We start from the raw sequence: 57671 nt of genomic DNA, 5'->3' as shown, positions 1-57671 counted from the left end.
GCTTTTTCTCCCCCCGCTAAAAGGCTTTAGTTTATACTGAGGGTCCTGTGGATTCCAGTTATTAAAAGTACCGGAGAGATAAATATCTTCATTACTGCGGGTAGCCACACTGGTCACTACAAATCTTGCACTATATTGTGCCATAAGTGCAGAACTGTATGCAATCATCAGAAACAATAAAATCTTTCTCATGTATTAAAATTAAGAAAAATTAAAGCCCCATGATAAACAAGGGGCTTTAAAAATAGAATGTATATTAATTGAGACTTACCCAATTAAAGGGAAAGTCAATCGTAATTCCTAATCAAGAATTTCAGCGTCTTTAGGATAATTGGAACGGGTAAATACAAAAATAGCATCGGCCAGCTTTGCATTCAGGTTAATATTGTTTACACCTAGTTCTGTAATATTATTACTTTTATCTACGATACTTGCTTTAGACAATAAACTGGTTTTCTTATTGAAAAACAAAGTGACTTTCTGGAAATTCTTTCGTTTATCCAATGGTACCATTTCAATTTCATTAAAGTTGCCATTGCTGTTTACCAGTTTATAAGAAAAATCCTTGTCGTAGGAACCAGCCAATAACTTTTGAGGGCTCAGGGTCTGGCTACTCTCTTCTACTGCAGATTTGGTTATGGTTTTGGCACCATCGAAATTGTATACATTCTTGCCATCACAGATGATTTCGGTTTTACCTTGCTTCAATACATATTTTTCACCACGCATAGAAAGGGAAAGGGCTTTATTCCCATTGGCTTTACCCTTACTGGTGAAAGATTTCAGAGAAAAAGAAGCCGTAATACCTTTGGAGGCTTTTACTTTAGATCCAAAAGCATCAATGACTTTCTTGGCATTGGGATCATTTTGCGCCTGAGTAAAAAAAAATGTACAGAAACTAAGTAAACTAGCTATGTATAATTTGTGCATGTAAATCAATTAGGCTGCAAATATACAGTTTCGACCGATTTAGCTTGACCTGAGGTATTAAAGTTTCGGTAAAATGGCTTCAATTTTAGACAAAACCTAGATCATTGTATCAAGAAAAGACTGTAATTCCGAATCTGTTTTAAACAACACTTCCCTTGCCTTACTGCCTTGATTGGGTCCAACAATACCAGCAGCTTCCAGCTGATCCATTAATCTGCCTGCACGATTATACCCAAGTTTCATTCTTCTTTGTATAAGTGAAGTAGACCCCATCTGACTGCTCACAATCAGCCTGGCTGCATCTTCGAAGAGCGGATCCCGGTCATTTGCATCAAAGTCCCTGCCTTCCATATCTTTCTCATCTGTATATTCCGGCAATAAAAAAGCCTGGGGATATCCCTTTTGGTTGCCAATAAAATCACAGACCGCATCTACTTCAGGGGTATCTACAAATGCGCACTGTAAACGGGTAATTTCCCCATTATAGCTTACAAGCATATCTCCCTTTCCTATTAATTGTTCTGCCCCACCTGCGTCCAGAATGGTGCGGCTATCAATTTTACTGGAAACCTTGAATGCAATTCTTGCCGGGAAATTGGCTTTAATTGTACCTGTTATGATATTTACAGAAGGACGCTGTGTGGCAATAATTAAATGTATTCCGATTGCCCTGGCCAACTGTGCCAGTCGGGCAATGGGCATTTCAACTTCCTTGCCTGCAGTCATAATTAAATCTGCAAACTCATCAACCACCAATACAATAAAAGGCAGATACTGATGACCTTTTTCGGGGTTCAGCTTTCTGGCAGTGAATTTTTCATTGTATTCCTTGATATTTCTACAACCTGCTTCCTTCAATAAGTCGTAGCGGTTGTCCATTTCAATACAAAGCGCATTTAAGGTGTAAACCACTTTTTTGGTATCGGTTATAATAGACTCTTCTTCTCCTGGCAATTTGGCCAGAAAATGTTTTTCAATTACACGATACAGACTCAATTCCACTTTCTTGGGATCCACCAACACAAACTTTAGTTGTGACGGATGCTTCTTGTAAAGTAGTGAAACCAAAATGGCATTTAACCCTACTGACTTACCCTGACCTGTGGCACCCGCCATTAATAAGTGAGGCATGGTCGCCAGATCAACAATGAAATTATCATTGTCAATTTTTTTGCCAATCGCGATGGGCAAAGAGAAATTGCTATTCTGGAATTTCTCACTGGCAAGTAAGGTTTTCATACTCACCACTGTCTTTCTTACATTAGGAACTTCAATACCAATCGTGCCCTTACCTGGTATGGGAGCAATAATACGAATACCCAATGCTGCCAGACTCAGGGCAATATCATCTTCCAGATTTTTAATCCGGCTAATACGCACTCCGGGAGCAGGAACAATTTCATATAATGTTACAGTTGGCCCTACGGTTGCAGCAATTCGTTGTATGGCAATATCATAGTTTTTAAGGGTGGCTATGATTTGATTTTTATTCGTTTCCAACTCGGCAGGATCGTGTACAATTTTTTCACTGCCATGTGTTTCCAGTAAATCGAGTCCCGGATATTTATAATTTTTTAAATCGAGGGTTACATCGTATTTGGTAGCCAGACTTCCCACTGTGGCTGCTATACTTTCTGCTTCCGCTTCTGTTACAAGTTCCGGTTGATCCTTTATTTCCAGTTCCAGCTCCTCAGACGGTTCCAAATCTTCTTCCTCCTCTTCTTCCTCTTCCTCTAGCCATTCTTCCTGTTCCTCTTCCTCTTCCAGTTCATCATTTGTATTAGTTGTGCTTTCTGCTTCATCCAAATTATTTGACTCAAGGCTCAGATTCATTGAATCTTCTTCTGAACCGGATTCTTTTTCAACCACATCAAAATGGTGCATTGGATTGCCTGGTTGTTCGGAAGCAGGCATAATTACAGAAATAGCACTGGTTTCATTTTTCAGTTTATTCCTGCTGATTAACGGATCTTCTTTTTCCAGATCTTCTTCTTTCTCCGGGTTATTTTCTTCAAAATGATCTAAAGCAGATTCAGGCAATTCATCATCTGCCGCTAAATTTCTAACTAGGGTATCATCAGGAGCAGCACTGCTATTCCATTTCCATTCCGGCAATGAAAATACCGGATTAAATCTCCAGATAAAATAACTGAATACTGTAAGCAGTAAAAGGGCTCCGGTTCCCATTCTGCCAATCCATTTCTCCATCCACTCATTCAGGTACTCACCAACTGCACCCCCCCAGGAAAATTCAGCTCCTTTTGTTATAAATGCACTGGCCATACTGAATACAACAAGTCCTACCAATACATATTTTCCATTTCTCAAAAGCCTGAAAACTTTTTTCCCAAAAAGCAAATTAACCCCAATCACAAAAAATATGGTACAAAATAAATATGAGGCTAACCCAAATCCATTGTACCATAATGAGTGAGAAATATATGCTCCCAATACACCCAGTAAATTATTAACTCTCACGTCATCCGTTGAGAATATCTGAACCCCGAATTGCTGTACTTTATCCTGGTCTTCCTGCCAGGTAAACAAATAAGATGTGAAAGCAATAAATAAAAATCCAGCCAACAATAAACAGGCAGATCCGATTATTTTTTCGGTTCTTTCGTCTTTTACCACTTCTGCAACAGATACTGTGGCATCTTTATCCGGGTTTAATTCTTCCGGGTCTGGTGGCGGTGGCGTCTTTTTTCTTAGGGTATTTGCCATGTATCAAATATACTGTTTGCCTACCCTTTTCTTGTTAGTTGAAGTACAATGTGCAAAAAAGCCTGAAGCTTTTGCAGTTTTCCACTATCCGTTGAAACGATAGACCGAAACAGCCAGCCAGATCCAGGCAAAAACCAGTAATAATCCCCCGATAGGGGTAATGGCACCCAGCCAATTGAATTGGGTATACCCTGCAATCTGTAGAAAAGTAAGCAGGTAAAGAGATCCTGAAAAAATGGCCATTCCTGCAATAAACATTTTGCCACTTAAAATTACCCCGCTTACCGGAAAATAAGCATACAATAAGGAAGTCATTAGTAGTGCAAAAACATGATAGAACTGATATTTAACAGCGGTTTCATAAGTAGTAAGCTGAGCGGGTGTAGCCAGACTTTTTAACCCATGAGCCCCAAAAGCCCCCAGACCTACAGCCAATGCGCCGAGGATAGCTGCAGTGATAATAAAACCCTTATGCATATTCTTTAATTTTTAATACCAGGGTTTTCAGATTTATTTCATTTCCTTTCAACCTGATTTTTGCCTGACTATAAAAAGATGTTCTTTCCCCTAATTGTTTTTCTAAATATTCTTGCAGCCCGTTTTTATTGAGATGCTTCAGTAAGGGACGGTTGGCAGTTTCATTTTTTAACCTTTCAGCCAATACAGAGACCGGTTCATCCAGCCAGACCGTAATCCCTTGCTGATTCATCCACTTCATATTATCATGAAAACAGGGAGCCCCTCCTCCGGTAGCCAAAACAAATGACTTTTTCTCCCCAAACCATCGCAGCACTTTGGCTTCTGTTTTTCTGAAATAAGTTTCTCCGGAAGCTTCAAAAATTTCCGGAATGCTTGTCTCTTCCACTGCCTCTATCAATTGATCCAGGTCGTAGGCAGGCAACTTAAGTTTGGCAGCCAGTTCTTTTTTCCAGAACGATTTACCACTGCCCATCAACCCAAGTAAAAATATTTTCATTATTTAAAGGCATTGTATCCGGTAACATCCATACCTGTTATCAGCAAGTGGATATCATGGGTACCTTCATAAGTAATAACACTTTCCAGGTTCATCATATGTCGCATAATGCTGTATTCACCGGTAATACCCATTCCTCCCAACATCTGACGTGCATCTCTGGCAATATTAGTAGCAATTTCACAACTGTTTCTTTTTGCCATACTAACCTGCTGAGGCGTTGCTTTACCCTCGTTCATTAAAACACCCAGTCTCCAAACTAGTAATTGCGCCTTGGTGATTTCTGTAATCATTTCAGCAAGTTTCTTTTGCTGTAACTGGAATCCACCAATGGGTCTGTCAAACTGCTGACGCTCCATGCTATAACGCAATGCAGTATCATAACAATCCATTGCAGCTCCCAACGCTCCCCAGGCAATACCATACCGGGCTTTGGTTAAACAACCCAAGGGGCCCTTTAGTCCTTTTACATTGGGTAAAATATTTTCTTTGGGAACTTTCACATTGTCAAATACCAGTTCACCGGTTGCACTTGCTCTTAAACTCCATTTACCATGTGTGGTAGGGGTTGAAAACCCTTCCATCCCTCTTTCTACAATAACACCCTGAATTTCATTTTGCTCATTTCTGGCCCAAACCACCGCAACCGCTGCATATGGAGCATTGCTGATCCACATTTTAGCTCCGTTCAGAATTACATGATCACCTGCATCTTTAATATTGGTAGTCATGCCTGCAGGATTACTTCCGTGATCGGGCTCTGTTAAACCAAAACAACCCAACCATTCTCCGGATGCCAGTTTAGGCAAGTACTTGTTTCGCTGTGCTTCACTTCCATATGCATAAATTGGATACATTACCAAACTACCCTGAACCGATGCCGTACTTCTAACTCCACTGTCTCCTCTTTCCAATTCCTGCATCATCAGTCCATAACTGATATAATCCAACCCACCACCACCATATTGAGTGGGAACAGTAGGCCCAAAACAACCCAATTCCCCCAACTGAGCTACTATTTGCTCAGGGAATTCAGCACGCTGCGCATAATCTTCAATAATAGGAGAAATGTCTTTTTTTACATATGCTCTTACCGTATCTCTGATTAGCTTGTGTTCTTCACTTAACAATTCATCTAACTGGTAATAATCAGGGGATTGAAATAAATCTGTTCTGGCAGCCATGGTTGAAGTTTAAATCTGAATTAATGATACAAAAATACTACTAATTGCCTGCCTAAAAAAGTTTTGAATAAGGGTTAGGATACGGGTATCTGAATGCCATCAACAAAAAATCCCCGACTGAATTCAATCGGGGATTTTTTTATACAGTGTGCGAAATTATTGTCTTCTTCCGCTACCGCCAGCTTTATTGTTCTGTGGTATATCGCGGTTCATTTCTTCCAGATCAACCGGACGCTCTGTATGATCTCCAATCAGGTACTTGGCAAAATAGTCGCTCATACCCCAGAAGAAATATTCAGTCATATCCCCAAAACCATGTCTTTGAGTTGGCAATAGTTTCATATCGAAACGCTTGTTGGCTTTAATTAAAGCGTTGGCAACTCTCATGGTATTTGCAGGATGTACATTGTTATCAATTTCACCATGGAATAACATCAATTTTCCTTTCAGGTTTTTAGCCAGCTCAGGATTTTTATCGATATTATATTGGAAAGTGGTATCCCCTTTTTCGCTAATGATTTCTTTAACACCGTGGTGCTTCTCACTCCACCATCTGTTGTAAATGGCATTATCGTGATTACCTGCAGAAGAAACTGCCACTTTAAAGAAGTCAGGATATACAAGGATGGCTGCAGTACTCATGAAACCTCCACCTGAGTGACCATGAATACCCACACGATTGATGTCGAGGAATTTATGTCTGTCAGCCAGTTGTTCAGCAACCGCCTTTTTGTCTGCCAAACCATAATCTCTCAGGTTGCCATAGCCATAATTGTGATACCACTTGCTTCTGCTCGGATGTCCGCCTCTGTTTCCTAAAGTGATTACAACCACTCCAATCTGAGCCAGACGATCGGTTCTGTCGAAGCCCCTGCTAAAGCTGGTATTCACCGCTTCAGTCTGTGGACCCGGATACACATATTCTACAATTGGATATTTCTTTGTACTGTCAAAATCAAAAGGCTTGTACATTACTCCGTACAAATCGGTAATTCCATCGTCGGCCTTGGCCTTGAAAATTTCAGGGAACTTATATCCTGCTGCAAACAGGTTGCTCAGGTCTGCAGTTTCCAAATCCATAATCTTTCTGCCGTCGGCAGCCAATAAAACCGATTTTGGTATTGTATTTACTCTGGAGAAATTATTCACCAGGTAACGCTTGTTGTCGTCCATAGAAGCATTGTGGTCAAAGTCACCGGGATTTAATAGTTTAAGTCCGGTACCATCAAAGTTTACACGATATGCATGCAGGTAATACGGATTTTCACCCGCTTCTTTTCCGTTTGCAGAAAAATACAACACGCGTGCTTTTTCATCAATGGCCAAAATGTCTTCTGCATGCCATGGGCCGGATGTAATTTGATTCTTCAGTTTGCCATTTTCATCATATAAATAAAAATGTCCCCATCCGTCGTCTTCACTCCATTGAATCAATTCCTTTCCTTCGTTTACCAATCCTATTCTTCTGATTTCAACATAAGTGTTCATTTGTTCCTGAATCAGGGTTTTAGCAGTTGCTGATTTTACATCTACCACACCAATATCAATTTTCTTAAGGTCACGGCTGGTTCTGCTGAAATAAAACTTATCAGCAGTTCCCAACCAGGTATTGGGTCTTCCTTCATCATCTCTGCTACTGACTTTGGCAGGTGAACTCCAGGCATTTACCGTTTGATCTTTGTACATGCCTGTATTGATTTCCTTCATTGACCTGGTTGCCACTTCAAATAAACGCATGTATTCAACAGGAGACTCTTTCTCTCCTGGCATCCAGTATTTATAGGTTTCCAATGTGGGTCTTGGATCAGCAATACTGTTGATAACCCATAAATCCTTAACACGTCGGTTATCGGTTATGTTAACTACAAAATATTTTGAGTCGGGTGACCATAAAATGAAAGCAGGTCTTCTGATACCTTTATTCTTCTCCTTTTCTACATTGGTTTCGCCGTTACCATTGTTATGATAGCCAAAATTTTCAACCCCATCTTTGGTAAGCTGTGTTTCTACAATGGTAGAATCCTTGTCGTTCACCAGGGCTTTTTTATAACTGGCCCAGTCCATTGACCACAAATTATTATTGCGTCCGAAAATAACAATGGTACTGTCAGGAGCTATACTTGCCCACATGGGTTTGCGTTTGGTTTTTACCGGATCGGTAATTTGTACCAGTTCGCCGCTGTTGATATTGTATTCAAAATAGAAAACTTTTTTCTCCATTACCGGAGGAGTTCCTTTTTTAGCAGCTGTATCTTTTTTAACTACATCTTTTGTAGTCTTTACTTCAAAGCTGATCCAGTTTTCATCACGGATAAACTTCATGCTATCAATGTTAAGATGCTGTGCATCCATTGGATCATCTGTAATGCGGGTAAGCTTAGCAGCCATTACTGCATTGTCGAACAATAATTTTTTCTCGCTCTTCGCTGCATCAACAATATACCATTTCTTTCCTTCACTGGTTTCATACATATACCAGAAACGATCCGATTTCTTAAGCCAATGCGGGTCTACATTCAGGCTAAATACCATTTTCTGAACTTTGTTGGGGGAAAACCTGGCAGCCAATTCATAATTGGCCTTGGTTACTGGCGTTTGTTGTGCCAATAGATTACTGCTAATAAGCAATACCACTAAGAATTGAAATAGTCTCATATTCGTATAATTGGTTTTGGGTACCCAAATTAACTCTTTACCCGATTAATAATAAACCATTTATCAAATAATCGGCGGATAGCTTTACTTTGCGGTAAAAAAGGACAATGCACCATCCCTTTCAGGCAACAAATGCTTATGCTACCGAAATGGATCTTAAAGATCCACTGAATCCATTCCGAAAAGAGTTTCATTTTCCTCAACACCAGGGTAAAGACGTTATTTATTTTTGCGGAAATTCACTGGGCCTGCAACCCAAAAATGTTGCAAATGCATTTGAAACAGAATTGACAACCTGGAAAGAAATGGCAGTCGGCGGTTATTTTAATGGCACCAATCCATGGCTCTATTATCAGGAGTATTTAAAACCTGCTTTGTCCAGACTGGTAGGAGCAAAAGAAAAAGAAGTAAGTGCCATGAATGGCCTTACAGTGAATCTTCACTTATTAATGCTTAGTTTTTACAAGCCTACAGCCAAGCGTTTCAAAATCATTATGGAAGCAGGGGCATTTCCTTCTGATCAATATGCAGTTGAAACCCTGGTTCGTCATTTTGGTTTGAATCCGGATGAAGTCATTGTTGAAATTCACCCTAAAGATGGAGCAAAAACCCTGACCACTCAGCAAATTACCGAGACCATTAAGGCCACCGGGGATGAGCTGGCTATGGTTTTGTTTGGGGGCATCAATTATTATACAGGTCAGTTTTTTGATTTAGCATCTATTACAAAAGCAACACATGAAGCAGGTGCTATTGCAGGCTTTGATCTTGCTCATGTTACAGGTAATATTCCACTGGCACTTCATGACTGGAACGTTGATTTTGCCGCCTGGTGTAGTTACAAATACCTGAATGCAGGTCCCGGTGCAACCGGCGGATATTTTATTCATGAATCTCATCTTGATAACCCATCCATGAATCGATTAGCCGGATGGTGGGGCAATGAGGAGTCAACCCGACTTTAAATAGGAAAAGGATTCATTCCAAAAAAGACGCAAGTGGATGGAATATCAGCACTGCACAGGTATTCAATATGACAGCCCTGAAAGCTTCCCTGGAATTGATAGACAAAGCTGGTATACATGCATTAAGGGAGAAAAGTATTGTATTGACTAATTATTTAGCTTATCTGTTGCAGCAACTAACCAATATTAATTTTGAAATCATCACCCCGGCCGACCCTGCACAACGAGGGGCACAATTATCCCTTTACTTTAAGGAAAGAGGAAAGGAAATTCATAGCAAAATGATTGAAAGCGGCATCATTGTAGATTATCGGGAACCAGGTGTAATCAGGGTTGCCCCTGCTCCTCTTTACTGCGGATTTACGGATGTGTTTCGTTTTTATGAAATATTAAAAAACAACTTTTAATGCAGCATATACATAGCTATCTGGCACTGGGGGATTCTTATACAATAGGAGAATCTGTACCCATTTATCAGTCCTTTCCTTACATAACAACCCAATTGTTGAGACAGGAAAAAATAGCCATGCATGCCCCGGAAATGGTAGCCAAAACCGGATGGACAAGTACCGAACTGGCGGAACATTTACTTCATACGCACTTAAATCAACATTACGATTTTGTTACTCTTCTGATAGGAGTTAATAATCAATACAGAAATCTTTCCCTGGATAATTTTTTGAATGATTTTGAATTCCTGGTAAAAAAAGCCATTCATTTTGCTGCGGGTAAAAATGAACGCGTATTTATTCTATCTATCCCTGACTGGGGATGTACGCCTTTGGCGGCTGATAAAAACAAGGAACAAATTGCCAGAGAAATTGACGCATTCAATATGGTTTGTAAACAAACCGCTAAACAATTTCAGACGCCATTCATTGAAATCACAACAGAAACGAGGGCTTTTTCATCAAACCTGCAGGCTATTGCTTCAGATGGTCTTCATTTCTCTTTTGAAACACATATGATCTGGGCAAAAAAACTGTCTGAATCCATACAACAGGCGTTGAAGTAAAATTTTAACAGTTGCCCAGATAAACAGCCATTTCCTCCTGGTATGCTTTAGCAACAGAACTGGCTTTATTGGCAAAGTCTTCTCCTTCTGATGCATAAATGATAGCCCTGCTGGCGTTTACCAGCAATCCTGCGTCTTTATTTAATCCGAATTTACTAACTGCTTCCAGGCTTCCTCCCTGTGCACCTACTCCCGGAACCAACAGAAAATGTTCAGGTATGATATCCCGTATATTTTCAAATTCAGTAGCCTGTGTGGCACCCACAACGAACATTAAGTTTTCCGGAGATCCCCAGCTTGCAACACGTCCAATAACATGCTCATATAATCTTTTGCTTACTGCCCCCTGCGTAATATGGGGTACCATTGTTAGGGATTCATCATATTCCTCCAGAATCAATTGTTGAAAATCGTTGCTTCCTGCATTGGAAGTCAGGCCCAATACAATCGTTACTTTGTTTTCGTATTCCAAAAAAGGACGAATACTATCTTCACCCATATATGGTGCAACCGTTATGGCATCAAAATCCATTGCTTCAAAAAAAGCCCTGGCATATTGCGTAGACGTATTTCCAATATCCCCACGCTTTGCATCTGCAATAGTAAAATGAGACTTGGGTATATAAGCCAGGGTTTCCTGCATAATCTCCCATCCTTTCAATCCCATTGCTTCATAGAAAGCAGTATTGATTTTATAACTCACACAATGCGCTAAAGTTGCATCAATGATGGCTTTATTAAACTTAAGCATTGCATCGGGTTGGTCTTTTAAATGAGCCGGGATTTTTTGTAAATCTGTATCCAATCCTACACAGAGATAAGATTGTTTTTCCTGAATATGCTGTATGAGGGATGAGATAGTCATACAACGAAATTAATGGTTCTTTTTGAATTGGTTGAATGAAGCTATATTTGAATCCTAACGATTGAAAATGGAAAAAGAACCCATGTATTACGGCAGCTATCTGCAGCTTGATAAAATTATTGAAAGTCAGTATCCGGTAAGTTTTGAAGCTGGTAATGAACCTGCGCATGATGAAATGTTGTTCATCATTATTCATCAGGCATATGAACTATGGTTCAAGCAGATCCTTTTTGAGATGGACTATTGCATGGACGTATTTAAAAAAGAAAAAATCAATGACAATTCAGAAGATTTAAACCTTGTCAGACATAGGTTCAAGCGAATCATCAAAATCCTTGAATTATTAAATCAGCAGGTAAGTATTCTGGATACCATGACCCCAATGGATTTTCTTGCATTCAGAAATTTACTCACTCCATCCTCCGGTTTTCAGAGCAAACAGTTCCGTTTAATTGAAGCCAGACTGGGATTGGTGCTGGAAAAAAGACATCAGAAGGATTATTATAAAAGAACCAATGAAGGGGGATTCACCCAAAAGGATTTTCAGGACATCAATCAAACCGAAGAAAATAAAAATCTACTCCAACTGGTAAATGACTGGCTGGAAAGGATGCCTTTCTTTAACCCTACTTACTGGGAACAGACGAGTGAAAGTCTTCCCGGAAATCATCCATTCTGGAAAGAATACCGCGACATTTATGTAAATGGCCTTTCTGAAAGAGAGAAAAACAAATCGGTTGATTTTGACGCTATATTCTTTCAATTGTATCCTTCTGATTTAAGCAATGAACAGAAAGAAATGCTCAGTACCAGTTTCAGTGCTGCAGCCATGCGTTCTGCCCTATTTATCATGCTCTACAGAGACTTCCCTGTATTTCAGACATCTTATCAGATACTGGATTCGCTGATTGAAATTGATCACCTGATGAGCAACTGGAGACACAAACACTTAATCATGGTAAGAAGAATGATTGGCATGCGGGTTGGAACAGGAAACACATCCGGAGCCGGTTACCTAGAGGGAGCTTTGAATAAGCACTACGTTTACAGAGACTTATCTGGCTTATCTACTTATTTGATTGAAAGAAGAAAACTTCCGAAGCTACCGGAAGGCCTGATTCGTTACCTGGGATTCAATCTCTAGTTACTTATTTTAATTTCTGGGCAACCATCACCATTCTGGGAGAATGCTTTACATCATAATTTCCCAACTGGTAGTCTCCGAAAACTTCGGTAACCTGCATATGATGATAGCTCAGCATTTCTGTAAAATCACCTAAAGTAAATTTGGCTACTTTTTCAGTATAAAGATGCATGGGCTGTAAATGATCCTTATCTGTTATCTGAATCTGCTTTAGAAAATGGGTTTCTGTTTGCCATTTGGTTATATGAAATTTCACATCGTTTACTTCAACCTGTGAACTGGGCACCAATTGTTGTTCAACGTAGTGAACATTCATATAATCAATCACCAGTTTCCCTTTCACTTTTACGCTATCTGCCATCATACGTATGGCATTGTCGTGCTCCCTCCTGGTCTTAAAATATCCAAAACTGGTAAAAAAATTAAAAGCAAAATCAAAGTAGTTAATGCGAAATAATTTCCGCATATCATGCTGATAAAAATGAAGTTGTTCAGATTCTGATGCTTTGGCCTCTTCTATAGAAGCTTCTGAAAGATCTATGCCAGTTACATCAAAACCAAGATTGGCCAGCACCATACTATGTCTTCCTTTTCCACAGGCAATATCAAGTACCCTCGAACCCACAGACGGGTTTAAATAGGCGATTAAAGTTCTGATAAACTGTTCTGCCTCTGCCTCATCTCTGTGCTGATATAATAAATGATAGTATGGCGAATTGAACCAATCTTTAAACCATGCTTTGTCTGCCATATTGATGTTTAAACGGCAAAGTTAGTGTACCAAGCCATACAAAAAATTTGAATTATATTCGCGGCCGTTTTAAGAGATACATTATGGCATTAATAAAGAGCATTTCGGGCATCAGAGGAACAATTGGGGGTAAACCGGGCGATACCCTTAGCCCGCTGGATATTGTAAAATTTACATCTGCCTATGGCACTATGTTAAAAAATGCAAATCCCGGGAATAAAAAAATAGTCATTGGCAGGGATGGCAGAATCAGTGGTTCAATGGTACAGGGACTTGTTTCCAATACACTGATAGCATTAGGGTTTGAAGTGGTTGATCTTGGTTTAAGTACCACGCCAACCGTAGAAATGGCAGTAGTGATGGAAAAAGCAGTTGGAGGGATTATATTAACGGCCAGTCACAATCCCAAAGAATGGAATGCCTTAAAATTATTAAATGAGCATGGCGAATTTATTAGTGGAGCAGAAGGGAAACAATTGCTGGAAATTGCACAAAATGAAGCATTCAGCTACGCTAAAGTAGATGAATTGGGCACCATAACTCCTGGAACAGATTTACTTCAGCAACATATTGACGCTTGTGTTAACTACCCACTGGTTAACAAGGATGCCATTGCAGCAGCCAATTTCTCCATTGTAATTGATGCCATCAACAGTTCTGGTGCAATAGCTGTTCCGGCATTACTGGATGCACTGGGCGTAAAGAAATACACGGTTCTGAATGCAGAAGTTAACGGGCAGTTTGCGCATAACCCTGAACCACTTCCCGAACACCTGAGAGATCTTTGCAACGAAGTAACCAAACAAAAAGCATCGTTGGGGATTGCTGTGGATCCGGATGTGGACAGGCTTTGTTTTGTTTGCGAAGACGGCAGTTTGTTTGGGGAAGAATACACACTGGTAGCTGTTGCAGATTATATTTTAAAGCACAGAAAAGGCAATACAGTAAGCAATATGAGCAGCACACGCGCACTGAAAGATATTACCATCAAACATGGTGGAGAATATACCGCAAGTGCAGTAGGCGAAGTAAATGTTGTTACCAAAATGAAAGCGGTAAATGCGGTTATTGGCGGGGAAGGAAACGGAGGGATTATTGTTCCTGATTTGCATTACGGAAGAGATGCTTTAATTGGAATAGCCCTGTTTCTGACGCATCTGGCTTTAGAGAAAAAAACAGTTAAGCAGTTAAGAAATAGCTATCCGGACTATTTTATGAGTAAAAATAAAATTGAACTGACTGCCGGCGTTGATTTAAGTTCCATTTTTCATACAATTAAAGAGAAGTACAGCAAACATCCAATTAATGAGGAAGATGGACTCAAAATTGAATTTGACAATGATTGGGTACATTTAAGAAGCAGTAATACCGAACCAATTATTCGTATTTATGCGGAAAGTAACAGTGAAACCGTTGCCAATAATATTGCCAAACAATTGATGAAAGACATTAAAGAAGCAGCAGGAAAATAAAAACAAAAACAATGGAAAGAATTTATCTGGACAATGCAGCCACCACCGCTTTGGATCCCGAAGTTTTAGAGGCCATGATGCCCTACCTTACAAAGTATTTTGGTAATCCTTCTTCCATTTACTCTTATGGAAGAGAGTCCAGAATGGCCATTGAGAATGCCAGAAAATCCGTTGCAAAAATTTTAAATGCACATCCTGCTGAAATCTTTTTTACGAGTGGCGGTACCGAAAGCAGCAATACAGCCATCACCGCTTCCGTTAGAGACTTAGGTTGTAAGCATATCATCAGTTCCCAAATTGAACACCATGCCACTACCCATACGGTTGAATACTTATATCACAATGGTGAAGCGGCTTTAAGCTATGTAAAATTGCTACCGAACGGACATGTAGACCTGGAAGATCTGGAAAAACTGCTGGCAGAAAGCGAAGAAAAATGTTTGGTAACACTAATGCACGCCAACAATGAAATTGGCAATATGATTGACCTGCATGCAGTTGGCAATCTTTGCAAAAAATACCAGGCTATCTTCCACAGCGACACAGTACAAACAGTGGGTCACTTTCCATTTGATTTAAGAAATACCCCCGTTCATTTCATTACAGGTGCTGGTCATAAATTTCATGGCCCAAAGGGTGTTGGAATGTTATACATTAATGAAAATGTAAAGATTAAACCCTTTGTTCACGGGGGCAGCCAGGAAAGAAATATGAGAGCCGGCACAGAAAACCTATATGGTATTATTGGATTTGCCAAAGCCCTGGAACTGGCTACTACACATTATGAAAACGATAGTCAGTATATTACCGGCTTAAAAATATACATGATGGAGCAACTGCAAAAGCAGATTGCCGGTGTATCATTTAACGGTGACCCAACCGGAAAATCCCTGTATGCAGTATTGAGTGTTAGTTTCCCTAAAACAGAAAAAAGCGAAATGATTCTGTTTAATCTGGACATCAATAATATCTGTGCCAGCGGAGGAAGCGCCTGTACCAGCGGTGCTGATCAGGGTTCACATGTAATAAGGGCCATTAACAACAATCCGAATCAGGTAACTGTTCGTTTCAGTTTTAGCAAACACAATACCAGGGCTGAAATTGATCAGGTCATTGCCAAACTAAAGGAACTGATTTAAAAATCATCTTCCTCTTCGGATTCAAGCTGACCAAAATTCATCATACTACCCATTAAATCGTTGAAGCTGATTTTGCCATCAATTGATTTTTTGCTGATCAGAGAGTAAGCGGCCAGGCCATGCAATATAAATTCCATGAGTAGGGCATTTTCCTGCATATTGGCTAATGGATAATGCTTTTTCACCAGTGCATATAATCCTTCCACCTGATAAAGGGTTTCGATCTTTTGCTGATCGTTCAGGTCGTTTAATAGTTCCAGGTGGTTTCCATTGTTAAACCATCGGGTAATGGCCTTATAAGGATTATCAGGAACCGGTGCTTCTTCTACAGACTTTTTGCCGGATGGCTTTCTTTTTTTGCTGGTTTCGGGATTGGGAAAATACTGAACAAACAAATGGCGCATCGATTTTTCAATCAGGTTAACCGCTACCTGATAAGGCCCCTCCTGCTCTCCTTCATATACCAGTTCAATTTTTCCGGTGATTGCAGGAATAATTCCAACCAGGTCACTGATCCAAATCTGTGTTTTCTCTTCCTGATTTATTAATAACCTTCTTTCCGCTGCACTTACGGCATTTTCATACGCTGCAATAGTAAGCCTTGCGCTTACCCCGCTCTTTCTGTCTACGTATTCATTGGATCGGGCTTCAAATGCTACCTGCTCAATAATTCTTTTTACTAAATCACTAATGGCAATTTTGTCTTTCTGTACTGGAAGTATATTGGCTTCCTGTTCTGTAATCGCCAGCGAATCTTCAATTTGTTTGGGATAATGGGTAAGAATCTGACTTTCAATCCTGTCTTTTAATGGCGTAACAATACTTCCTCTATTCGTATAATCTTCCGGATTGGCGGTGAATATAAAAACAATATCCAGTGGCATTCTCAATTTGAAACCACGTATCTGAATATCACCCTCCTGTAAAATATTAAATAATGCAACCTGAATACGGGCCTGTAAATCGGGCAATTCATTGATGACGAAAATCCCTCTGTTACTTCTGGGTATAATGCCGTAATGGATTACTTTCTCATCGGAAAAACTCAATTTTAAATTGGCTGCTTTAATGGGATCAATATCGCCGATTAAATCTGCCACACTCACATCCGGCGTGGCCAGTTTTTCTCCATAACGTTTGCTGCGGTGTATCCATTCAATAGGTGTTTCATCTCCGCGCTCGGCAATGATGTCCAGGGCATACCTGCTCATGGGCTGCAAGGGATCGTCATTAATTTCAGAACCGGCAATCACTGGAATAAATTCATCCAGCAAAGAAGTCATCTGACGGGCCATTCTGGTTTTCGCCTGACCTCTTAACCCCAGAAACAAGATATTATGCTGACTTAGTATGGCTCTTTCTGTATCTGGTATTACCGTGTCTTCGTAACCTATTATACCTTCAAAAGGATTTGCCTTCTCACGAATTTGCTGAATCAGGTTATCTCTGATTTCCTGCTTCACCGATTTGGACTGGTAACCACTTGCTTTTAATTGCCCCAGTGTAAAAATATCAGTATACTTTACTACTTTGTTCTTTTTCATTTAGAATACATTTTTTCTTTTGCCACTTTCAAAATCCTTGAATATAAATGAACCCAGTTTATCCAATGAAGCAAAATAGGCTTTACCATTATTCATTTCTGTAAATTCTTCTACAAACTGCTGCAGATAAGGGTCTGATGCTATCATAAAAGTAGTAATCGGAATCTTGAGCTTCTTACATTGTGCTGCCAGATTAATGCATCGGTTCACTACTTTTCTGTCCAGCCCAAAGCTGTTTTTGTAATATTGATTTCCTATTTTCAGACAGGTTGGTTTACCATCTGTAATCATAAAAATCTGCTTATTAGGATTCTTTCTTCTTCTCAATAAATCCATCGCCAGTTCCAGGCCTGCAACCGTATTGGTATGATAAGGCCCTACTGTTAAGTAAGGCAGGTCTTTAATTTCAATACTCCAGGCATCATTCCCGAAAACAACAATATCAATAGTGTCTTTGGGATAGCGGGTAGTAATCAGCTCACAAAGCGCCATGGCAACTTTCTTAGCTGGTGTAATTCTGTCTTCCCCATATAAAATCATGGAATGGGATATATCAATCATCAGCACAGTGGAAGTCTGTGTTTTGAAATCAGATTCCCGAATTTGTAAATCGTCTTCCTGCATGGAAAAGGATTCTACCCCCCTGTTAATTTGTGCGTTTCTGATGCTTTCCGTAAAATCAATCTGTTCCAGCATGTCACCAAACTGAAAAGGGCGGGTATCGGCACTGGCTTCGTCTCCCTGCCCCGTCTTGAATGTGGAGTGATTCCCTTTGTCTGCCTTCTTTAATTTTCCGAAAATTTCTTCCAGGCTTTTCTTGCGAATGGTTTGTTCGGACTTGGCGGTTATCTGAAAACTGCCATCGGCTTCGTTCTCTTTCAGGTACCCATTCTTTTTTAAATCTTCAATGAAATCACCCATCCCATATTCATCATCGGTAAAATGGTATTGTTTGTCGAGTTCATTCATCCAGCTCAGGGATTCTTCTGCACTTCCATTGGTATAAACCAACAGTTGGGAAAAGATATGCAACAGCTGATCGAATTTGGACTGTTCGTTCTGTGAAGGATTATAGGAAAAAAACTGGTACCCAATCATAAATTCAATTAACAGTTTTCAGCCTGTTAAGTTCAAGCATTTACATCAGAATAAAAAAACGTCCCGAAATTTCGGGACGTTATATGGTATCTGAATTTATTTACTGGTATCTCTTGGGGCCATCAATTTACCCGGAATCTGAATGGCCGGATTATAGACGGACTTCATTCTTTCCATTCCTTCCATATACCCTTCTGCCATGCGTTTTTCATCTTCCATCATTTCCGCTTTTCTGCCGGTTAATGAATTGTAGTACTTAATCTGCTGTTGCAAATCCTTCCCAACAGATTTGGAAACCTTCTCAATCAACGCCTTGTCTTCTGCCATATAGCAGGCTTCCAGGAACATTAATGAGTTTCTGTTGTGCATATTACCTCTGCTAACCATTCCGTAAGGGAAGTTTTCTTCGTCCATCAACTGATCCACTTTCTGTAAAGCTTTTCTGGCGTCTTCTTTTCTTCCTTTTGAAGCAAGGTCAATAGCCAATTCTGTATAGGCAGTGCGGATGCTATTTAAGTGTCTTCTGTTTTCTTCATCAAAGTAAACCCCTTTTACATTGGCATTTCCTGCAACAAATACATTCATTGCTTTCGACATCATCCAGTCTGTATTTACTTTAGAACCCTGAACCGGAACCAGACGATGGCTTAATCCATCTCTTCTCAGGAACTCATCAAAGCCAAGATCCACCTGTGGATTGGTAAAGTATATTGGACGTTTCCATTTATTGGCTGCTATGATATTTAAAACGGCCATATCGTTCTTCATCATAGAACCTTTTGGCAATTCAAATCTTAGTTCAGCAACTACGCTGTCGTTTGCATTTACTGTTTTGTTAGCCACCACATCAGCAGCGTTCACAGGAACAGAGAATTTACGAACCGGGAAAGTACTCAAAGCTTCCCCATTTCCTCTGTCTTCCATATTCACCGGGTCGTCACTACCTACATAATTTTTCATTAAATCATATAAATCATAATAACGGTCTTCCGGAATATTGGGCTTGGGTCTGTATAAAGCATAATCTCTTTTACCGCCTTCAATTTGTTCAGCAGACCAGATTACATCTATGGGATCACTCTGGTTTACTTTATAGCGAAGCTGATTAATATACCAGTCAATACCCAGTAAACTGTAGTTGATTACGCGAATATCAGGACGTATTCCTTCCACTTCCTGCGCATACCATAATGGATAGGTATCATTGTCTCCAAAAGTGAACAGGATTGCATTGGGAGCGCAACTTTCCAGATAATCTTTTGCCAGATCTCTGGCCAACACTTTTTTGCTTCTGTCGTGGTCATCCCACTCCTGCTGTGCCATCAAAGCCGGAACAGCCAGGAGACAAATAAGGGTTGCCAGACTGGCCGCCATTGCGGGCTTTAATTTCTTTTCCATATAGGAAGCAACCGCCATTACCCCTAATCCAATCCAAACGGCAAAAGCATAGAAGCTTCCCACATAAGCATAGTCACGTTCACGTGGCTGATTACCCGCCTGATTCAGATACAACACAATAGCAAAACCAGTGAAGAAAAACATTAACAAATTGGAGAACGCATCGTCTCCTCTTTTCTTTCTATGATAAACAAAGCCCAGGATACCCAAAATAAAAGGCAATGCAAATAGTTTGTTATTGGCCTTATTATTCTTAAGAGAGTCAGGTAACTGTGACTGATCTCCATAAATTAAATTATCAACCAATGGGATGCCGGTAATCCAGTTGCCATCTCTAACGTTTCCGGTATAAACGCCCTGAATATCATTTTGCTTACCAGAAAAATTCCACATGAAATAACGGAAATACATCCAGTATACCTGATAGCCAACAAAAAACTTCACGTTGTCTACCTGATTGGGTGCTCTTTCATAAGTGCCATCTTTAAGCTTGGGAATATTTAAAAAAGCAGAATAATAATAGGCATGATACTGATCATCACTGGCATCCCAAACCCTGGGGAATACCATTTTATCTTCTGCATTGTAAACATATTTCTTATCCTGACCTACTTCAATATACTTATCACGGGCTTTCTGATAACGCATGCCCGTATTTCTCAAGTCTACCGGTTGAGCGGTAAACTTCTGACCATATAATAATGGAAAATCACCATACTGTTCCCTTCCCAGGTAACCCACCAAACTCATTGGATTGTCTACATTATACATGTCAACCGAAGGATTGGCACTACTGCGAATCATGGTGGTTAAGTAAGTACTGTAACCAATAAACATGAAACTAATACACCAGATAGCCAGTGTTAAATAAGGCCATGCTCTTTTTGCAGCAACCCTTAATCCCTGCCATAAAAGGGCAGCAACTATAACAAAGAACAAAGTAAATCCGGTAAAGAAAGGCATTCCAGCTCCATTCACCATCCAGCGATCAAAAGATCCTGCCAGTTTAATGGAATATTGAATAACACCCACCTGAACAACTCCGGTAATAATACAGCCAATTACAAAGAATATATAAACGCCACCGAAATAAGCTTTTTGCTCAGGCTTCCATTTTTCAATCAGGTACAGGAATCCTACACCAAGAAGCGTGGCTAAAATCATTAGTCCGGCAACGGTACCATCCATACCCACATTATCAGTGGCTTCTGATGCGGCACTAACCAATGCTCCGAAGAATGCCAATACCCCTCCGATGATAACCAATTTAATAAACCAGGAACGGATCAGGGAATAATTGAAACTTTCACGCTTCTTGAAATAATAAACCATAACAATTGCGGGAATGGTTAAGAGGTTCAATAAGTGAACGCCAATAGACAATCCCATCATAAAGAAAATAAATACAATCCAGCGGTCTGCACCCGGCTCATCTGCATGATTCTCCCATTTTAAAATGGCCCAGAATACAATAGCTGTAAAGAAAGAAGAAAGTGCATACACTTCACCTTCAACAGCACTGTACCAGAATGAATCACTGAAAGTATAGGCCAAAGCACCCACAACACCGGCCCCCATAATGCTCCAGATTTGATAACTGCTAATGGTATCTGAAGTTTTTACCCCTATGATTCTGCGGGCAAAATGAGTAATGGTCCAGAAAAGAAAAAGAATGGTAAATGCACTAGCCATTGCACTCATCATATTCACTGCCTTGGCTGCACTCATTGGATCATCTCCAAAAAGAATAATGAAAATTCTACCCAGAATAACAAATAATGGGGCACCCGGAGGATGGGGTATCTGAAGTTTAAAACAGCTGCTCACAAACTCACCACAATCCCATAAGCTACCGCCCGCTTCCGCAGTAAGTGTATAAACCATGCTGGCAATAGCAAAAACCACCCAGCCAATAATGTTATTAATCTTGTTAAACTGCATATTTGTTTTGGTTTTTAAAGACTGGCAAACATAACTTATTATAGGTGAAAATTGAAATACATTGAGGGGATTCGGCCATTTTAAGAAAGTTTTTACACCTGTAATCCTATGAATTTGAATGGCGCTTGCTGCCTTTGAATTGTAAAGCGGTAATTTCAAAAGCCTGTCTTAACTTTGCGCCGGCATGAATCAAAAACAAACAGTAGCATTTCACACCCTGGGCTGTAAGCTTAATTTTTCAGAAACCTCCACCCTAAGTCGGTTAATGGAGAAGGAAGGATTTGAAAAGAAGGACTTTGAAGAGGTAGCAGATGTATATGTAATTAATACCTGTTCTGTTACTGATAATGCCGATAAGGAATGTCGCCAGATTGTTAGAAGAATCCAGCGCAAGGCACCGGAGAGTTTTGTAATTATTACTGGATGCTATGCTCAGTTAAAACCCAAGGAAATTGCCAGCATCCCGGGAGTAGATCTGGTATTGGGAGCAGCTGAAAAATTCAATATAGCAGAACATATTGGAAATCTGACTAAAACCAATGACCCTGCCAAAATTTGCAGTTGTGATATTAGTGAAGTAAGCGGCTTCAATGCTTCCTTTTCACAAAATGACCGTACCCGTACCTTTTTAAAAGTGCAGGATGGTTGCGATTACAACTGTTCCTTTTGCACCATTCCTATGGCCAGGGGTAAGAGCAGAAGTGATAGTATTGCCAATGTTATTAAAAATGCAGAGCGTTTATCTGCTGATGGCGTAAAGGAAATTGTTCTTACCGGTGTTAATCTGGGCGACTTTGGAAAAGGACCAGACGGAGACAAAATACATCAGGAAAGTTTTACCGACCTGGTAAAAGCATTGGACGAAGTAAAAGGAATAGAACGCTTCAGAATATCTTCCATTGAACCGAATCTAATCACCAATGAGCTGATTGAATGGGTTGCAAAAAGCGACCAGTTCATGCCTCATTTTCATATTCCACTTCAAAGCGGATCAGACAGAATACTGGGTTTAATGAGAAGAAGATACAAACGGTCATTATACGCAGAAAAAGTAGCGCTAATAAAACAATTGATGCCACATGCAGCCATTGGAGTGGATGTAATTGTTGGTTTTCCGGGAGAAACGGATGAAGATTTTAAAGAAACCTTTGACTTTATCCATTCACTGGACGTCTCATATCTGCATGTATTTACCTATTCAGAAAGAGACAATACCAAAGCCCTGGAAATTAAGCCCGTTGTGCCTGTATCTGTAAGGAATGAAAGAAATAAAACACTTCGGAATTTGTCGTACATGAAACTGCAGTATTTTACTCAGCAACATGGTGGTACTAAAAGACCTGTTTTATTTGAGGCTTATAACAAAGAAGGAATGATGGAGGGGTATACTGACAATTATATCAGAGTAAGCACTCCCTATAGAGCAGAATGGGCCAATCAGATTGTAGACTGGAATTTATAGGGTTGCCTTTATTTTACTGTAAGAAAAGTTGCGGGAAATTCTACAATCATTACCTGTCCCAGACCTTGCAATTGAACATAGACTTTTTTCCTGCCACCTCTGACTACGGTTCCTTCCTGATCCATGAATACGCCGTAATTTACTTTTACCAGGTCACCACTAGAGAAACCTTCGTCGGATATAATGGTAATCTTAGCATCTTTTTCTGCCAGGTATAGTTTAATATTTTCTACTTCCTCATCTTTAATAACTGCCGGCTTACCCAGATAATAAACAAAATTCAAAGCCCCATCGGTCATTAGCACTTTAGAGCGTTCTGTATCATCAATTCTAACAAAAACATAAGATTTAAATAGAGGCTCCTCTATTATTTTCTTTCTATCCGACCATTGCCTTTCCACTTTCTGCAACGGACACCAGCTTTCAATTCCCTTTCTGATTAAAACAGAATCTATTTTCTTTTCCCACCTTGGCTTGGTATAAATGGCGTACCACTTTTTTGTTAGTTTATTTTCCATTTTCTCTCTGAATCGTACTACCTGTTAAGCTAATCAATTTTTTGCCGTTGCTGCATGGGTTTCAGCCAATTGCTGTATTACTTTCACCCCTGCATCAATGTGTAAATCCTGCTTTAATAATTTCAACCATTCCTGGTAACGGATTCCCTTGTTTTTATCTGGATTATTGTAAAACTTGTCTTTGTCTGCTTCCATCGCCTGAACATTTAATTCTGACTTCAGCTTAAGCAATGTATTGTTCTGGTTTACCGTATTGGTAATTTGTTTCTGCATTTGTTTGAATTGATCAATTTGCAGATTAATTGGATTGTCATTGTTGGCACTTAACCATTTTAAATTATCCTGTAACAATTTAAGATTGGGATCGGAAACAATTCTGTCCTGCTCATTTTTAATAATCTGATCGAGCTGGCCACCAGCTCCCCCTTTCCATAATTGATAATTGGTTTGAGGTATAGCATCCCAAGGTAAAGAGTTGGGATTGTCCTTTTCTCTTATTTTAAGATACTCATACGTATCAGGCATAATAATATCCGGCACCACCCCTTTTAATTGAGTACTTCCTCCGTTAACCCTGTAAAATTTCTGGAATGTCAGACTTACTGCTCCGAATTCTGTTCTGCTGCTATAAAAATCAATGGGTCTGCCAAACGGTATAGGTCTTTGAACCGTTCCCTTTCCATAAGTAGAGCTACTGCCAATTACAATACCTCTTTTATAATCCTGAATGGCAGCAGCAAATATTTCACTGGCAGATGCACTTAACTCATTCACCATTACAGCCAATGGTCCGTTATATAATACGGACTCATCATTGTCTCTCCAGGTTTGCTGATCTACCCTGCCGTCTCTTTCCTTTACCTGAACAACGGGTCCGGAAGGAATAAATAAGCCAACCATTTTAACTACTTCAAGCAAAGAGCCGCCACCATTATTTCTAAGATCAATTACAATGCCTTTGACATTTTCAGCTTTTAGCTTTTTTACTTCTTCCGCTACATCTTCAGAACACTTGAATCCGTTCTTATCTTCAAAATTGGCATAGAAATCTGGCAATGCGATATAACCAATTTTATCATTGCCCTGCATAACTATTGCACTACGGGCCAATCCTTCGTCCTGCTCAATTTTTTCTCTGATTAACGATACCGTTCTGGTAGTACCATCCTGCTTTTTAAAAGTGATACGTACTTCAGTACCCTTGTCTCCTCTGATTAATTTAACAGCATCTTCCGTACCATAACCACTTACATCAACAGGTTCATTGGCCCCCTGTGCCACTTTAATAATAATATCACCTGCAACAATGGCTCCTGACTTCCATGCGGGTCCTCCTGTTACTATACTGGCTATTTTAATTCCATTGTCATCCTGTTGTAATTGAGCACCAATACCATAAAACTGATTACTCATTCGCTCGTCAAAAGCTCTTTTCTCAAGTGGAGGATAATAATCCGTATGAGGATCCATGAGATTGGTAATAACATTTATAAAGGAATTGAACCGTTGTTCATCTGTGAATGTAGTTTTAATTCGATTGAAAGTTCGGTCCATCATTTTCAGCACACTGTTCCTTGCATTCAATTCCAGGCTATCATCGGGTAACACCCGAAAACTGTCTTTCCCTTTGTTCTTTTCTCTTTCTTCCTGTAAGTCAACAAATCGTTCAAGTGTATAATATTTCAATTTTTTTCTCCAGCGATCCTTACGATCCTCATCTGTTTGAGCATAATTTAGTTTTTCACCATCAAGCTGAACCGACTCGTTAACAGAAAAATTAAAGGGCTTAGATAAAATCTCTTTATAAAAGCTTACGGTTTCTTCAACACGTTTTGTATAGATGCTACTAACTGCCGGCTGAAACTGCATGGATGCTCCATGAATTTCATCGTCAATAGTTGTTTCCATTTTCCTGAGTACATTTACATCCTGTGCAGTAAAAATACTCTTGTCTCCATCCAGCTGATCCAGATATCCTTTGAAGACTTTTTTTGAAAATTCATCATTGATTTTTTTAGGACTGTAATGCTGTTGTTCCAGCAACATTCCTACTGTGTTCAATAATCTTTGTTGCTGTGCTATTTTTTCATTGGAATCTGCTCCGTTAATGCTGCGAAAGGCAATAAAAAGTGAGCCAAATAATACCAGAGCCGTTAACACTAACCCTTTTCTACTCTTCATAAATTGCTTGAATTTTTGCATGGTCTTTCCAAAAATAACCCAAAATAAGATGCTAATTGCAACTACATTTTCAATTAACAAAGGTTTGGATGAAGTTTTTTTAAAAAATATTTCCTACTTTTGCCCTCCACAAAAACGGAGGGCGTAGCTCAGTTGGTTAGAGCGTCAGTTTGTGGCACTGAAGGCCGGGGGTTCGAGACCCCTCGCTCTCCCACTTAAAACCTATAAAGCGTATGTTTTATAGGTTTTTAAATTTTATAGCATGAATCTTATTTACCTGATACCCTTTATCTCAGCCTTTATTGGCTGGTTTACCAATTGGGTTGCCATTAAAATGCTTTTTCACCCGAAAGATCCGGTAAAAATACTTGGCATTACTTTCATCGGTATTTTCCCAAAAAGACAGGCACAGTTTGCAGAAAAACTGGGCAAGTTGGTAAGCGCCGAATTGCTCTCCTTTCAGGATATAGAACAAAAAATAACCAATCCTAAGAATATGGAGGCCCTGATCCCCCAGATTGACGCCCATATAGACCATTTTCTACGGGTAAAACTGGCAGACCATATGCCAATCATCAGCATGTTCATCGGAGATCAGACCATTGCGCAGATGAAAACCGTTTTTATGGCAGAATTACAGGAACTATTTCCCGGATTAATGAAATCGTACATGAATCAGCTGCAATCTCAGTTAGATCTGGAAAAAATTGTAATTGAAAAAGTAAAGGGATTCTCTTCAGACAAATTAGAACAGATTTTAAACGATATCATGTCTAAGGAATTCCGATTTATTGAAATTTTAGGCGGGGTTTTAGGATTTATTATTGGTATCATTCAGGTGCTTTTAACCATGATTGCTTAGTCACCGACGGATTAAAAGACCTATTCGCCGATTTTGTTAAACTTTATCCACTCAGGCTTGTCATATTACCGCTCATAAAATGGGAGAATCAATCCCAATGAGTGTAAACCAACTTTGCAATTAATAACAATGATGAATATGCGTAAATTTTTAGGAATTTTTCTTTTAGCCGGGATGATCATGGGTCATGCCAAGGCACAAATGCCCCCAATGATGGGTGGCCGTGCCGGTGCAGGCGCCAGCCAGAACATGAATATTGGACATTTCTATGGTAAAATGGTTGATAGTAAAACCAACAAGGGAATTGAAGGCGTTACCGTTCAGCTGAGAGGTAATAAATTTGATACGGTTACTAAAAAAATGAAAGAAGCCATTTTAGGTACCGTTATCACAAAAGCCAATGGTGACTTTAGCTTTGAAAACCTTCCTCTTTTTGGCAATTTCAAATTGAATGCTACTGCTTTAGCTTACAAAACAATCGACCAGACCATTTCCTTCGGCATCAAAATGCCAGCAGGTGGTGCTTCAGGTGGAAATATGCAGCAAATGCTGGGCATGGCCGATAAAGACCTGGGCAATATTAAAATGGAAGAAGATGCTACCAATCTGGGCAATGTAACAGTAACTGCATCTACCAAACCTCAGTTTGAACTGGGAATAGACCGTAAAATCTTTAATGTAGACAAGAACCTGATGGGGTCAGGTCAAACTGCAACCGAATTAATGCGTAATATCCCTGCATTAAATGTTGATATTGACGGAAACGTAACATTAAGAAATGCTTCCCCAACGCTATTTATTGATGGAAGACCTACTACTATTACACTGGATCAGATTCCTTCAGATATTATTGAAAGAGTTGAATTAATCACCAACCCATCCGCCAAGTTTGATGCTTCCGGTGGTAACGCAGGTATATTAAATATCGTTCTTAAGAAAAATAAGAAAGTGGGTTACAATGGTGGTATCAGAGCTGGTGTTGACTCACGTGGCATGATTAATGGCGGTGGAGATATTAATATTCGTCAGAATAAATTAAACTTTACCGGAAGTGGTGTTTACAATCAGCGTAAATCTATTTCAGAAGGTATTACCGAAAGGAACAATCTGTTAGCTACCCCAAGCAGCATTTACAATATGCAGGATGCAACCAACAAAGGTTATTTCGCATTCTTCAGAGGCGGACTTGATTATTTTGTTGATAATAGAAATACCATTTCTGTAACTGCCAATTTCAACAGAGGTCAGTTTGATAATGATCAGACACAGAGAGTAGACTCTACCATAAAGAATATACCTACTTCCTATTCAAACATTGGAACACAGTCAACCAGTAATTTCAGAAACCTGGGAACTCAAATTAGTTACAAGCACAATTTTGCAAAGAACGGACACAATATCTCCTCTGATTATAACTATAATAAAAGTACCAACGACAACCTGTCTAATATTGGCAACTACACTTATAACCTGAATGGCACACAAAAGGGAAATCCATTGTTGCAACGTGGTATTGGTTCCGGAGGTACAACCAACCATACATTCCAGATAGATTACGAAAACCCTCTTTCAGATGACAGCAAATTTGAAGCTGGCGGACGTGTTGCTATCAGGGACTTCAATAATAAGCTGGATCAATTCCGATTCAATCAGCTTTCTGGACAATATGAACTTGTACCTTTAATTAGTAGCCGATATAAATATACAGATGCAGTTTATGCTGCGTACAGTACTTATAGCTTTAAGGTTAACAAATGGAGTTATCAGCTGGGTTTAAGAGCAGAGAGCTCTAACTATACTGGAACACTATTGAATTCCAAAGGTGCAGATTCTGCCACTTTCTCGGTTAAGTTTCCATTGAGTTTATTCCCTAGTGCATTCATCACTTATAAAATTGATGAAAAACAGGACTTTCAGATTAACTACTCCAGAAGAGTGAACAGACCTAATTTCTTCCAGTTAATGCCTTTCCCTGATTATTCTGATCCTCAGAATATCAATATGGGAAATGCAGGTCTAAAACCTGAATTTACCAATTCATTCGAAATGAGCTGGAACAATGCTTATAAAAAAGGGTCTAACTTTTTGGCAACAGTTTTCTTCAAGCATTCTACTGATTTGATTACCCGTTATGTTTACAGAGATGCAAATGCTTTAATCCCGGGTGACAGTGCTTTCTTCAGCACCTTTATCAATGCAAACAGTGCCAGATCATTTGGTCTGGAACTAACCAACAAAACAGCGGTAAACAGCTGGTGGGAAATGACTATTAACCTGAATATTTTCAATTCAAGATTGAATGCAACAGTTCCCGGACAACCCAATCTTGTTCAGGAACAATGGAGTTGGTTTACCAAAATGAACAATACCTTTAAATTAGGTAAAGGGTTTTCAATCCAGTTGAGTGGAGACTATCAGGCAAGAACCGTATTGCCACAAGGCGGCGGTGGTGGTGGCCGTGGCGGCGGCGGCGGTGGTATGATGTTTGGTGGTGGTCCTCAATCGGGAGCTCAGGGATACAACCTGCCTCGTTATGGAGTAGATTTAGCAATCAGAAAGGAATTTACCTGGAAAAATGGAAGATCTGGTAACCTGACACTAAGTATGAACGATATCTTCAGAACACAGTTGTTCCAGAGTTACTCTGAAAGTTCATTCTTTAACCAAACCAACCAACGCAGAAGAGACCCTCAGGTTTTACGCCTGAATTTCAGCTACCGTTTCGGAAAGTTTGATGCAAGCTTATTCAAACGCAAAAATACCAAGGCAGACCAGAGTGGTGGCATGGATATGATGCAGCAATAAATTTAGTTTTAGTTTTAGTTTAAGATATAAGGCCCTGGTAGAAACCAGGGCCTTAGCTTTTTATGACAATAAGCTTATACAATCTTTTAACAGGTGGAAAAGCTACCCAAAGCAGCAAATGCAGAATTTAATTAGCCGACTTCCCCTCTAACATGGGAACAAAGGAAAATTCATCAAATAATTCCTCTTGTAAAGTTCCATCCGATAGTTTGGTAATCCGCATCATTCTTTGCGCCTCTCCTTCATTTACCGGAATTACCATCATTCCGCCTGGCTTCAATTGTTCAACCAGCAAAGGCGGCACAAAGGGCGCTGCTGCTGTAATCAGGATTTTATCAAATGGAGCGTAAGTAGGTAACCCCTTGAATCCATCTCCAAAAAAGAATTTAATATTGGGATAATTTTTTTTGAAATGGTAGTATTCTTTTTGTTCATCAAATAATTTCTTCTGCCTTTCAATGGTATATACCCACTGAGGCCCCAACTCTGCTAAAATCGTAGTTTGGTAAATGCTTCCAGTTCCGATTTCCAGCACTTTATCCCCTTTTTTTATTTGCAGTAACTGTGTCTGATAAGCTACTGTATAGGGGTGAGATATGGTTTGATCTGCAGAAATAGGGAATGCGCGATTTTCGTAAGCTATTTTGTCGAATACAGATTCCAGAAAGAAATGTCTGGGAATCTTATTCATTGCCTCCAAAACGGCTTCATCTGTAATACCTTTCTCGCGCAAAGTATCAATTAACTTCTTGCGCATCCCCTTATGATGATATGTATCCGAATAATCTCTGTCCTTTTGCATGCTGCGAATATACCATACTATTTTAGGTTCATACTAAGGATGATTCCATCAATTCTATTTTCCAGCTCTTTTTGTTTTGCATCAAACTCGTCACGGCTCGCCAATTGGGTATTCACGCTGAAGTAAAACTTTATTTTCGGTTCAGTACCAGAAGGTCTGGCCGAAATTTTACTGCCGTCAGCTGTTATAAACTGAAGTACATTACTTTTCGGAAGCTGAATAGTCCAGGATTCGCCGGTTTGCAAATTTTTTCCTACCTGTAATTGATAATCCAATAAAGTAGTTACCGTAGAACCATTAATAGCGGAAGGAGGATTGGAACGATATCCCTCCATCATGTCCGCAATCTCTTTCTGACCGTTCATGCCTTTCTTGGTAATACTAATCAGGTTCTCATAATAGAAACCATATTGAATGTACAAGTCAATCATTTTGTCGAATAAGGATCTGCCTTTGTTCTTTTCGTAAGCAGCCATTTCACACATCAATGCCACCGCACTAACTGCATCCTTATCTCTGATCTGATCTCCGATCATTAAGCCAAAACTTTCCTCGCCTCCTATTACATAATTTTCTTTACCCTCCAACTCTTTAATTTTTTCTGCAATCCATTTAAAGCCCGTTAAAACATTATAGCAGGCAACCTTATTTTGCTTTGCAACTTCATTGATCATTTCAGTAGTAACAATGGTTGAAATAACCATATCATTGGGTTGTGCAATGCCTTTTGCTTTTCGGGCTTCCATCATGTAAGCAAATGCCAGTACCGCTGTCTGATTACCATTCATCAATACCCATTCACCCTTATGATTCTTAACACCAATGCCCACCCGATCAGCATCCGGATCTGTTCCCAGAAGAATGTCCGCATTCAGTTCGCGAGCCTTAGCCAGACCAATGCTCATGGTTTCGCTTTCTTCCGGATTAGGATATTTTACAGTAGGGAAATTGCCATCAGGAGTTGATTGCTCTTCTACTACATGTACATTTTCAAAACCAAAAGCCTTCAAAACTTTGGGCACCAATGTAATCCCTGTACCATGTATTGGTGTATATACAATTTTTAAATCTTTCTGGGCAGCCACTACATCAGGATAAACACTTAACCCCTTTACCATATCTATATACTGCGCATCCATATCTGCCCCAATAATGGTAATATTGGCTTCGCCCCCACTCCATTTAACTTCATCCACACTTTTAATGGATTCCACTTCCGTGATTACATTTTTATCATGAGGTGGCACCAGCTGACCTCCATCGTTCCAGTAAGCTTTATAACCGTTGTATTCTTTGGGATTATGAGAGGCCGTACAAACAACCCCTGCCTGACACCCCAATTTGCGGATGGCAAAACTTAGTTCCGGAGTTGGTCTTAAAGCCTCAAATAAGTAAACTTTAATACCATTAGCTGCAAATACATTGGCTGTAGTTTCTGCTAAAAAACGGCTGTTATTTCTACTGTCATGTGCAATAGCTAATTGAATTGTGGAATCAGGATATGTCTTCTTTAAATAATTAGAAAAACCCTGAGTAGCCATTCCAATGGTATATTTATTAACCCGATTGGTACCAACACCCATTAACCCCCTTAAGCCACCTGTTCCAAATTCAAGATTCCGGTAAAATGCATCTGCCAGTTCATCCGGATTGCCGGCTTGTAAAGCAAGAATTTGATTTTTGGTTTCCTGATCATAGTTTCCGTTTAACCAGGCATTTACGTTGGCTTGTATTGCTGCGTCCATATTGAATGTTGATTTAAATTTTAAATATTAAGATACTATCATTTCTTTTTACAAAACATAGGCTCCCAGAATTTTACCACCCTCTGTTTCAACCTGAATATGTTCCTCCTGTGTGGTAGCAATAGATAATCCCACAAAATCTGGTTTTACCGGAAATTGCTTGTGCATGCGTTCCACCAATACCAGGGTCTGAATACTTTGCGGATATGCATCCAATAATGGTTTCAATGCATACAGCAGGGTTTTACCACTATTGGTTACATCGTCTATCAATACAATATTGGCACCATTCAGTTCGAGTTTCTCACTCAAAACCACGTCGGCAGGTTTTTGCTTGTTCAACTGTACAGCAATCGTTTTGATTGGTTTGTTAAGCAATATGCCCAATAACCTGGCCATTTCTTCCGCAATAATCATCCCACTCTGCTGAACGCCCATTAAATATAGCTCCCCTGTTTGCCCACTCAGGCTCTCCGCAATTTCCAGACTCATTCTTTTTAATTTCTGCTGAGCTGCTGCTGCTGTTAAAACGTATTTTCTTTGAGACATAGTATAAATTATACCTCAAAATAACAACAATAATGCATTCTCCAATTGTATTATCTTAGCGTATAACTTTCTTTATGCAGTACGTACAACAAGTTTTGTTTTGCATCATGGCCGCAGGCGCCATTTACTGGTTTTCAAAAAAAGTGGCCGAAATCAGAAGAAATATTTTCCTGGGCAAGCCACAGGATTTATCGGACAACCCGGGTCAGCGCTGGAACAATGTAATATTACTGGCACTGGGTCAGAAGAAAATGTTTCATAATGTACCGGTTGCCATCATGCACTTCATTATTTATGCCGGTTTTATCATCATTAATATGGAAGTGCTGGAAATTGTACTGGATGGTATTTTAGGTACCCACAGACTTTTTCTTCCTTATCTGGGCGAGTTCTACGGCTGGCTCATCAATACTTTTGAGTGGTTGGCGGCAAGCGTTATTGTGGTTTGTATTATTTTTCTTGCCAGAAGAAACTGGCTTAAGCTAAAACGATTTATCAGTAAGGATTTAAACGGATGGCCAAAAACAGATGCCAACCTGATTCTGATTACAGAGATTGTATTAATGAGTTTGTTTTTAACCATGAATGCAACTGATCAGATTTTACAAGACAGAGGCGTTGCACATTACGAGCCTACCGGTAGTTTTTTTCTTTCTGCACAATTAATACCTCTTTTTGAAAACATGTCAGACGGCACATTGGTTGCTATTGAGCGCATAGCATGGTGGATCCATATTGCAGGCATTTTTGCCTTCCTGAATTACCTACCGTATTCCAAGCACTTACATATTGCACTGGCTTTTCCCAATGCTTATTATGCCAACTTGCAAGCACCTGGCAAAATGAAAAATATGCCAGAAGTGCAAAATGAAGTTTTGTATGCCATGCAACCCGAACTGGCGCCTGCTAATGCTGCACCACCTGCCAGCTTTGGGGCAAAAGATGTTTTTGATTTAAGCTGGAAAAATCTTTTGGATGCTTACAGTTGTACTGAATGCGGAAGATGTACTTCGGAGTGTCCGGCAAACCAGACGGGTAAATTATTAAGCCCCAGAAAAATCATGATGGCCACCCGCGACAGACTGGAAGATGTGGGCAAAAATATAAATAGTAACAAATCTTTTATTCCCGATAGTAAATCATTGTTACACGATTATATATCAGTGGAAGAACTTAGAGCATGCACTACTTGTAATGCATGTGTGGAAGCCTGTCCGGTTAGTATTTCTCCACTCGACATTATAGTTGAATTAAGAAGATCATTAATTATGGAGGAAAGCAATGCCCCACAGGAATGGAATGGCACATTCAGCAATATTGAAAACAACTTTGCACCATGGAAATTCTCCCCTGATGATCGTGACAAATGGGCAAATGAAATGGCATCCTAATTAAACGCTAACAAATTAAACTGATTATATGAAGATCAATACAATGGCAGAAATGATGGCGAATGGCGAAACCCCTGAAATCTTATTTTGGGTAGGTTGTGCAGGAAGCTTTGATCAGCGGGCACAAAAAATAACCAAAGCTTTTGCTACCATACTAGATAAAGTGGGAATAAAATTTGCCATATTGGGCAAAGAAGAAGCCTGTACCGGCGACCCCGCCAGAAGAGCGGGAAATGAGTTTTTATTCCAGATGATGGCCTATCAGAATATTCAGATTTTGAATGGATACAATATCAAGAAAATTGTAACCACTTGCCCACACTGCTTTAACACACTAAAAAATGAATACCCTGAACTGGGTGGAAACTACGAAGTAATACATCATACTACCCTTTTACAGGAACTGATTGATCAGGGTAAAATAATATTGAAAGAGGGCGGCAGCTTTAAAGGGAAAAAGATTTCTTTCCATGACAGCTGCTATTTAGGAAGGGCCAATAATATTTACGAAGCTCCCAGAAAAGTATTGGAAGCACTGGATGCAGAGTTGATAGAAATGAAAAGATGCCGAACAAAAGGACTTTGCTGTGGTGCCGGTGGAGCGCAAATGTTTAAAGAAGATGAGCCAGGCAATAAGAGAATCAATATTGAAAGGGCCGACGAAGCGCTGGAAACGGGGGCAACATTCATTGCAGCTGCCTGTCCATTCTGTAACACAATGATGATGGATGGTGTAAAAAACAGGGAGAAGGAAAATGAAGTAGCAGTTCTGGATATTGCAGAAATGATTGCCGAAAGCATGGCATAAATTGTAACTTTGCAGCATGGATATTCAAGCGTATAAGAACAATTGTCCGGCAGATTTCAGTGATCAGTCTAAAGTATGGATTTACCAGAGTAACCGGTTGTTTTCCATCAGTGAAGCCTTTGAAATAGATCAAATTTTACAGGATTTTATAGGCAGCTGGAAAAGTCATGGTGCCCCTGTTAAAGGATTTGCCAATTTATTTTATGGACAGTTTATTGTTTTAATGGCGGATGAATCCGCAACCACAGTTGGCGGATGCAGTACAGATAGTTCTGTACACGTGATTAAAAAAATTGAACAGCTTTGCAAAGTAGATTTATTCAACAGGCAGAATCTGGCATTTTACATTAAGGACAAGGTTGAATTGTTGCCACTGGCACAATTTAATTACGCTTTGGAGAATCAATTTATTCAATTAGACACCCCCTATTTTAATAATACGGTTGCCACCAAAGGAAGCTGGATGAAAGAGTGGATTATACCCGTTCAGGAAAGTTGGCTCGCTTCCAGAATTAAAAAACAGTATAATACGCGGCTAGGTAATACACGCTTTTATATTTTAGCCCCTGTTGATTTTTTAGCAACAGCAGGCGTTTTCTGTACCATTCTATTTAACTGGAAGCTTATTGATATCCGGTAGTTTCTACTACGGGTAGCACTGAAGTTTTCCATTTCAAACCTGTGTCCGGATGTATAGGAACGAATGGATTGTGGCGTAAACGGATCAATGGCATTGAAGGAAATAATCAATCTTCTGTCAAGCATTTTGTGTTGTACCCCGAAATTGGTGTTGATATTCGATCTGCTTATTCCCTGAGGATTGGCATAACGGTTAAATCGGGCTGTACCTTCAAAAGTCCATACGCTGCTGGGTGAATACGTGTAATTAATATTGGTATATAAAGAACCTCCGTTTCTGTATAGGTACAATTTTTTCTCACGCTCCCCATAAACATTATAGGTATACCCAATACTGCCATTCATTCTGAATTGCCTGGTAAATGTGTACCCTCCGAATACACTTGCTTCGTATTCGTTCCGGTCAGCAATATTTAACCAGGTAATATTGGTTTTGCCCTCCTCTGCCAAACTTCTGATAGTATTGAAAACCTGTGAAACTTTATTAAATCCTAACGAAGTATTTATATAATATTTCCCTTTGGAATAATTCAGATTCCAGTCAAAATTATGCGACAAAGTAGGCAATAAACCCGGATTTCCGTAACGCAGGTTGTAAGGATCAGCATAATCTATATTGGGATTTAATTCACCAATTCCAGGTCTTCTGATTGTTGCCCTGTATACCAATGCTGTATTGAATTGCTTGTTGAAATCTTTTCGAAGTGTGGCATAAGGCAATATATTCCAGTAACTGTTTTCAACATTGGCTACATTCCCTTTTACAAATTCAAAAGACATGGAAGTGTACTCTGCCTGTGCGCCTGTAGTTAGTCTAACCTCTTTACTAAATAGCCAGCTGATGCCTGATCTAAAACTGGCAATTTCCTGATAAAAGAAAAAATCATTGCTGAGTAAATCATTCTTGATCATTACACCATCAGACTTTCTGAGAAAGTTGGTATTTAAAGTATTATGAAATTGAGAAGCACTATAATTTACCCCCCCATAATGTTACTGCCCTTTTGTTTTAGTGGCTTTGTATATTCCAGTCTGCCAGACCAATTACTGTTTATATTATTAAAGAACTGAGATTGCGTAGAATCAATGCCGGTAGGCACCATACCGGTAGCCAGAAACTGCTGAAAAAAATCTCTGTCATTATCGTTTTTACTGGTATTGGCAGAAAGAAATACTCTTAATTGTTCTGCTGCATTTTTCTTCCCCTTAACTACAGCAGACAATTGCAATCCATGTGTATATCCATTTCCAATACTGCTATTTTCCCGATTACTGATTTTGTAAGTCTCATTAAATCGATTGATATTAACAAACTGGTTGGTGCTCCGGTTGTCGAAATAGTTCATATTACCCTGATACACCAATCCCATTTGAAATTGCTTTGACCATTCCCAATCTAATTGCGTTCTGATATTGGGTCGTAAATTCTGATTGGTATACTGATTGGAACTATTGAATTGATTGGTTGAGTCTGCATATAAATTGGTGCGGTGAGTATAACCGCTCCCAATAAGTTTACTGGCTCCCAGCCCAATAGTTTGGTTATAGGTAAATTTCTTATTCCGGTAACTGATATTCCCGGAGAAATTACCCTCCCCCCGGGTTCCGGCGCTTACACTTATTCTACCTAACCAGCCTATCTTACCTTTTTTGGTAACAATATTAATCACCCCACCTGCTTCTGAAGCATATTGTGGTGGCGGATTGGTCATGATTTCTATTTTTTCTATGGTTCCTCCTGGCAGGCTCTCCAATAAATCCTGTAATTGCTGTGCATTTAACTCAGTAGGCTTATCGTCAATTAAAATTCTGGGCTCTTTTCCTTTCAGGAGTATCCTTCCGTTGGGATCGTTATTGACCAATGGAATATTCTTGAGCAGTTCAGCAGTACTGGCTCCATTGCTCAATGCACTCTCTCCAATATTATAAGTTAATTTATCATCCTTATTCTCAAATAAAGGCTTTTCTGCGTAAACAACCACTTCGGTTAATGTAGACTGTCCGGGATATTTTAACTTAATATCTCCTAAATTAAAATCGAAGCGCTCTGCCCTAAGATAGATACTGTCTAACTGAGCTGGCGAAAAACCGAGGGCATTTATCCTTAATGAATAATAGCCCAGTGGCAGATGATTGAATTCAAAATTTCCATTTTTATCAGAAACACCCTGAAACCGTTCTGCTTTTTCCGACATACTTACTAAAGACAAATTAGCAAATGGAACACCCTCTCCCCGTGCAGAGTCCATAATGGTTCCGGCAATAATACCGAGATGTGCAGAACCGGATTTCACTGCATTAACCTGGGCTATACTGGCAAGGGAAAATTGCCAGCATATACAAAACATCAGGGAAATCCTTAATAACATTTGGCAATATAACTAATCCTGAAAACCCATTGCATTTTCTGGGACGACTGGTTATTTGAGCAATTCTTTCAGCTTAACCTGCAATTCTTCTCCCCTTAAATCCCTGGCAATGATTTTACCGTTGGGGTCCAGCAAATAATTGGCAGGTATACTTCTGATTTTATACAACTGAGCCACCTGATTATTCCAGCTTTGTAAATCGCTTAGTTGCGTCCAGGTTAGTTTATCTTTTCGTATCGCATTCATCCAGCTGGCTTTATTGTCGTCCAGCGAAACACCTAGTACAGTAAAATTCTTGTTGGAATACTGTTTAAATGCAGCCACTAAATTGGGGTTCTCTGCACGGCAGGGTCCACACCAGCTGGCCCAGAAATCTATCAGCACATATTTGCCTCTGAAGGATTTTAAAGAGACCATTTTCCCCAGTGTATCTTTCTGACTGAACTCCAGAGCAACAGTGCCTATTTTATTTACATTCGCTTCTGCAATCGTTTGCTCAATCATTTTGGCAAAAGTTCCTTTTTTAGCCGAGGGGCTTAATGCAGCATAACGTTGCTCAAGGTCTTCGTTACCATTTAATAAAGGACTAATGGCAAACAACACAAAAGAACTAACAGGAGAACCGGATTTTTCTTTTGCAAAAAGGGTAGCTTCCTGCAATACTTTTCCCTTAGATTCTTCATATAGCTGAATAAGAGAATCTCTTTTTAATCTGTTTTTTTCAGGATTGATTTGCTGTACCAGATAATTCAACCGGTCTCTAATTGGGTTAAAAGTAGATTTGAATTGCTGGTAATCCGATTCAACAGGTGAACCAGTTATTGTGGCTGCAGAAAATTGATTGAAATCGGCATTAATATTCACTTCATCATTGTCCAGAAAAATATCCAATGCTTCCTTATATCCTACAAAACCCAACTGAAAAATATCCGGCTCTGTAATTGTCCCTTTAAGGATGAATTTGCCATTTCTTACCGTATCGGTAGCAATGGTTTTACCGTCATTGCCATTCATTAAAAAACAAGCATATTGGGTTTGGCATTGGCAATATTTCCATTGATCTGAAATTTGGGTTGAGCAAAAACTGAAAGACCAGTCAGGAGAAATAAAGAAGTCAGAATCGTTTTCATAGTTTATTTAGCGTGCCTTGATTGTAGAATTTGTAAGACTTCTGCTAAGTTATGCCCTTTAGCGTTAAGCAAAAGCAAATAATGAAACAGTAAGTCTGCAGACTCATTCAAAAATAAATCAGCATTATCATCTTTTGCCTCAATCACCATTTCAACTGCCTCCTCCCCTACTTTCTGGGCAATTTTATTGATTCCTTTGGCAAACATTTTGGCTACATAGGATTCATCCGGGTTCCCATTCTTTCTGAGTTCAATAATTTGTTCCAGATAGGTTAAAAAATGATCCGCATGATTTTTTTCATTCCAGCAGGTATCTGCTCCTGTATGACAGGTTGGGCCTTCAGGATTTGCCTGTATTAAAAGGCTGTCATTGTCGCAATCCACTGCTATGGATTTCAAATGAAGAAAATGACCGCTCTCTTCTCCCTTTGTCCAGAGACGTTGTTTTGACCTGCTGAAAAAAGTCACTTTTTGCAACTCCATTGTTTTATCAACTGCTTCAGCATTCATAAAGCCCAACATTAATACTTTATGCGTCATGTAATCCTGAACAACGGCTGGCACCAGCCCGTCCGTGTATTTTTCAAAATCAATTTTCATAATCGGTTGTTTATAAACGAACAGGAATCTGCTGTTCAGACAAATATTTTTTCAATTCAGGTATAGCGATTTCTTTAAAATGGAAAATACTTGCTGCCAGCGCTGCATCTGCCTGGGCCTGCTGAAATACATCAGCAAAATCTTCCTTACTGCCGGCACCCCCGGATGCAATAATGGGTACAGGTAAAGAACCGGCTAATTGTTTAGTAATATCCAACGCAAATCCTTTTTTAGTGCCATCATTGTTCATGGAAGTCAGTAATATTTCTCCTACCCCCCTATCAACTGCTTCCCTGGCCCAATCAAAACACAATGTATCTGTTTTTACCTTACCCCCGTTCAGGTACACATACCATTTACCGTCGGCTTCCTGTTTAGTATCAATGGCCAATACTACACACTGACTGCCAAATTCAAGGGCAAGTTCATTAATTAAATCAGGTTTTTTAAATGCAGCCGTATTTACTGATATTTTATCGGCTCCATTCTTCAATAAGACCTGTACATCTTCCACAGAATTAATTCCCCCTCCAACAGTGAAAGGAATATTAATCTGATGCGCAATTTTGTTTACGAGCTCACTCAATGTTTTTCTTTTCTCATTCGTTGCAGTAATATCAAGAAAAACGAGTTCATCAGCTCCTTCTTTTGCATAGATGGATGCTAGTTCAACCGGATCACCTGCATCACGAATCTGCTCAAAATTCACACCTTTAACTGTTCTGCCGTCTTTGATATCCAGACAGGGTATTATTCGTTTTGTTAACACAATTCTTCTATTTTTATTCTTCCTTCATAAATGGCTTTCCCTACAATAACTCCTTTACAGCCAATTTCTCTTAATGCATGTATATCTTCCATTGAGCTTACCCCTCCGCTGGCAATAAAATGTAAATCGGGAAATGCTTGAGTAATCTGTTGATACAATTCAAGAGAGGGCCCCTCCAGTCTACCATCCTTACTAATATCGGTACAAAACAACTGAGTAATTCCTTTCCGGATATACTTCTCAATAAATTGGATAATTGTTTGATCGGATACCTGTAGCCAGCCTCCGATAGCAATAAACTCTCCCTTTACATCAGCACCCAATAAAAATTTATCCGCCCCATATTGCTGAATCCAGGATTCGAATAAATCAGGGTCTTTCACTGCCAGACTACCGATAGTAGCCAGACTGGCCCCGGATTCGTATACCAGTTTCAGATCGGCTTCCGTTTTAATCCCTCCGCCAAAATCAATAATTAAAGAGGTATTGGATGCAATGGTTTCCAATACTTTCCAATTGGTAACTTTTCCAGCTTTGGCACCATCCAGGTCTACCAGATGCAATCTTTTAATTCCAGCATCAGCAAAAGATTGGGCCACTTCCAGCGGGTTGGCATTGTAAATGGTTTTTTGCGCATAATCACCTTCGGTTAGCCTGACACATTTTCCATCAATAATATCAATAGCGGGTATGATTTCCATATTATAAAGCAATAAAATTTTTTAAAATCTGCTCTCCGGTTTCTGCACTTTTCTCAGGGTGAAACTGTACCCCGTAAAAATTATTCCGATGCAATGCAGCACTATAGCCGATTCCGTAATGGGTGGTTGCGATTGTATGCTCTCCTAACGAAGCATAAAAGCTATGAACATAATAGCAGTAGGATGATTCTTTAATGCCATTGAATAATGGGCTCTTTAAATGTTCAATTGTATTCCAGCCAATCTGAGGAATCTTATTGACCCCGTTAACCGGGGAAAATCTGCTTACTTTTTCATCAAATATGCCCAGGCAATCTGTGTTGTTTTCTTCACTGTATTTACACATCAGTTGCATGCCCAAACAGATACCAAGAACAGGTTGTTTTAAATCAACTATTATTTGATCCAGCTTTCTGCTCTTCAGGTAATTCATGGCTGTACTTGCTTCACCTACACCGGGAAAAATAACTTTGTCGGCCTGTCTTATCTGTTCGTGGTCATCTGTAACATCTGCGGTATGCCCAATCCTTTCGAGCGCATAAAGCACTGATTGAATATTTCCGGCATTGTATTTTATAATTACTGTTTTCACATTTTACAATTTAGGTCTGATCTGTCCTATAAACTGGCGGGTTGCTGACTCAATATCAGTAGCTGTGCTCAATACTTTAATATACGCAGAACCTATGATTGCTCCTTGCGTATATTGTGTTACCGCTTCAACACTTTGCTGGTCTTTAATTCCAAAGCCCACCATCACAGGATTCTTTAATTGATACGCCGCCAGTTTTTTTAGATATGCATTCACTTTTTCAAAATCCGTATTCCCTCCTGTGGTTGCGGAAGCACTTACTGCATACAAAAATCCCGAACTTAAATTATCCAGTTCTCTAACTCTTTCTTCTGTTGTTTCAGGTGTTACCAGGAAAATAAAATCCAATCCGTACTTTTTAATGATTGCTCCGTAAGCATTTTCAAATTCAAATGCAGGCAAATCAGGCAAAATGAGGCCGTCTACACCTGCCTCGGCCGCTTCCGCACAAAACCTTTCAAAACCATACTGAAGAATCGGATTCATATATCCCATTAAAACAATTCCGGTATGTTGTAAATACGAATTTTCTCTGCAATGACGAATTTGACTAAATAGAGTTGCTATAGTCATACCATTGGCAATGGCTTTCGTGCTGCTTTCCTGTATGGTGGGGCCATCCGCCAGGGGATCACTGTAGGGCATGCCCAACTCTATAATCTCTACCCCATTTTTAGCCAGCGCTTCCATTACAGGCAATGTACTATCCAGAGAGGGATACCCTGCAGTAAAATAAACATTCAGCACAGGTTGATTTTTCTTTTGAAATATATTTACTAGTCTGCTCATTATCCAATTTTATAATTTCATTTTTCCGCTATTCATATAGGTCGCCAGATCCTTATCCCCTCTTCCACTTAAACAAATTACTACACGATCGGAGGGCTTCAAATTCAGTTGTCCCAGTACTGAAAATGCATGGGATGTTTCCAATGCCGGTATAATTCCTTCTGTTTTACTTACATGAAATGCTGCATCCAGCGCTTCTTCATCCGTTGCACTCAGGAATACACCTCTGCCGGATTGGAATAAATGTGCATGCATAGGCCCGATTCCAGGATAATCCAAACCTGCTGAAATACTATGCGGCTCAACTACCTGACCATCTTCAGTTTGCATCAGCAGACTTTTACTTCCATGTAAAATTCCTACAGAACCCAACTGTGTGGTAGCAGCACTCATACCACTAGAAACGCCTTTTCCAGCAGCTTCCACTGCAACCAGTATTACCGAAGGCTCATTTAGAAAATGATAAAAAGCCCCTGCAGCATTACTACCTCCTCCTACACAGGCAATCACATGAGTTGGTAAATCTGTTCCGGTTTGCTCTAATAATTGTGCTCTCATTTCTTTACTGATTACACTTTGAAAACGGGCTACCATATCAGGATAAGGATGTGGCCCTACTACACTTCCTATAATATAATGGGTATTCTCAGGATGATTAATCCAATCTCTGATTGCTTCATTGGTAGCGTCTTTAAGGGTTTTACTGCCGCTGGTGGCCGGAACCACTTTAGCTCCCAGCATTTTCATTCTTGCTACATTGGGTGCCTGACGTTCAATGTCTTTTTCTCCCATATAAACAATACACTCAAGACCTTTTAAAGCGCAAACCGTTGCTGTAGCCACTCCATGCTGACCGGCACCCGTCTCCGCAATAATTCTGGTTTTACCTAAACGTATTGCCAGCAAGATCTGACCAATGGTATTATTGATTTTATGTGCTCCGGTATGACAAAGATCTTCTCGTTTTAAGTATATCTGAGTCTGGTATTGTTCACTCAGTCTTTCTGCTTTAAATAAAGGGGTTGGCCTGCCCACATAATCCTTTAGCAGATGAGCAAACTCCGCCTGGAAATCGGGTTCCTGCATAATCTGCAGGTACTTCTCCCTGAGTTCCATCACATTTCGCTGCAACATTTCCGGAATATATGCCCCACCAAACTCTCCGTAATATCCCTGCAAATCGGGCGACTGATAATCGTTCCTCACACTACTCATTTTGAAAAATTTAATTGTAAAGCAATTAGACCTTTACTGGGGTCAATTCTGGATATTTTACCGCTATAATTATAATATATCTTATACACCCCAATCTGGTCAATGGTTCTATTGGCATTATACAAAATGGAAATATTACCCACAGATGATATTATATTTTGATAATTATACCTGAATACCAGATCGCCGATTTTATCTATTCGTCCTGTATGATCATACTGAATAAACAAGTTTCCTATTTGACTTAACCAACCTTCATAATTAAACTGAATACCAAGACTTCCTGCTTGTTGCGGCTGAAAATTCTTATTGTACAACACTTCTCCTGAAGCATCTGTTTCAACAGAAAGAATCTTACCCTGATCATCCAGGTATATTAGGGTATTACCTGAGCTAACTTTGTATTGAGCCTTTCCACTCACATTAATTAATATATTACTTAATTGCTGTGCAGAAAGATTACCGTACAAAAAAAGCCCCAGAAAACCTATCAGAATCCCTTTTCTCATAATTGTTTCAATTGCTTTATAAATGGTTTTACCAGTTCCATATTTTTTATTCCCGGACTAATTTCAAATTTACTATTCACGTCAATGGCAAACAGGTCTTTCGCAACAGGATCCAATTTAAATGATTGTAATGCCTGTATATCTTCAGGCCCAATACCCCCGCTTAAAAAGAAGGGTTTATTTATATTCAGAGAAAATAAAATATCCCAGTTGAACCTTTTACCTGTTCCACCATATTCTGCACCCGCAGTATCAAATAAAAACATATCTACTATATCCTGGTAATCCTTGATTTTCCATAAAACATCATCATCATCTCTGAGTCTGAATGCTTTAATAACAGAAATGTAGTCAGCAATTTTTTCGCAATATCTGGGAGTTTCATCACCATGTAACTGTGCCAGATACAAACCGCATTCATCAACCAGCGTTAATAATTGCTCTGGTTCTTCATTAACAAATACCCCTACTTTATTGATAGTTGTGCCTTTTGCCTTTTTTAAATCCAATCTGGAACAGGTTTTTAAAACATACCTGGGCGATTTGGAATAAAAAATGAATCCGGCGAATTCTACGCCCATTTCATCCAGTTGCATCATTTGCTGAATACTGTTCAATCCACAGACTTTAGCCCGCATTTTGTTTTTCTTTTAAGGTTATAACAAAATTGGCAAAAGCAATTCCGGGATTGGTTTCACGCATGAAACGTTCCCCTATTAAAAATCCGGAAAACCCGGCACTCTGTAAAGTTACAATTGTATCCGGATGATCTATACCACTTTCAGCAATAGCAGGCATTTCCTTTGGAATCTTGTTAATCAACCCAAGGGAATGTTCCAGACTAACTTCAAAACTTTTCAAGTTTCTGTTATTAACGCCTACAAAATCAACTTCCGGACATATATGACCTAATTCATCCTCTCCATGTATTTCTAGCAAGACTTCCAATCCTAACTGATGTGCCAACCTGGCCATACGCTGAATATCTTTGGGGCTTAAGCAGGCTGCTATTAACAGGATAACAGATGCGCCATGGGCTTTTGCTTCATATAACTGATACTCATCTACCATAAAATCCTTTCGCAAAACAGGAATAGGCAATTGCACCGCATTTGCCAGATCGTTCAGATGTCCTCCAAAAAATGTTTCATCTGTTAAAACAGAAACAGCAGCTGCCCCATATTCAGCATAGGCATTCGTTACTTCTGCTACAGTGGAAATTCCATTGATGATTCCCTTGCTGGGCGACTTTCTTTTATATTCAGCTATTATGCCCGTTTTATTATTATCCTGTAAAGTGTCCCTGAGCGAAATACACGGTCTGGAAAAATAAACAGACTGCTCCAATATACTAATTGGGGACTCTGCCTTTCTCTGTGCAACTTCACGAATTTTTTGTTCAACAATTGTATCAAGAATGGTCATAAATAAATGTATTTGACTATTGCATTTGAATCAGGTTAGTAAAACTTTTATAAGCTGCTCCTGATTCCAGACTATAAACAGCTGCCTGATACGCAGCATCATAATTGGCGAACTTACCTGTGCTGTTCAATGCCATGGCTGCATTGGCCAACACCACAGCATTCTGAGACCAGCTTCCTTCACCTTTTAAAACACGCAGGAAAATGGCAGCCGATTCTTCAACCGTATTTCCCCCGTAAATAGCTTCGGGAAGTACAATTTTTTTACCCAGGTCAATAGGAGAATACACCGCTTCTCCTTGTTTGGTAATAACTTTAGTATCGCTGGTTAAGGATATTTCATCATAACCATCCAGGCTATGGATAATAGTAAAAGACTTGCCTGTTGGCTGCAGTAAATAGTTGTAGATGCGGGCCATTTCCAGATTGTACACCCCTACCAGCTGATAATCCGGATTGGCTGGATTTACCATGGGGCCCAGCATATTGAAAAAAGTTCTGACCCCAAGCTTTTTTCGAATTGGGCCAACTGCTTTTAAGGCAGGATGAAAAAGTGGAGCGTGCATAAAACAAATTCCAGCTTCATCAATCTCTCTTTTCAATAAATCGGCAGTTTGCTTAAAGCGGTATCCCAAAGCCTCCATCACGTTAGATGCTCCACTAATAGTAGAAGCTCCATAATTCCCATGCTTAGCCACTTTTTGTCCGGCACCTGCAACAACAAAACAAGCAAGAGTTGAAATATTGAAAGAGTTTTTTCCATCTCCTCCCGTACCAACAATGTCAACCAAATCGTTTGTACCCAGATCGGTCTTAACACATAAATGTAACAATGCATCTCTGAAGCCACTTAACTCGTCTATAGTAATGCTTCGCATTAAATAAACGGTTATAAAAGCGGTAATTTCCGAATCGTTGTATTGACCGTTTGCCATATTAACCAATACATCAAAAGCCTTCTCTCTGCTCAACGATTTATACTCAAAAAGGTATTGTAATATTTTTTTCATCTTACTTGTTTAACCAGTTTTTCATAATAGTTTCTCCCTGTGGGGTTAGAATGCTTTCCGGGTGAAACTGAACTCCCTCAATATCAAACTGACTGTGCATGAGTCCCATGATCAACCCATTTTCATCTTTTGCAGTAACAATAAGTTCTGCCGGTAACCGATCTGCGGAAACGGCCCAGCTATGATAGCGGCCTACTTCAACCGTATCGCCCAGTCCTTTGTAAACGGGAGAGTATTCTCCATTAGATAACCGCAGAGGAAATACCGGCGTAGCAATTCCATGATATACCTTGGGAAGATTAATTAAGGTTGCTCCAAAAACTTCTCCAATGGCCTGATGTCCCAGACAGACACCTAATATACATTTACTGGAAGCGTATTCTTGAATCAGGGGCTTCAATAAACCAGCTTCGGCTGGAATACCCGGGCCGGGAGACAAAACAATTTTATCATAATCATTTACTTTTTCCAGTTCAATCTGATCATTTCTGCATACGTCAGGATAATCACCCGTAATCTTAGCAATCAGATGCACCAGATTGTAGGTGAATGAGTCATAATTATCAAAAACAAGAATTTTCATAGTATCAATTAAATAACGGATGATGCAAGAGCAACTGCCTGGTGCAATGCATTTAACTTATTGTTTACTTCCTGTAATTCACTTTCCGGAACACTGGCAGCCACTACACCCGCTCCTGCCTGACTAATGAGTTGATTGTTTTTACTTAGAAAGGTTCTGATCATAATGGCATGATTAAAACTGCCATCAAACCCAACGAAACCAATAGCGCCTCCATAAAAACTTCGTTCAGTTGGCTCAAGTTCTTTAATAATGTTTATTGCTTTTATTTTGGGGGCTCCGCTTAATGTACCGGCAGGAAAACTTGCTGCAAATATTTCAAATGGGTTCTGCTTGCCTTTAATGCTTCCCTCTACTTCGCTTACCAAATGAATCACATGACTGTAATAATGAACCTGACGGTACTGTGCAACTTTAACGTCTTCGCATACCCGGCTTAAATCGTTTCGGGCAAGATCAACCAGCATCACATGTTCTGCATTTTCCTTCTGATCTGCCAGTAAAGCAGTCGCAGCCTGCTGATCGGTTGCGTCATCCCCTGTTCGTTTAAATGTTCCCGCAATCGGATGAACAATTGCTTTGCCATTTTTAATTACCAGTTGCGCCTCTGGAGAGGAACCCATTATTTTATAATCTCCGTAATCAAAAAAGAATAAATAAGGGGAAGGATTAATACTTCTTAGTGTTCTGTAAACATTAAATTCATCACCGGTAAATGCCTGACTAAACTGCCTGCTCAATACAACCTGAAAAACGTCTCCCCGCATGCAATGCTCAATACCCTTTTTAACCAGTGAAATATAGGCTTCATCTGAAAGATTCGACGCTTGCTCACCGGCAACTGCAAAAGGATATACTGGCACATCTTTTATTCGGATCAGCGATTCTACCATTTGCAGGTCTCCCTTGATTCCGGGAATTCTATTTTCACAAATAATCAACTCGTCTTTAAAGTGATTAAATGCAATTATATACTGATAAAGCCTGTAACGCACCAAGGGTATCAACGGCGTTTCTGTTTTTGAGGCAATGGAAGGTTCATAAAAATCAATTGCATCAAAACAGTTATAACCAAATAATCCCTGTGCAAATGAATATGCAGCATCTTCAGGAACTGATACCTGAAATGATCCCATATAGTCCCAGAGATGGCTTGCCACATTCTTTGATTGATCCAGAACAGCTTTTACCGGATCAGAACCAGGTAGTTTGTATTCAATATTATCCTTGGATTTAATTTCTATTCCCCCAATGGCATTAATACAAATAAAGGAATAACTATTGTCATGCGCATGGTGATCGGTACTTTCCAGTAAAATAGTATCTCTGAAACGATCCCTTAGTCTTAAATAAATTCCTACCGGAGTGTAAATATCTCCCAACATCTTCTTACCGGTAGTACTCAATTGTATCTTACTCATTTGATATAACTTAAAATAAAAAGCCCCAGAAATACATCCGGGGCTCTTACAATATTGTTCAGTACTGGCTATAGCACTACATTCCCCGATCAGAGTCAGTATGCCACCACCAATGCTTGTTTACTAAAATCATAACACAAATATGAGACTTAAGAAGGAAAACACAAAAAATAATTATAACACCCCTTTGGTAGAAGGCAAATGATTACTTAATGGGTCTCTTTTCACGGCCATACGCACAGCTTTGGCAAATGCCTTGAAAATAGCTTCTATTTTATGGTGCTCATTATCACCCCTGCATTCAATATTCAAATTACACCTGGCACCATCACTAAAGCTTTTGAAGAAATGAAAAAACATTTCTGTAGGCATTTCCCCAATTTTTTCTCTTTTAAACTCTGCATTCCAAACCAGCCAGTTTCTACCACCGAAATCAATCAGCACTTTCGCATCCGCCTCGTCCATTGGCAAGGCAAATCCATATCGTTCCATGCCTCGCTTATCGGAAAGTGCTTTTGCAAAAGCTTCCCCCAGGGCAATGCCCGTATCTTCAATTGTATGGTGTTCATCAATATGTAAGTCTCCTTTTGCTTCAATGGCCAGATCAATCTTACCATGTCTGGCAATCTGATCAAGCATATGATCAAAAAACCCAAGCCCTGTATGAATATTCGCCCTTCCGGTTCCATCCATATTCAAATCAATAGATATCTGGGTTTCATTGGTATTTCTTTCATGATGCACTTGTCTGAGCCCGGTTTTTAAAAACTGATAAATCGCTTCCCAGGAATCAGTCTCCAGTACAATAACTTCTTTAAATAATTCTTCCTGTTCAACGCTTAATTCATGTAACCCAGATTTTAAATAAATGGCTTTTGTTCCCAGATTCATTGCCAGCTGAATATCACTCCACCGATCACCTATTACAAAGGAATTTGCCAGATCATAAGCAGGATTATTTATTAAGTGGTTGAGCAAAGCAGTACCAGGTTTACGGGTGGGCTGATTGTCAGAGGCGAATGTTTTATCTACAATCATTTCGTCAAATACAAACCCAACAGAGTCCAGGGTTCTGATCATCAGATCGTGGTAAGGATAAAACTGAGACTCGGGATAAGAATCGGTTCCCAATCCATCCTGATTGGTCACCATCACTTTATAAAAATCAAATTCAGCAGCAATCCGTGACAACTGCGTTAAAGCTCCCTTTACAAAACTGGTTTTATAAATATCATCAATTTGAAAATCAACAGGAGGCTCCTGCAAAACCACTCCATCCCTGTCAATAAATAAAATCCTTTTCATATTATTTTTTTGCTCTTTGCTTTTTCACTTCTTGCTCAGTAATGGGTCCTGATTTATTTCCAAAACTGTTTCGCACATACGTTAACACATCAGCAATTTGCTGATCGGTTAAAAAATCATGGGCTGCCATAGGGTTGTTGTATTCTTCCCCATTTATTTCAATGGGATCAGAAAGTCCATTCAGCACAATATCAATTAGTCTTGTTTTGCTTCCGTTAACATATACCGTTCCGGTCAAAGGCGGATTCAATCTGGGTACCCCATTGCCATCTGCCTGATGACAAGCCTGGCAGTATAAATCATATACTTTTTTGCCATTGCTCATCTGCAATATACTCAAGCCTTGCTTAGCCGAAGAAGTGCTTGCTTTAAACTGCTTACCTGATGGCTTGGTCTGTGCAGAGCCTGAAAAATCAGCCGCAATCGAGCAAAATAATACAAGAATCAGTTTCATCATAGTACTTATGGTTTGTAAGAAATTTTCCAGACATAACCGACTTTATCATCCGATACATAGATTGCACCATCGGGTCCCATTGCCAACCCCGTTGGGCGATGCTTGGCTGCAGACAAATTAGTAACCGGACTCATGCCAGAGAAACCATCGGCAAAAACTTCCCAGTTGCCCGTTGGCATTCCATTTTTCATGGGCACAAATACTACATAAAATCCTTCCTGTGGCTCCGGAGTTCTGTTCCAGCTGCCGTGAAAGGCAATAAAAGCCCCGTGTTTGTATTTTGCCGGAAACTGATTGCCATTGTACATCAACAATGCATTGGGTGCCATATGCCCCGGAAATCCTACCAATGGGCTTATAGCATTGGGTGCACCCTCTTTTTTGCCATCGCCACCATATTCGGGGCTCAAGATTTTCTTATTCTGGAAATGATCCCAGTAAACAAAAGGCCAGCCGCAATCATCTCCTTTTTTAACCCGGTAAAAGGTTTCAGAAGGAAGCTCCGCTCCTTTTTTCTGATCGTACATTTCAGGGAAATACTGAAACAACATATCCCTTCCGTGAATGGTTGCATATAAATCATCCACTTCATGATTCCAGTCAATACCCAATGCATTCCGCATACCGGTAGCATACCGAACTCCATCGGCTAATTTCTGATTAAGTTTGGCAGTACTGAACTGCCAGATACCTCCAGCCGTTTCAAGAATGGGACAAGGCGTCATTCCGGGAGATCCTTTCTGACGGTCTTTTTCCTGACAAACATTGGAAGGGGCTCCGATATTAACATATATATTTCCTGCTTTGTCGAAAGTGATAGACTTGGATGCATGCTGACGTAGATTTAACAAACCTTCCACTACTATTTCAGGCTTATCCGGATTCACGATATCCTGATTGGTGTCTAGCTGATAGCGATATACGGTTTCATCTGATGTTGCGTATAAATAACCTTTATAAATACCGATGCCCGTTCCCGTGTAATTACCAAAGGCAAGGGTATCTTCCATAATACCATCTTTGTTTTTATCTCTGAGACGATAAATTCCTTTTCCGTTTACCAGGCGATCGAGTTTCATGTACAAATCACCATTGGTATTTACGGCAATATGTCTTACCCTTCCGAAATTACTGGCTACAATCTGACTGGAAAAACCAGCTGGAAGTTTAATAGGCACTTCAGGCTGCTTTTGTGCACTAACAGATAATAAAGGCAAAAAGCCAAGAACTCCCAATAGATATTTTTTCATAGTATACTATTAATTAAGGAGTGAAATTAAGCATTCAATTGATACCAGTCCTGCATGGCATCAACCAGTAAAGTATTGTCCTGTTCTGAGCCTACGGTAATTCGCAGGCAGTCGTTACAAAGCTGCACATTACTTCTATCCCTCAATACAATTCCTTTTGTTAATAAAAATTCATACACAGCCCTGGCCTCTTTTATTTTCACCAAAATAAAATTGGCATCAGAAGGATAGACCGTTTCAACGGTTGGCATAGAAGCAAAAACTTCAGCCAATGCCTCCCGCATATCAACCAGCAAACGAATCATATCATTCACCTGACCTACTTCTTCCAGCGCGCTAAGCACCAGCTCCTGTGTGGCCTGATTAATATTATATGGAGGTTTAACTCTGTTCAGGATTTCGATAATAGCGGTAGAGGCAAAAGCCATCCCCAGCCTTAATCCTGCCAAACCCCATGCCTTACTTAAAGTTTGCAATACAACCAGGTTGGGATATTCTGTTAATTCCTGAACAAATGATTTTTGCTTGGAAAAATTAATATAGGCTTCATCCACAATCACCAATCCTTTAAAATTGTTCAACAGGGTTTCTATGTCTAATCTTTTGAGCGAATTGCCTGTTGGATTGTTGGGAGAACATACCCAGATTAATTTCGTATTTTCATCAATGGCATCTTCTATACCTGATAAATCCAATTGAAAATTGGGCAACAGAGAAACTTTTTTCACTGCAACATCATTGATATTTGCACTCACTTCATACATGCCATAGGTTGGTGGACATATAATAATATTGTCTTTACCCGGATTACAAAAACAACGGTATAACAAATCAATACATTCATCGCTGCCATTCCCAAGGAATATATGCCCGGCATCTATCCCTTTCACCTGTGAAAGCTTTTCTTTAATAGATTTCTGATGTGGGTCCGGGTATCGGTTGTACCATTTTTTTAATGGAGAACCCAGACTATTTTCATTGGCATCCAAAAACACTTTAGCTTCTCCACTAAACTCGTCTCTTGCAGAAGAATAAGGTGTTAATCGGGCTATATTTTCTCTTACAAGTGTATTTATATTAAACATGCTTTATTTATTTTGTTCTGATACTTACTGCTCTTGCATGAGCGGTTAATCCTTCTGCTTCAGCCATTATTTCTACGGTGCCGGCAATGGAGGACAAACCTTCTCTGGTTAGTTTTTGAAAAGTTATTTTCTTTACGAAACTATCTACGCTAACACCACTGTACATTCTTGCATAGGCATTGGTAGGCAAAGTATGATTGGTGCCGCTTGCGTAATCGCCAACGGATTCTGGTGAATAATGGCCAATGAATACAGATCCTGCATTCACAATTTTTTCTGCTAAGGATTCCGCGTTATTGCTGGCAATAATCAAATGTTCTGCTGCATAGGCATTTACCAACTCAATGGCCTCTTCTATGGTATTCATTATTACAGCACGACTATTGGAAAGCGCTATAGCAGCAATATCTTTTCGGGGTAATGCTGACAGTTGTTTTTCCAGTTCTGCATTTACCTGATCAATAATTGCAGCAGAAGTGCTTACCAGTATAACCTGACTATCGGGTCCATGTTCCGCCTGACTTAACAAATCAGCAGCTACAAAAGCCGGTACGGCTGTATCGTCAGCCAGCACACAAACTTCACTAGGGCCGGCAGGCATATCAATGGCCAATCCATCCATCTGAACCAGTTGTTTGGCTGCCGTTACATATTGATTGCCCGGGCCAAAAATTTTGTACACAGCAGGAACGGATTCTGTTCCATATGCCATAGCCCCGATTGCCTGGACTCCCCCAATCTTAAAGATTTTCCGGATACCCACTAATTGAGCCGCAAATAAAATAGCCGGATGCAGCTTACCAGATTTATCTGGTGGTGAACAAAGAATTACTTCTTTACACCCTGCGATTGAAGCAGGAATGCCAAGCATTAAAATAGTTGAAAACAAAGGGGCAGAACCACCGGGAATATATAAACCCACTTTTTCAATCCCAACCGATTTTCTCCAGCATTGAATTCCGGGCATGGTTTCAATAACCGGATCTGCCATTAACTGATTTGCATGAAAAGCACGAATATTGGCTGCCGCTGTTTCTATGGCTTTCTTTAAGTCATCATCCAACAGAGCAACAGCTTCCTGAATTTCTTCCTCGGTAACGATGAATTCAGGTAATACAACCCCATCAAAAAGCTGAGTGTATTTTTGAACAGCAGCATCTCCCTGCTGTTGAACCTCTTCCAGCACAGTTTTAACCCTGGCCATTAAAGTACTACTATCTGCCACAGGTCTGGCAATGATAGATTCCCACGCAGACTTTAGAGGAAAAGCAATTGTTTTCATTTTACATTATCATTTTTTCAATTGGTACAACCAGTATTCCTTCTGCACCTGCCTCTTTCAATTGTTCAATTATATTCCAAAAATCATTCTCGTTTAACACACTGTGCACGCTGCTCCATCCTTCGGTTGCCAGTGGCAAGACCGTAGGGCTTTTCATGCCAGGTAACAGTGAAATGATATCATTCAGCTTTTCATTCGGCGCATTCAATAAAATATACTTATTGTTTTTTGCTTTTTTAACAGACTGAATCCGGAATATTAAACGCTCCAGCAGCTGAACCTGTGTGGGATTCAATGCTGCCTGTTTAATCAAAACAGCCTGTGATTCAAAAATTACTTCCACTTCCTTTAGTCCATTCATGAAAAGCGTAGATCCGCTGCTGACTAAATCACAGATAGCGTCTGCCAAACCAATTCCGGGTGCAATCTCTACACTTCCACTAATTTCATGTATCTCTGCTGTAACACCCTGACGCTGTAAATAGTTGTTTACAATCACAGGATAGCTGGTAGCAATTTTTTTGCCTTGCAGGTATTGTGACGAAGGGTAGTCCTTCCCTTTGGGGATTGCAATACTCAATCTGCACTTACCAAATCCCAGTTTTTCAGGTATGGTTACTTGTTTGTTTTTTTCAAAAATGACATTCTCACCCACGAATCCAATGTCTGCAACCCCATCTTCCACATATTGGGGAATATCATCGTCTCTAAGAAAGAACACTTCAATGGGGAAATTGGTTGCTTCAGCTTTCAGCTTATTTACACCATTACTAATATCAATTCCACATTCTTTTAAAAGTTTCATAGAATCATCGTGCAAACGACCACTCTTCTGAATTGCCAATCTCAACTTGTTACATTCATTGTTCGCTTCCATATTCAATTTTTTATTCAATTAATAAAACAAAAAAGCCTACCATTTGGTAAGCTCCGTGTTCAATATCATGATACAATACACCGATGCCTACCCTTTGGGTTGCATATGATGGTGGTGTAGATGTAAATTTTGTTTCATTTCGTTGCAAAACTACAGGGGAGATTCGGAAAGACAAAAAATATTTTAAAAGCAGGGGGATTGATCGGGTAGCACGGAGATTAATTGTTAATTTGGGGAATTGATTCCCTTATAAATTTTATCATCATATGAAAATGAAAAAAATCATTCTTCTGGCCCTTACGCTATCAGGATCCAGCCTGTTTCTGAAAGCACAGGATGCTGTTAGCTATCAGGCTCCCCCTAAAGTGATTGCAGATTTATTGCTGGCAGCCCCCACTCCGGCAGTAAGTATTGACGGATCTGCTACCTGGATGCTTTTGTCTGGCAGAAACTCTTACCCAACGGTGGAAGAACTGGGACAACCTGAAATCAGGGTTGCCGGCTTAAGACTAAACCCCAATAATTTTTCTCCCAGCAGGCAGAATTTCATCAACAATTTTCAATTGAAACAACTGAAAGAAAACAAGACTTATTCAATTACCGGAATACCTGCCAATTTGCTTGCCGGATCAGTAAGCTGGAGCCCTTCAGAAAATAAAATTGCATTTACAAATACATCTGGCACTCAGGTTGATTTATATGTGATTGATATAGCAACCAAAAAGGCAACCAAAATAAACAAGCGTCCTTTGAATTCGGTATTGGGAAATGCCTACACCTGGGTAGACGATAATACCATCGTATACAAGTCAACCGTATCCATTGCATCAGCTGCACCTAAAAAGCCAATAACTCCTAAAGGACCAACCATCCAGCAGAACCTTGGCAAAGCGGCCCCCAGCCCTACTTATCAGGATTTAATTAAAAGTCCATATGATGAACAGCTTTTTCAGTTTTATGCTACATCCCAATTGGTCATCAATAAAAATGGAGTAGAAACGCTTTCCGGCAAACCATGCATCCTCAGCAGCTTCAGTTTATCTCCTGATAAAAAATACATGCTGCAGAAGCAGTTACAGCAACCCTTCTCTTATCTGGTAACTGCCAATGGTTTCCCCTCTAAAATGATAATTACAGACCTTGCCGGCAATACCATTAAACTACTGGTAGAATTACCTTCAACAGAAGGTACTCCTTCCGGTTACGACAATACCCAGAATGTTCCCAGAGCATTTGACTGGAGAGATGATGAAGCAGCTACCATTACATGGGCAGAACCATTGGATAGCGGATTGATTAAAAAACAGGTAGAATTCAGAGATGCGGTATTGGCATTAAGCGCTCCTTTTAACAGTTCACCCAGAACTTTGTTTAAAACAAAACTTCGTTATGCAGGAACAACCTGGGGCAACGAAAATATTGCGCTGGTGAATGAAATTTCAAGAAGCAAGCAACTTGGGAGAGTTAGCTTATACAATTCAAAGAAAGAAAGCCTTGAATTATTATACGAAAGAAACCAAACAGATGCATACGGCAACCCCGGATCACCCGTAACAGCAAAAAACAATTTTGGAAGAAACGTAATTGTTACAGTTGATAACGGAACCAAACTATTACTGAACAATACTACTGGCTCATCCCCAAAGGGAGACCTCCCATTCCTTGCTAAATTCGATTTAACCACTAAGCAAAATGAAATTATCTGGAGATGCAATGAAGGTGAATTTGAACAAGTCTCAGAAGTACTGGATGCCAATAATCTGGTATTACTAACCAGAAAAGAATCACAAAAGCAGGTTCCCAATTATTATATTAAGAACCTGAAGCTAAAAATGGCCGACCGGGCTATCACTACTTTTACAAACCCTTATCCCGCACTGGAAACGGTAACAAAAGAAAAAATTAAATACAAGCGCGCGGATGGCGTAGATTTAACCGGAGATTTGTATTTACCCAGTGGTTATGATAAGAGCAAAGGGCCATTACCCCTGATTATATGGGCCTATCCAAGAGAGTTCAATTCCGCAGCCGATGCAGCTCAGATCAGAGGCAGCAAAGACCGTTTCACTACTTTAAGCTGGGGCTCTCCTATTTACTATGTTACACAGGGTTATGCAGTTCTTGACAATGCAGAAATGCCGATTGTGGCTTCAGGCACAGACAAAAAACCCAATGATAATTTTATTGAACAGCTTAAATTAAATGCAGCTGCTGCCATTGAACATTTATCTGGCATGGGCGTTGCCGATAAAAACAGAGTAGCAGTTGGCGGACATAGTTACGGAGCATTTATGACTGCCAATTTACTGGCACATACCAATTGGTTTAAAGCAGGCATTGCCAGAAGCGGAGCTTACAACAGAACGCTTACGCCTTTTGGCTTTCAAAATGAAGACAGAACTTACTGGCAGGCCCCAGATCTCTATTACCAGATGAGTCCGTTTAGCTATGCAGATAAAATTAAAACCCCTATTCTATTGATCCACGGAGAAGCAGACGATAATACCGGAACTTATCCAATCAATAGCGAAAGATTATTTGCGGCCATCAAAGGCAACGGAGGAACAGTAAGATTTGTATACCTGCCTTATGAAGCACATGGGTACAGAGGAAAAGAGAATGTATTACATACCCTTTGGGAACAATTCCAATGGTTGGAGAAATACGTAAAGAACGCCAAATAAATATTGAATGGATATAACGCCGGTCGTTACGTTTGTTGTCGTCTATATANACACAC

50 protein-coding genes, 1 tRNA gene and 1 pseudogene (1 of these 52 only partly in view) are annotated in these 57671 nt (G+C 39.8%); 14 read left to right on the top strand and 38 right to left on the bottom strand.

The genetic code is table 11. The annotated features are described in order from the left end of the window. The 7 genes from P767_RS15645 to P767_RS0103555 form a co-directional block, all read right to left on the bottom strand. A protein-coding gene (locus tag P767_RS15645; protein ID WP_051417059.1) for an alpha/beta hydrolase crosses the window boundary here: on the bottom strand, positions 1 to 192 show its 5' end (the start). 945 nt of this gene lie to the left of the window's left edge; only the first 192 of its 1137 coding nucleotides appear in the window; its start codon is at positions 190 to 192; its stop codon lies beyond the left edge, outside the window. A gap of 108 nt (positions 193 to 300) precedes the next feature. Further along, the gene (locus tag P767_RS0103580) at positions 301 to 930 is read right to left on the bottom strand and encodes an outer membrane lipoprotein periplasmic chaperone LolA1 (RefSeq protein ID WP_026763436.1); all 630 of its coding nucleotides are present in this window, start codon (positions 928 to 930) and stop codon (positions 301 to 303) included. A 96-nt stretch (positions 931 to 1026) separates the two neighbouring features. After that, complete coding sequence (locus tag P767_RS0103575; RefSeq protein ID WP_026763435.1) at positions 1027 to 3654, bottom strand: FtsK/SpoIIIE family DNA translocase; 2628 nt, start codon at positions 3652 to 3654, stop codon at positions 1027 to 1029. A gap of 84 nt (positions 3655 to 3738) precedes the next feature. Further along, complete coding sequence (locus P767_RS0103570; protein WP_026763434.1) at positions 3739 to 4131, bottom strand: DUF423 domain-containing protein; 393 nt, start codon at positions 4129 to 4131, stop codon at positions 3739 to 3741. After that, the gene (locus tag P767_RS0103565) at positions 4124 to 4630 is read right to left on the bottom strand and encodes a shikimate kinase (RefSeq protein WP_037351601.1); all 507 of its coding nucleotides are present in this window, start codon (positions 4628 to 4630) and stop codon (positions 4124 to 4126) included. The genes P767_RS0103570 and P767_RS0103565 overlap by 8 nt, the downstream gene beginning before the upstream one ends. Continuing rightward, positions 4630 to 5814, bottom strand: coding sequence for an acyl-CoA dehydrogenase family protein (locus tag P767_RS0103560; RefSeq protein ID WP_026763432.1), 1185 nt, complete (start codon positions 5812 to 5814; stop codon positions 4630 to 4632). The genes P767_RS0103565 and P767_RS0103560 overlap by 1 nt, the downstream gene beginning before the upstream one ends. A gap of 156 nt (positions 5815 to 5970) precedes the next feature. Continuing rightward, positions 5971 to 8469, bottom strand: a complete 2499-nt coding sequence (locus tag P767_RS0103555; protein WP_026763431.1) for a S9 family peptidase — start codon at positions 8467 to 8469, stop codon at positions 5971 to 5973. Between the two features lie 107 nt (positions 8470 to 8576). Here P767_RS0103555 and kynU point away from each other — a divergent pair, with 107 nt between their 5' ends. From kynU to P767_RS15635, 3 genes are all read left to right on the top strand, one after another. Next, entirely contained in the window at positions 8577 to 9434 is an 858-nt protein-coding gene (gene kynU, locus P767_RS15640) for a kynureninase (protein WP_216593197.1), read from the top strand. A gap of 68 nt (positions 9435 to 9502) precedes the next feature. Then, on the top strand, positions 9503 to 9841 hold the full coding sequence (locus P767_RS18625; RefSeq protein WP_216593196.1) for a kynureninase/PvdN C-terminal domain-containing protein: 339 nt from the start codon (positions 9503 to 9505) through the stop codon (positions 9839 to 9841). Next, the gene (locus tag P767_RS15635) at positions 9841 to 10449 is read left to right on the top strand and encodes an SGNH/GDSL hydrolase family protein (protein WP_037351600.1); all 609 of its coding nucleotides are present in this window, start codon (positions 9841 to 9843) and stop codon (positions 10447 to 10449) included. The genes P767_RS18625 and P767_RS15635 overlap by 1 nt, the downstream gene beginning before the upstream one ends. 4 nt (positions 10450 to 10453) lie before the next feature. On the opposite strand, the gene pyrF is transcribed toward P767_RS15635, so the two are convergent. Next, on the bottom strand, positions 10454 to 11314 hold the full coding sequence (gene pyrF / locus P767_RS0103540; RefSeq protein ID WP_026763430.1) for an orotidine-5'-phosphate decarboxylase: 861 nt from the start codon (positions 11312 to 11314) through the stop codon (positions 10454 to 10456). Positions 11315 to 11381: 67 nt separating this feature from the next. Between pyrF and P767_RS0103535 the strand changes: the two genes are divergently transcribed. Then, on the top strand, positions 11382 to 12458 hold the full coding sequence (locus P767_RS0103535; RefSeq protein ID WP_026763429.1) for a tryptophan 2,3-dioxygenase family protein: 1077 nt from the start codon (positions 11382 to 11384) through the stop codon (positions 12456 to 12458). Positions 12459 to 12462: 4 nt separating this feature from the next. Here P767_RS0103535 and P767_RS0103530 read toward each other — a convergent pair whose 3' ends face one another. Then, positions 12463 to 13209 (bottom strand): class I SAM-dependent methyltransferase, encoded by a 747-nt coding sequence (locus P767_RS0103530; RefSeq protein ID WP_026763428.1) that lies wholly within the window; start codon positions 13207 to 13209, stop codon positions 12463 to 12465. Positions 13210 to 13292: 83 nt separating this feature from the next. Here P767_RS0103530 and glmM point away from each other — a divergent pair, with 83 nt between their 5' ends. Further along, entirely contained in the window at positions 13293 to 14681 is a 1389-nt protein-coding gene (gene glmM, locus P767_RS0103525) for a phosphoglucosamine mutase (protein WP_026763427.1), read from the top strand. Positions 14682 to 14692: 11 nt separating this feature from the next. Further along, complete coding sequence (locus P767_RS0103520; RefSeq protein WP_026763426.1) at positions 14693 to 15820, top strand: cysteine desulfurase family protein; 1128 nt, start codon at positions 14693 to 14695, stop codon at positions 15818 to 15820. Here P767_RS0103520 and P767_RS0103515 read toward each other — a convergent pair. The 3 genes from P767_RS0103515 to P767_RS18765 all read right to left on the bottom strand — a co-directional run bounded on the left by P767_RS0103515 (position 15817) and on the right by P767_RS18765 (position 21801). Next, positions 15817 to 17364, bottom strand: a complete 1548-nt coding sequence (locus tag P767_RS0103515; protein WP_026763425.1) for a sigma 54-interacting transcriptional regulator — start codon at positions 17362 to 17364, stop codon at positions 15817 to 15819. The two genes, P767_RS0103520 and P767_RS0103515, sit on opposite strands and share 4 nt — an antisense overlap. Further along, positions 17365 to 18462: a vWA domain-containing protein gene (locus tag P767_RS0103510; protein ID WP_026763424.1), complete on the bottom strand. Its 1098-nt coding sequence runs from the start codon at positions 18460 to 18462 to the stop codon at positions 17365 to 17367. It abuts the gene before it with no gap. A 96-nt stretch (positions 18463 to 18558) separates the two neighbouring features. After that, positions 18559 to 21801, bottom strand: a complete 3243-nt coding sequence (locus P767_RS18765) for a glycosyltransferase family 117 protein (RefSeq protein WP_051417395.1) — start codon at positions 21799 to 21801, stop codon at positions 18559 to 18561. Positions 21802 to 21985: 184 nt separating this feature from the next. On the opposite strand from P767_RS18765, the gene mtaB reads away from it, so the two are divergent. Then, a complete protein-coding gene (gene mtaB / locus P767_RS0103500) occupies positions 21986 to 23263 on the top strand; it encodes a tRNA (N(6)-L-threonylcarbamoyladenosine(37)-C(2))-methylthiotransferase MtaB (protein WP_026763423.1) in 1278 nt (425 codons plus the stop codon). Positions 23264 to 23271: 8 nt separating this feature from the next. Here the strand turns inward: mtaB and P767_RS0103495 are convergent, their stop codons facing one another. Next, complete coding sequence (locus P767_RS0103495; protein ID WP_026751973.1) at positions 23272 to 23781, bottom strand: UpxY family transcription antiterminator; 510 nt, start codon at positions 23779 to 23781, stop codon at positions 23272 to 23274. Between the two features lie 33 nt (positions 23782 to 23814). Beyond that, positions 23815 to 25962 carry a carboxy terminal-processing peptidase gene (locus P767_RS0103490; protein ID WP_026763422.1) on the bottom strand — a complete coding sequence of 716 codons (2148 nt, stop codon included), beginning with the start codon at positions 25960 to 25962 and terminating at the stop codon, positions 23815 to 23817. A 138-nt stretch (positions 25963 to 26100) separates the two neighbouring features. Here P767_RS0103490 and P767_RS0103485 point away from each other — a divergent pair. From P767_RS0103485 to P767_RS0103475, 3 genes are all read left to right on the top strand, one after another. After that, positions 26101 to 26174, top strand: a tRNA-His gene (locus tag P767_RS0103485). 50 nt (positions 26175 to 26224) lie between these two features. Next, positions 26225 to 26824 carry a DUF445 domain-containing protein gene (locus P767_RS0103480; RefSeq protein ID WP_026763421.1) on the top strand — a complete coding sequence of 200 codons (600 nt, stop codon included), beginning with the start codon at positions 26225 to 26227 and terminating at the stop codon, positions 26822 to 26824. Positions 26825 to 26962: 138 nt separating this feature from the next. After that, positions 26963 to 29629, top strand: a complete 2667-nt coding sequence (locus P767_RS0103475) for a TonB-dependent receptor (protein WP_026763420.1) — start codon at positions 26963 to 26965, stop codon at positions 29627 to 29629. A gap of 127 nt (positions 29630 to 29756) precedes the next feature. On the opposite strand, the gene P767_RS0103470 is transcribed toward P767_RS0103475, so the two are convergent. From P767_RS0103470 to P767_RS0103460, 3 genes are read right to left on the bottom strand one after another with little or no spacing between them, the layout of a single operon-like run. Continuing rightward, on the bottom strand, positions 29757 to 30431 hold the full coding sequence (locus P767_RS0103470) for a protein-L-isoaspartate(D-aspartate) O-methyltransferase (RefSeq protein WP_026763419.1): 675 nt from the start codon (positions 30429 to 30431) through the stop codon (positions 29757 to 29759). Positions 30432 to 30448: 17 nt separating this feature from the next. Beyond that, a complete protein-coding gene (locus tag P767_RS0103465; protein ID WP_026763418.1) occupies positions 30449 to 32176 on the bottom strand; it encodes a phospho-sugar mutase in 1728 nt (575 codons plus the stop codon). A gap of 48 nt (positions 32177 to 32224) precedes the next feature. Next, complete coding sequence (locus P767_RS0103460) at positions 32225 to 32725, bottom strand: phosphoribosyltransferase family protein (RefSeq protein WP_026763417.1); 501 nt, start codon at positions 32723 to 32725, stop codon at positions 32225 to 32227. Positions 32726 to 32799: 74 nt separating this feature from the next. Between P767_RS0103460 and P767_RS0103455 the strand changes: the two genes are divergently transcribed. From P767_RS0103455 to P767_RS15625, 3 genes are read left to right on the top strand one after another with little or no spacing between them, the layout of a single operon-like run. Continuing rightward, positions 32800 to 34116: a 4Fe-4S dicluster domain-containing protein gene (locus P767_RS0103455; protein WP_026763416.1), complete on the top strand. Its 1317-nt coding sequence runs from the start codon at positions 32800 to 32802 to the stop codon at positions 34114 to 34116. A gap of 28 nt (positions 34117 to 34144) precedes the next feature. Beyond that, on the top strand, positions 34145 to 34924 hold the full coding sequence (locus P767_RS0103450) for a (Fe-S)-binding protein (protein WP_026763415.1): 780 nt from the start codon (positions 34145 to 34147) through the stop codon (positions 34922 to 34924). Positions 34925 to 34940: 16 nt separating this feature from the next. Next, positions 34941 to 35564: a hypothetical protein gene (locus tag P767_RS15625; RefSeq protein WP_071840027.1), complete on the top strand. Its 624-nt coding sequence runs from the start codon at positions 34941 to 34943 to the stop codon at positions 35562 to 35564. On the opposite strand, the pseudogene P767_RS0103440 reads toward P767_RS15625, so the two are convergent. The 21 genes and pseudogenes from P767_RS0103440 to hisG form a co-directional block, all read right to left on the bottom strand. Next, a pseudogene (locus tag P767_RS0103440) lies at positions 35477 to 36478 on the bottom strand (outer membrane beta-barrel family protein); the annotation flags it as partial. The gene P767_RS15625 and the pseudogene P767_RS0103440 overlap by 88 nt on opposite strands. Positions 36479 to 36540: 62 nt before the next feature. Next, positions 36541 to 37932, bottom strand: a complete 1392-nt coding sequence (locus P767_RS0103435) for a TonB-dependent receptor (protein ID WP_026763413.1) — start codon at positions 37930 to 37932, stop codon at positions 36541 to 36543. A gap of 51 nt (positions 37933 to 37983) precedes the next feature. Next, positions 37984 to 38946, bottom strand: coding sequence for a TlpA disulfide reductase family protein (locus P767_RS15620; RefSeq protein ID WP_051417054.1), 963 nt, complete (start codon positions 38944 to 38946; stop codon positions 37984 to 37986). 119 nt (positions 38947 to 39065) lie between these two features. Continuing rightward, entirely contained in the window at positions 39066 to 39662 is a 597-nt protein-coding gene (gene hisIE, locus P767_RS0103420; protein ID WP_026763412.1) for a bifunctional phosphoribosyl-AMP cyclohydrolase/phosphoribosyl-ATP diphosphatase HisIE, read from the bottom strand. A gap of 10 nt (positions 39663 to 39672) precedes the next feature. Next, positions 39673 to 40431 (bottom strand): imidazole glycerol phosphate synthase subunit HisF, encoded by a 759-nt coding sequence (hisF, locus tag P767_RS0103415; protein ID WP_026763411.1) that lies wholly within the window; start codon positions 40429 to 40431, stop codon positions 39673 to 39675. Further along, positions 40425 to 41132, bottom strand: a complete 708-nt coding sequence (hisA, locus tag P767_RS0103410; protein WP_026763410.1) for a 1-(5-phosphoribosyl)-5-[(5-phosphoribosylamino)methylideneamino]imidazole-4-carboxamide isomerase — start codon at positions 41130 to 41132, stop codon at positions 40425 to 40427. Before hisA ends, hisF begins: the two co-directional genes overlap by 7 nt. 1 nt (position 41133) lies before the next feature. Then, entirely contained in the window at positions 41134 to 41724 is a 591-nt protein-coding gene (hisH, locus tag P767_RS0103405) for an imidazole glycerol phosphate synthase subunit HisH (RefSeq protein ID WP_026763409.1), read from the bottom strand. Between the two features lie 3 nt (positions 41725 to 41727). Continuing rightward, the gene (trpA, locus tag P767_RS0103400) at positions 41728 to 42513 is read right to left on the bottom strand and encodes a tryptophan synthase subunit alpha (protein WP_037351599.1); all 786 of its coding nucleotides are present in this window, start codon (positions 42511 to 42513) and stop codon (positions 41728 to 41730) included. A 9-nt stretch (positions 42514 to 42522) separates the two neighbouring features. Continuing rightward, on the bottom strand, positions 42523 to 43728 hold the full coding sequence (trpB, locus tag P767_RS0103395) for a tryptophan synthase subunit beta (protein WP_026763407.1): 1206 nt from the start codon (positions 43726 to 43728) through the stop codon (positions 42523 to 42525). After that, positions 43725 to 44237: a hypothetical protein gene (locus P767_RS0103390; RefSeq protein ID WP_026763406.1), complete on the bottom strand. Its 513-nt coding sequence runs from the start codon at positions 44235 to 44237 to the stop codon at positions 43725 to 43727. Before P767_RS0103390 ends, trpB begins: the two co-directional genes overlap by 4 nt. Continuing rightward, positions 44234 to 44875 (bottom strand): phosphoribosylanthranilate isomerase, encoded by a 642-nt coding sequence (locus P767_RS0103385; protein ID WP_026763405.1) that lies wholly within the window; start codon positions 44873 to 44875, stop codon positions 44234 to 44236. Before P767_RS0103385 ends, P767_RS0103390 begins: the two co-directional genes overlap by 4 nt. Then, entirely contained in the window at positions 44865 to 45662 is a 798-nt protein-coding gene (gene trpC / locus P767_RS0103380) for an indole-3-glycerol phosphate synthase TrpC (RefSeq protein ID WP_026763404.1), read from the bottom strand. The genes P767_RS0103385 and trpC overlap by 11 nt, the downstream gene beginning before the upstream one ends. 16 nt (positions 45663 to 45678) lie before the next feature. Then, the gene (gene trpD, locus P767_RS0103375) at positions 45679 to 46671 is read right to left on the bottom strand and encodes an anthranilate phosphoribosyltransferase (RefSeq protein ID WP_026763403.1); all 993 of its coding nucleotides are present in this window, start codon (positions 46669 to 46671) and stop codon (positions 45679 to 45681) included. Position 46672: 1 nt separating this feature from the next. Further along, positions 46673 to 47254: an anthranilate synthase component II gene (locus tag P767_RS0103370; RefSeq protein WP_026763402.1), complete on the bottom strand. Its 582-nt coding sequence runs from the start codon at positions 47252 to 47254 to the stop codon at positions 46673 to 46675. An 8-nt stretch (positions 47255 to 47262) separates the two neighbouring features. Continuing rightward, the gene (locus tag P767_RS0103365) at positions 47263 to 48675 is read right to left on the bottom strand and encodes an anthranilate synthase component I family protein (RefSeq protein ID WP_026763401.1); all 1413 of its coding nucleotides are present in this window, start codon (positions 48673 to 48675) and stop codon (positions 47263 to 47265) included. Between the two features lie 174 nt (positions 48676 to 48849). After that, entirely contained in the window at positions 48850 to 49980 is a 1131-nt protein-coding gene (gene hisB / locus P767_RS0103360; protein WP_026763400.1) for a bifunctional histidinol-phosphatase/imidazoleglycerol-phosphate dehydratase HisB, read from the bottom strand. 1 nt (position 49981) lies between these two features. Continuing rightward, positions 49982 to 50437, bottom strand: a complete 456-nt coding sequence (locus P767_RS0103355) for a c-type cytochrome (RefSeq protein WP_026763399.1) — start codon at positions 50435 to 50437, stop codon at positions 49982 to 49984. A 5-nt stretch (positions 50438 to 50442) separates the two neighbouring features. Further along, positions 50443 to 51687 carry a PQQ-dependent sugar dehydrogenase gene (locus P767_RS0103350; protein WP_026763398.1) on the bottom strand — a complete coding sequence of 415 codons (1245 nt, stop codon included), beginning with the start codon at positions 51685 to 51687 and terminating at the stop codon, positions 50443 to 50445. 26 nt (positions 51688 to 51713) lie between these two features. Further along, positions 51714 to 52772 (bottom strand): histidinol-phosphate transaminase, encoded by a 1059-nt coding sequence (gene hisC / locus P767_RS0103345; protein WP_026763397.1) that lies wholly within the window; start codon positions 52770 to 52772, stop codon positions 51714 to 51716. Between the two features lie 7 nt (positions 52773 to 52779). Continuing rightward, the gene (gene hisD / locus P767_RS0103340; RefSeq protein ID WP_026763396.1) at positions 52780 to 54054 is read right to left on the bottom strand and encodes a histidinol dehydrogenase; all 1275 of its coding nucleotides are present in this window, start codon (positions 54052 to 54054) and stop codon (positions 52780 to 52782) included. A gap of 1 nt (position 54055) precedes the next feature. Then, the gene (gene hisG, locus P767_RS0103335; RefSeq protein ID WP_026763395.1) at positions 54056 to 54931 is read right to left on the bottom strand and encodes an ATP phosphoribosyltransferase; all 876 of its coding nucleotides are present in this window, start codon (positions 54929 to 54931) and stop codon (positions 54056 to 54058) included. Between the two features lie 266 nt (positions 54932 to 55197). Here hisG and P767_RS0103330 point away from each other — a divergent pair, with 266 nt between their 5' ends. Beyond that, positions 55198 to 57615 (top strand): alpha/beta hydrolase family protein, encoded by a 2418-nt coding sequence (locus P767_RS0103330; protein WP_216593195.1) that lies wholly within the window; start codon positions 55198 to 55200, stop codon positions 57613 to 57615. The last annotated feature ends 56 nt before the right edge of the window (positions 57616 to 57671 follow it).

This window comes from Sediminibacterium salmoneum NBRC 103935, assembly GCF_000511175.1.
In the GTDB taxonomy this organism is placed as follows: Bacteria; Bacteroidota; Bacteroidia; order Chitinophagales; family Chitinophagaceae; genus Sediminibacterium; species Sediminibacterium salmoneum.
Note: the sequence above shows the minus strand (reverse complement) of the source record. Positions and strands in the feature narration are given on the sequence as shown.

What these genes read in the sequence shown, in the direction of transcription:
- P767_RS0103580 (WP_026763436.1), bottom strand. Translation starts at nt 930, where the DNA reads ATGCACAAATTATACATAGCTAGTTTACTTAGTTTCTGTACATTTTTT.
- P767_RS0103575 (WP_026763435.1), bottom strand. Translation starts at nt 3,654, where the DNA reads ATGGCAAATACCCTAAGAAAAAAGACGCCACCGCCACCAGACCCGGAA.
- P767_RS0103570 (WP_026763434.1), bottom strand. Translation starts at nt 4,131, where the DNA reads ATGCATAAGGGTTTTATTATCACTGCAGCTATCCTCGGCGCATTGGCT.
- P767_RS0103565 (WP_037351601.1), bottom strand. Translation starts at nt 4,630, where the DNA reads ATGAAAATATTTTTACTTGGGTTGATGGGCAGTGGTAAATCGTTCTGG.
- P767_RS0103560 (WP_026763432.1), bottom strand. Translation starts at nt 5,814, where the DNA reads ATGGCTGCCAGAACAGATTTATTTCAATCCCCTGATTATTACCAGTTA.
- P767_RS0103555 (WP_026763431.1), bottom strand. Translation starts at nt 8,469, where the DNA reads ATGAGACTATTTCAATTCTTAGTGGTATTGCTTATTAGCAGTAATCTA.
- kynU (WP_216593197.1), top strand. Translation starts at nt 8,577, where the DNA reads ATGCACCATCCCTTTCAGGCAACAAATGCTTATGCTACCGAAATGGAT.
- P767_RS18625 (WP_216593196.1), top strand. Translation starts at nt 9,503, where the DNA reads ATGACAGCCCTGAAAGCTTCCCTGGAATTGATAGACAAAGCTGGTATA.
- P767_RS15635 (WP_037351600.1), top strand. Translation starts at nt 9,841, where the DNA reads ATGCAGCATATACATAGCTATCTGGCACTGGGGGATTCTTATACAATA.
- pyrF (WP_026763430.1), bottom strand. Translation starts at nt 11,314, where the DNA reads ATGACTATCTCATCCCTCATACAGCATATTCAGGAAAAACAATCTTAT.
- P767_RS0103535 (WP_026763429.1), top strand. Translation starts at nt 11,382, where the DNA reads ATGGAAAAAGAACCCATGTATTACGGCAGCTATCTGCAGCTTGATAAA.
- P767_RS0103530 (WP_026763428.1), bottom strand. Translation starts at nt 13,209, where the DNA reads ATGGCAGACAAAGCATGGTTTAAAGATTGGTTCAATTCGCCATACTAT.
- glmM (WP_026763427.1), top strand. Translation starts at nt 13,293, where the DNA reads ATGGCATTAATAAAGAGCATTTCGGGCATCAGAGGAACAATTGGGGGT.
- P767_RS0103520 (WP_026763426.1), top strand. Translation starts at nt 14,693, where the DNA reads ATGGAAAGAATTTATCTGGACAATGCAGCCACCACCGCTTTGGATCCC.
- P767_RS0103515 (WP_026763425.1), bottom strand. Translation starts at nt 17,364, where the DNA reads ATGAAAAAGAACAAAGTAGTAAAGTATACTGATATTTTTACACTGGGG.
- P767_RS0103510 (WP_026763424.1), bottom strand. Translation starts at nt 18,462, where the DNA reads ATGATTGGGTACCAGTTTTTTTCCTATAATCCTTCACAGAACGAACAG.
- P767_RS18765 (WP_051417395.1), bottom strand. Translation starts at nt 21,801, where the DNA reads ATGCAGTTTAACAAGATTAATAACATTATTGGCTGGGTGGTTTTTGCT.
- mtaB (WP_026763423.1), top strand. Translation starts at nt 21,986, where the DNA reads ATGAATCAAAAACAAACAGTAGCATTTCACACCCTGGGCTGTAAGCTT.
- P767_RS0103495 (WP_026751973.1), bottom strand. Translation starts at nt 23,781, where the DNA reads ATGGAAAATAAACTAACAAAAAAGTGGTACGCCATTTATACCAAGCCA.
- P767_RS0103490 (WP_026763422.1), bottom strand. Translation starts at nt 25,962, where the DNA reads ATGAAGAGTAGAAAAGGGTTAGTGTTAACGGCTCTGGTATTATTTGGC.
- P767_RS0103480 (WP_026763421.1), top strand. Translation starts at nt 26,225, where the DNA reads ATGAATCTTATTTACCTGATACCCTTTATCTCAGCCTTTATTGGCTGG.
- P767_RS0103475 (WP_026763420.1), top strand. Translation starts at nt 26,963, where the DNA reads ATGCGTAAATTTTTAGGAATTTTTCTTTTAGCCGGGATGATCATGGGT.
- P767_RS0103470 (WP_026763419.1), bottom strand. Translation starts at nt 30,431, where the DNA reads ATGCAAAAGGACAGAGATTATTCGGATACATATCATCATAAGGGGATG.
- P767_RS0103465 (WP_026763418.1), bottom strand. Translation starts at nt 32,176, where the DNA reads ATGGACGCAGCAATACAAGCCAACGTAAATGCCTGGTTAAACGGAAAC.
- P767_RS0103460 (WP_026763417.1), bottom strand. Translation starts at nt 32,725, where the DNA reads ATGTCTCAAAGAAAATACGTTTTAACAGCAGCAGCAGCTCAGCAGAAA.
- P767_RS0103455 (WP_026763416.1), top strand. Translation starts at nt 32,800, where the DNA reads ATGCAGTACGTACAACAAGTTTTGTTTTGCATCATGGCCGCAGGCGCC.
- P767_RS0103450 (WP_026763415.1), top strand. Translation starts at nt 34,145, where the DNA reads ATGAAGATCAATACAATGGCAGAAATGATGGCGAATGGCGAAACCCCT.
- P767_RS15625 (WP_071840027.1), top strand. Translation starts at nt 34,941, where the DNA reads ATGGATATTCAAGCGTATAAGAACAATTGTCCGGCAGATTTCAGTGAT.
- P767_RS0103435 (WP_026763413.1), bottom strand. Translation starts at nt 37,932, where the DNA reads ATGTTATTAAGGATTTCCCTGATGTTTTGTATATGCTGGCAATTTTCC.
- P767_RS15620 (WP_051417054.1), bottom strand. Translation starts at nt 38,946, where the DNA reads ATGAATGGCAATGACGGTAAAACCATTGCTACCGATACGGTAAGAAAT.
- hisIE (WP_026763412.1), bottom strand. Translation starts at nt 39,662, where the DNA reads ATGAAAATTGATTTTGAAAAATACACGGACGGGCTGGTGCCAGCCGTT.
- hisA (WP_026763410.1), bottom strand. Translation starts at nt 41,132, where the DNA reads ATGGAAATCATACCCGCTATTGATATTATTGATGGAAAATGTGTCAGG.
- trpA (WP_037351599.1), bottom strand. Translation starts at nt 42,513, where the DNA reads ATGAGCAGACTAGTAAATATATTTCAAAAGAAAAATCAACCTGTGCTG.
- trpB (WP_026763407.1), bottom strand. Translation starts at nt 43,728, where the DNA reads ATGAGTAGTGTGAGGAACGATTATCAGTCGCCCGATTTGCAGGGATAT.
- P767_RS0103390 (WP_026763406.1), bottom strand. Translation starts at nt 44,237, where the DNA reads ATGAGAAAAGGGATTCTGATAGGTTTTCTGGGGCTTTTTTTGTACGGT.
- P767_RS0103385 (WP_026763405.1), bottom strand. Translation starts at nt 44,875, where the DNA reads ATGCGGGCTAAAGTCTGTGGATTGAACAGTATTCAGCAAATGATGCAA.
- trpC (WP_026763404.1), bottom strand. Translation starts at nt 45,662, where the DNA reads ATGACCATTCTTGATACAATTGTTGAACAAAAAATTCGTGAAGTTGCA.
- trpD (WP_026763403.1), bottom strand. Translation starts at nt 46,671, where the DNA reads ATGAAAAAAATATTACAATACCTTTTTGAGTATAAATCGTTGAGCAGA.
- P767_RS0103370 (WP_026763402.1), bottom strand. Translation starts at nt 47,254, where the DNA reads ATGAAAATTCTTGTTTTTGATAATTATGACTCATTCACCTACAATCTG.
- P767_RS0103365 (WP_026763401.1), bottom strand. Translation starts at nt 48,675, where the DNA reads ATGAGTAAGATACAATTGAGTACTACCGGTAAGAAGATGTTGGGAGAT.
- hisB (WP_026763400.1), bottom strand. Translation starts at nt 49,980, where the DNA reads ATGAAAAGGATTTTATTTATTGACAGGGATGGAGTGGTTTTGCAGGAG.
- P767_RS0103355 (WP_026763399.1), bottom strand. Translation starts at nt 50,437, where the DNA reads ATGATGAAACTGATTCTTGTATTATTTTGCTCGATTGCGGCTGATTTT.
- P767_RS0103350 (WP_026763398.1), bottom strand. Translation starts at nt 51,687, where the DNA reads ATGAAAAAATATCTATTGGGAGTTCTTGGCTTTTTGCCTTTATTATCT.
- hisC (WP_026763397.1), bottom strand. Translation starts at nt 52,772, where the DNA reads ATGTTTAATATAAATACACTTGTAAGAGAAAATATAGCCCGATTAACA.
- hisD (WP_026763396.1), bottom strand. Translation starts at nt 54,054, where the DNA reads ATGAAAACAATTGCTTTTCCTCTAAAGTCTGCGTGGGAATCTATCATT.
- hisG (WP_026763395.1), bottom strand. Translation starts at nt 54,931, where the DNA reads ATGGAAGCGAACAATGAATGTAACAAGTTGAGATTGGCAATTCAGAAG.
- P767_RS0103330 (WP_216593195.1), top strand. Translation starts at nt 55,198, where the DNA reads ATGAAAATGAAAAAAATCATTCTTCTGGCCCTTACGCTATCAGGATCC.